Annotated in this window: 63 protein-coding genes and 2 pseudogenes (2 of these 65 running past the window's edge); 43 read left to right on the top strand and 22 right to left on the bottom strand. The window is 62.1% G+C overall.

Annotation, left to right across the window (positions count from 1 at the left end; all coding sequences use genetic code 11):
* The 10 genes from QZ853_RS15735 to QZ853_RS15690 form a co-directional block, all read left to right on the top strand.
* Positions 1-3,042, top strand: the 3' portion of a protein-coding gene (locus tag QZ853_RS15735; protein WP_295575131.1) for a DUF6531 domain-containing protein. Its footprint begins 99 nt before the window's first position; 3,042 of the gene's 3,141 nt are visible here — the last part of the coding sequence; the start codon falls outside the window, past its left edge; the stop codon is at positions 3,040-3,042.
* Entirely contained in the window at positions 3,042-5,240 is a 2,199-nt protein-coding gene (locus tag QZ853_RS15730) for an RHS repeat-associated core domain-containing protein (protein WP_295575128.1), read from the top strand. The genes QZ853_RS15735 and QZ853_RS15730 overlap by 1 nt, the downstream gene beginning before the upstream one ends.
* Before the next feature lie 10 nt (positions 5,241-5,250).
* A complete protein-coding gene (locus QZ853_RS15725) occupies positions 5,251-5,619 on the top strand; it encodes a hypothetical protein (RefSeq protein WP_295575125.1) in 369 nt (122 codons plus the stop codon).
* Positions 5,620-5,638: 19 nt separating this feature from the next.
* A complete protein-coding gene (locus QZ853_RS15720) occupies positions 5,639-6,526 on the top strand; it encodes an RHS repeat-associated core domain-containing protein (protein WP_295575122.1) in 888 nt (295 codons plus the stop codon).
* Between the two features lie 20 nt (positions 6,527-6,546).
* A complete protein-coding gene (locus QZ853_RS15715) occupies positions 6,547-6,996 on the top strand; it encodes a hypothetical protein (protein WP_295575119.1) in 450 nt (149 codons plus the stop codon).
* Between the two features lie 124 nt (positions 6,997-7,120).
* Entirely contained in the window at positions 7,121-7,588 is a 468-nt protein-coding gene (locus QZ853_RS15710) for a hypothetical protein (RefSeq protein WP_295575116.1), read from the top strand.
* 812 nt (positions 7,589-8,400) lie between these two features.
* Positions 8,401-8,775 (top strand): hypothetical protein, encoded by a 375-nt coding sequence (locus QZ853_RS15705; protein WP_295575112.1) that lies wholly within the window; start codon positions 8,401-8,403, stop codon positions 8,773-8,775.
* Between the two features lie 578 nt (positions 8,776-9,353).
* Positions 9,354-9,782 carry a hypothetical protein gene (locus QZ853_RS15700; protein ID WP_295575110.1) on the top strand — a complete coding sequence of 143 codons (429 nt, stop codon included), beginning with the start codon at positions 9,354-9,356 and terminating at the stop codon, positions 9,780-9,782.
* A gap of 399 nt (positions 9,783-10,181) precedes the next feature.
* Positions 10,182-10,658, top strand: a complete 477-nt coding sequence (locus QZ853_RS15695; protein WP_295575108.1) for a hypothetical protein — start codon at positions 10,182-10,184, stop codon at positions 10,656-10,658.
* Positions 10,659-11,032: 374 nt separating this feature from the next.
* Positions 11,033-11,482 (top strand): hypothetical protein, encoded by a 450-nt coding sequence (locus QZ853_RS15690; protein ID WP_295575106.1) that lies wholly within the window; start codon positions 11,033-11,035, stop codon positions 11,480-11,482.
* 241 nt (positions 11,483-11,723) lie between these two features.
* On the opposite strand, the gene QZ853_RS15685 is transcribed toward QZ853_RS15690, so the two are convergent.
* Positions 11,724-12,431 carry a LysR substrate-binding domain-containing protein gene (locus QZ853_RS15685; RefSeq protein ID WP_295576273.1) on the bottom strand — a complete coding sequence of 236 codons (708 nt, stop codon included), beginning with the start codon at positions 12,429-12,431 and terminating at the stop codon, positions 11,724-11,726.
* 5 nt (positions 12,432-12,436) lie between these two features.
* Positions 12,437-12,718 (bottom strand): LysR family transcriptional regulator, encoded by a 282-nt coding sequence (locus tag QZ853_RS15680; RefSeq protein WP_295575104.1) that lies wholly within the window; start codon positions 12,716-12,718, stop codon positions 12,437-12,439.
* A 55-nt stretch (positions 12,719-12,773) separates the two neighbouring features.
* Between QZ853_RS15680 and QZ853_RS15675 the strand changes: the two genes are divergently transcribed.
* Positions 12,774-13,505, top strand: coding sequence for a hypothetical protein (locus QZ853_RS15675; RefSeq protein ID WP_295575101.1), 732 nt, complete (start codon positions 12,774-12,776; stop codon positions 13,503-13,505).
* 581 nt (positions 13,506-14,086) lie between these two features.
* Here QZ853_RS15675 and QZ853_RS15670 read toward each other — a convergent pair.
* Positions 14,087-14,479, bottom strand: a complete 393-nt coding sequence (locus tag QZ853_RS15670) for a hypothetical protein (RefSeq protein WP_295575099.1) — start codon at positions 14,477-14,479, stop codon at positions 14,087-14,089.
* An 81-nt stretch (positions 14,480-14,560) separates the two neighbouring features.
* Positions 14,561-14,917, bottom strand: coding sequence for a hypothetical protein (locus QZ853_RS15665; protein ID WP_295575096.1), 357 nt, complete (start codon positions 14,915-14,917; stop codon positions 14,561-14,563).
* Positions 14,918-15,669: 752 nt separating this feature from the next.
* Between QZ853_RS15665 and QZ853_RS15660 the strand changes: the two genes are divergently transcribed.
* Positions 15,670-17,385, top strand: a complete 1,716-nt coding sequence (locus QZ853_RS15660; RefSeq protein ID WP_295575094.1) for a hypothetical protein — start codon at positions 15,670-15,672, stop codon at positions 17,383-17,385.
* A 22-nt stretch (positions 17,386-17,407) separates the two neighbouring features.
* Here QZ853_RS15660 and QZ853_RS15655 read toward each other — a convergent pair whose 3' ends face one another.
* The 4 genes from QZ853_RS15655 to QZ853_RS15640 form a co-directional block, all read right to left on the bottom strand.
* On the bottom strand, positions 17,408-18,475 hold the full coding sequence (locus QZ853_RS15655) for a hypothetical protein (protein ID WP_295575092.1): 1,068 nt from the start codon (positions 18,473-18,475) through the stop codon (positions 17,408-17,410).
* Between the two features lie 713 nt (positions 18,476-19,188).
* Positions 19,189-19,359, bottom strand: coding sequence for a hypothetical protein (locus tag QZ853_RS15650; protein WP_295575090.1), 171 nt, complete (start codon positions 19,357-19,359; stop codon positions 19,189-19,191).
* Between the two features lie 337 nt (positions 19,360-19,696).
* Positions 19,697-20,080, bottom strand: a complete 384-nt coding sequence (locus QZ853_RS15645; protein WP_295575086.1) for a DUF3693 domain-containing protein — start codon at positions 20,078-20,080, stop codon at positions 19,697-19,699.
* A 142-nt stretch (positions 20,081-20,222) separates the two neighbouring features.
* Positions 20,223-20,897, bottom strand: a complete 675-nt coding sequence (locus tag QZ853_RS15640; protein ID WP_295575084.1) for a hypothetical protein — start codon at positions 20,895-20,897, stop codon at positions 20,223-20,225.
* 41 nt (positions 20,898-20,938) lie between these two features.
* Between QZ853_RS15640 and QZ853_RS15635 the strand changes: the two genes are divergently transcribed.
* The 11 genes from QZ853_RS15635 to QZ853_RS15585 all read left to right on the top strand — a co-directional run bounded on the left by QZ853_RS15635 (position 20,939) and on the right by QZ853_RS15585 (position 26,280).
* Positions 20,939-21,223: a hypothetical protein gene (locus QZ853_RS15635; protein ID WP_295575082.1), complete on the top strand. Its 285-nt coding sequence runs from the start codon at positions 20,939-20,941 to the stop codon at positions 21,221-21,223.
* Positions 21,216-21,410: a hypothetical protein gene (locus tag QZ853_RS15630; RefSeq protein ID WP_295575079.1), complete on the top strand. Its 195-nt coding sequence runs from the start codon at positions 21,216-21,218 to the stop codon at positions 21,408-21,410. Before QZ853_RS15635 ends, QZ853_RS15630 begins: the two co-directional genes overlap by 8 nt.
* Positions 21,400-21,534: a hypothetical protein gene (locus QZ853_RS15625; RefSeq protein WP_295575076.1), complete on the top strand. Its 135-nt coding sequence runs from the start codon at positions 21,400-21,402 to the stop codon at positions 21,532-21,534. The genes QZ853_RS15630 and QZ853_RS15625 overlap by 11 nt, the downstream gene beginning before the upstream one ends.
* On the top strand, positions 21,524-22,579 hold the full coding sequence (locus tag QZ853_RS15620) for a replication initiation factor domain-containing protein (RefSeq protein ID WP_295575073.1): 1,056 nt from the start codon (positions 21,524-21,526) through the stop codon (positions 22,577-22,579). The genes QZ853_RS15625 and QZ853_RS15620 overlap by 11 nt, the downstream gene beginning before the upstream one ends.
* A complete protein-coding gene (locus tag QZ853_RS15615; RefSeq protein WP_295575071.1) occupies positions 22,576-22,839 on the top strand; it encodes a single-stranded DNA-binding protein in 264 nt (87 codons plus the stop codon). Before QZ853_RS15620 ends, QZ853_RS15615 begins: the two co-directional genes overlap by 4 nt.
* Positions 22,840-22,842: 3 nt before the next feature.
* Positions 22,843-23,097: a hypothetical protein gene (locus QZ853_RS15610; protein WP_053494291.1), complete on the top strand. Its 255-nt coding sequence runs from the start codon at positions 22,843-22,845 to the stop codon at positions 23,095-23,097.
* Between the two features lie 28 nt (positions 23,098-23,125).
* Entirely contained in the window at positions 23,126-23,263 is a 138-nt protein-coding gene (locus QZ853_RS15605; protein ID WP_032958702.1) for a hypothetical protein, read from the top strand.
* Between the two features lie 52 nt (positions 23,264-23,315).
* Positions 23,316-23,465, top strand: a complete 150-nt coding sequence (locus tag QZ853_RS15600) for a capsid protein (protein ID WP_295575063.1) — start codon at positions 23,316-23,318, stop codon at positions 23,463-23,465.
* 67 nt (positions 23,466-23,532) lie between these two features.
* A complete protein-coding gene (locus tag QZ853_RS15595) occupies positions 23,533-24,606 on the top strand; it encodes a hypothetical protein (RefSeq protein WP_295575060.1) in 1,074 nt (357 codons plus the stop codon).
* Positions 24,603-24,950 carry a hypothetical protein gene (locus tag QZ853_RS15590; RefSeq protein WP_015978460.1) on the top strand — a complete coding sequence of 116 codons (348 nt, stop codon included), beginning with the start codon at positions 24,603-24,605 and terminating at the stop codon, positions 24,948-24,950. Before QZ853_RS15595 ends, QZ853_RS15590 begins: the two co-directional genes overlap by 4 nt.
* Position 24,951: 1 nt before the next feature.
* Positions 24,952-26,280 carry a zonular occludens toxin domain-containing protein gene (locus tag QZ853_RS15585; RefSeq protein WP_295575055.1) on the top strand — a complete coding sequence of 443 codons (1,329 nt, stop codon included), beginning with the start codon at positions 24,952-24,954 and terminating at the stop codon, positions 26,278-26,280.
* A gap of 916 nt (positions 26,281-27,196) precedes the next feature.
* On the opposite strand, the gene QZ853_RS15580 is transcribed toward QZ853_RS15585, so the two are convergent.
* Complete coding sequence (locus tag QZ853_RS15580; RefSeq protein ID WP_345777918.1) at positions 27,197-27,481, bottom strand: hypothetical protein; 285 nt, start codon at positions 27,479-27,481, stop codon at positions 27,197-27,199.
* A gap of 293 nt (positions 27,482-27,774) precedes the next feature.
* Here QZ853_RS15580 and QZ853_RS15575 point away from each other — a divergent pair, with 293 nt between their 5' ends.
* Positions 27,775-28,098, top strand: coding sequence for a DUF3653 domain-containing protein (locus QZ853_RS15575; RefSeq protein ID WP_295575054.1), 324 nt, complete (start codon positions 27,775-27,777; stop codon positions 28,096-28,098).
* 395 nt (positions 28,099-28,493) lie between these two features.
* Here the strand turns inward: QZ853_RS15575 and QZ853_RS15570 are convergent, their stop codons facing one another.
* The 6 genes from QZ853_RS15570 to QZ853_RS15545 form a co-directional block, all read right to left on the bottom strand.
* Positions 28,494-29,708: a zonular occludens toxin domain-containing protein gene (locus tag QZ853_RS15570; protein WP_295575052.1), complete on the bottom strand. Its 1,215-nt coding sequence runs from the start codon at positions 29,706-29,708 to the stop codon at positions 28,494-28,496.
* On the bottom strand, positions 29,705-29,989 hold the full coding sequence (locus QZ853_RS15565; protein ID WP_125429208.1) for a DUF2523 domain-containing protein: 285 nt from the start codon (positions 29,987-29,989) through the stop codon (positions 29,705-29,707). Before QZ853_RS15565 ends, QZ853_RS15570 begins: the two co-directional genes overlap by 4 nt.
* Positions 29,989-30,573: a virulence factor TspB C-terminal domain-related protein gene (locus QZ853_RS15560; protein WP_295575049.1), complete on the bottom strand. Its 585-nt coding sequence runs from the start codon at positions 30,571-30,573 to the stop codon at positions 29,989-29,991. Before QZ853_RS15560 ends, QZ853_RS15565 begins: the two co-directional genes overlap by 1 nt.
* 522 nt (positions 30,574-31,095) lie before the next feature.
* On the bottom strand, positions 31,096-31,233 hold the full coding sequence (locus tag QZ853_RS15555; RefSeq protein WP_295575047.1) for a major capsid protein: 138 nt from the start codon (positions 31,231-31,233) through the stop codon (positions 31,096-31,098).
* A gap of 210 nt (positions 31,234-31,443) precedes the next feature.
* Complete coding sequence (locus QZ853_RS15550; protein ID WP_295575045.1) at positions 31,444-31,746, bottom strand: single-stranded DNA-binding protein; 303 nt, start codon at positions 31,744-31,746, stop codon at positions 31,444-31,446.
* On the bottom strand, positions 31,743-32,720 hold the full coding sequence (locus QZ853_RS15545) for a replication initiation protein (RefSeq protein ID WP_295575043.1): 978 nt from the start codon (positions 32,718-32,720) through the stop codon (positions 31,743-31,745). The genes QZ853_RS15550 and QZ853_RS15545 overlap by 4 nt, the downstream gene beginning before the upstream one ends.
* A gap of 492 nt (positions 32,721-33,212) precedes the next feature.
* Between QZ853_RS15545 and QZ853_RS15540 the strand changes: the two genes are divergently transcribed.
* Both QZ853_RS15540 and QZ853_RS15535 read left to right on the top strand, forming a co-directional pair.
* Entirely contained in the window at positions 33,213-33,665 is a 453-nt protein-coding gene (locus QZ853_RS15540) for a DUF3693 domain-containing protein (protein ID WP_295575041.1), read from the top strand.
* Between the two features lie 2 nt (positions 33,666-33,667).
* Complete coding sequence (locus QZ853_RS15535) at positions 33,668-34,006, top strand: DUF3653 domain-containing protein (RefSeq protein WP_295575039.1); 339 nt, start codon at positions 33,668-33,670, stop codon at positions 34,004-34,006.
* A 176-nt stretch (positions 34,007-34,182) separates the two neighbouring features.
* Here QZ853_RS15535 and QZ853_RS15530 read toward each other — a convergent pair whose 3' ends face one another.
* The 3 genes and pseudogenes from QZ853_RS15530 to QZ853_RS20585 form a co-directional block, all read right to left on the bottom strand.
* Positions 34,183-34,329, bottom strand: a complete 147-nt coding sequence (locus tag QZ853_RS15530; protein ID WP_295575037.1) for a hypothetical protein — start codon at positions 34,327-34,329, stop codon at positions 34,183-34,185.
* Between the two features lie 30 nt (positions 34,330-34,359).
* Entirely contained in the window at positions 34,360-34,650 is a 291-nt protein-coding gene (locus tag QZ853_RS15525; RefSeq protein WP_295575034.1) for a hypothetical protein, read from the bottom strand.
* Positions 34,651-34,687: 37 nt separating this feature from the next.
* Positions 34,688-34,875, bottom strand: a pseudogene (locus QZ853_RS20585) (GNAT family N-acetyltransferase); the annotation flags it as partial.
* Positions 34,876-34,988: 113 nt separating this feature from the next.
* Here QZ853_RS20585 and QZ853_RS15520 point away from each other — a divergent pair.
* Positions 34,989-37,184: a hypothetical protein gene (locus QZ853_RS15520; RefSeq protein ID WP_295575032.1), complete on the top strand. Its 2,196-nt coding sequence runs from the start codon at positions 34,989-34,991 to the stop codon at positions 37,182-37,184.
* Positions 37,185-37,256: 72 nt separating this feature from the next.
* Positions 37,257-37,742: a TspO/MBR family protein gene (locus QZ853_RS15515; protein ID WP_295575029.1), complete on the top strand. Its 486-nt coding sequence runs from the start codon at positions 37,257-37,259 to the stop codon at positions 37,740-37,742.
* Positions 37,743-37,752: 10 nt separating this feature from the next.
* Here QZ853_RS15515 and QZ853_RS15510 read toward each other — a convergent pair whose 3' ends face one another.
* Complete coding sequence (locus tag QZ853_RS15510) at positions 37,753-38,046, bottom strand: hypothetical protein (protein WP_295575027.1); 294 nt, start codon at positions 38,044-38,046, stop codon at positions 37,753-37,755.
* A gap of 187 nt (positions 38,047-38,233) precedes the next feature.
* Between QZ853_RS15510 and QZ853_RS15505 the strand changes: the two genes are divergently transcribed.
* The 4 genes from QZ853_RS15505 to QZ853_RS15490 all read left to right on the top strand — a co-directional run bounded on the left by QZ853_RS15505 (position 38,234) and on the right by QZ853_RS15490 (position 43,979).
* Entirely contained in the window at positions 38,234-38,764 is a 531-nt protein-coding gene (locus tag QZ853_RS15505) for a biliverdin-producing heme oxygenase (protein WP_295575024.1), read from the top strand.
* 118 nt (positions 38,765-38,882) lie between these two features.
* Positions 38,883-41,120, top strand: a complete 2,238-nt coding sequence (locus tag QZ853_RS15500; protein ID WP_295575021.1) for an ATP-binding protein — start codon at positions 38,883-38,885, stop codon at positions 41,118-41,120.
* The gene (locus tag QZ853_RS15495; RefSeq protein WP_295575019.1) at positions 41,117-41,587 is read left to right on the top strand and encodes a response regulator; all 471 of its coding nucleotides are present in this window, start codon (positions 41,117-41,119) and stop codon (positions 41,585-41,587) included. The genes QZ853_RS15500 and QZ853_RS15495 overlap by 4 nt, the downstream gene beginning before the upstream one ends.
* Positions 41,580-43,979, top strand: coding sequence for a hybrid sensor histidine kinase/response regulator (locus QZ853_RS15490; protein WP_295575016.1), 2,400 nt, complete (start codon positions 41,580-41,582; stop codon positions 43,977-43,979). Before QZ853_RS15495 ends, QZ853_RS15490 begins: the two co-directional genes overlap by 8 nt.
* 2 nt (positions 43,980-43,981) lie before the next feature.
* Here QZ853_RS15490 and QZ853_RS15485 read toward each other — a convergent pair whose 3' ends face one another.
* From QZ853_RS15485 to QZ853_RS15475, 3 genes are read right to left on the bottom strand one after another with little or no spacing between them, the layout of a single operon-like run.
* Complete coding sequence (locus tag QZ853_RS15485) at positions 43,982-44,674, bottom strand: oxidoreductase (protein ID WP_295575013.1); 693 nt, start codon at positions 44,672-44,674, stop codon at positions 43,982-43,984.
* A gap of 11 nt (positions 44,675-44,685) precedes the next feature.
* Positions 44,686-45,360 (bottom strand): ChrR family anti-sigma-E factor, encoded by a 675-nt coding sequence (locus QZ853_RS15480; RefSeq protein WP_295575010.1) that lies wholly within the window; start codon positions 45,358-45,360, stop codon positions 44,686-44,688.
* On the bottom strand, positions 45,357-45,980 hold the full coding sequence (locus tag QZ853_RS15475) for a sigma-70 family RNA polymerase sigma factor (protein ID WP_295575008.1): 624 nt from the start codon (positions 45,978-45,980) through the stop codon (positions 45,357-45,359). Before QZ853_RS15475 ends, QZ853_RS15480 begins: the two co-directional genes overlap by 4 nt.
* A gap of 137 nt (positions 45,981-46,117) precedes the next feature.
* On the opposite strand from QZ853_RS15475, the gene QZ853_RS15470 reads away from it, so the two are divergent.
* The 11 genes and pseudogenes from QZ853_RS15470 to QZ853_RS15420 form a co-directional block, all read left to right on the top strand.
* Entirely contained in the window at positions 46,118-46,888 is a 771-nt protein-coding gene (locus QZ853_RS15470) for a hypothetical protein (protein ID WP_295575006.1), read from the top strand.
* A gap of 80 nt (positions 46,889-46,968) precedes the next feature.
* The gene (locus QZ853_RS15465; RefSeq protein WP_295575003.1) at positions 46,969-47,919 is read left to right on the top strand and encodes a fatty acid desaturase; all 951 of its coding nucleotides are present in this window, start codon (positions 46,969-46,971) and stop codon (positions 47,917-47,919) included.
* A gap of 1 nt (position 47,920) precedes the next feature.
* A complete protein-coding gene (locus tag QZ853_RS15460; protein WP_295575000.1) occupies positions 47,921-49,198 on the top strand; it encodes an FAD-dependent oxidoreductase in 1,278 nt (425 codons plus the stop codon).
* Positions 49,195-49,962, top strand: a complete 768-nt coding sequence (locus QZ853_RS15455; RefSeq protein ID WP_295574997.1) for a DUF1365 domain-containing protein — start codon at positions 49,195-49,197, stop codon at positions 49,960-49,962. The genes QZ853_RS15460 and QZ853_RS15455 overlap by 4 nt, the downstream gene beginning before the upstream one ends.
* Entirely contained in the window at positions 49,959-51,218 is a 1,260-nt protein-coding gene (locus tag QZ853_RS15450) for a cyclopropane-fatty-acyl-phospholipid synthase family protein (protein ID WP_295574994.1), read from the top strand. Before QZ853_RS15455 ends, QZ853_RS15450 begins: the two co-directional genes overlap by 4 nt.
* Position 51,219: 1 nt before the next feature.
* Complete coding sequence (locus tag QZ853_RS15445; RefSeq protein ID WP_295574991.1) at positions 51,220-51,768, top strand: DUF2878 domain-containing protein; 549 nt, start codon at positions 51,220-51,222, stop codon at positions 51,766-51,768.
* Complete coding sequence (locus QZ853_RS15440) at positions 51,765-52,550, top strand: DUF1295 domain-containing protein (protein ID WP_295574988.1); 786 nt, start codon at positions 51,765-51,767, stop codon at positions 52,548-52,550. The genes QZ853_RS15445 and QZ853_RS15440 overlap by 4 nt, the downstream gene beginning before the upstream one ends.
* Positions 52,547-53,620, top strand: a complete 1,074-nt coding sequence (locus tag QZ853_RS15435) for a cyclopropane-fatty-acyl-phospholipid synthase family protein (RefSeq protein ID WP_295574986.1) — start codon at positions 52,547-52,549, stop codon at positions 53,618-53,620. The genes QZ853_RS15440 and QZ853_RS15435 overlap by 4 nt, the downstream gene beginning before the upstream one ends.
* Before the next feature lie 8 nt (positions 53,621-53,628).
* A complete protein-coding gene (locus QZ853_RS15430; protein ID WP_295574983.1) occupies positions 53,629-54,171 on the top strand; it encodes a lipocalin family protein in 543 nt (180 codons plus the stop codon).
* A 99-nt stretch (positions 54,172-54,270) separates the two neighbouring features.
* Positions 54,271-54,718 (top strand): annotated as a pseudogene (locus tag QZ853_RS15425) (fasciclin domain-containing protein).
* Between the two features lie 404 nt (positions 54,719-55,122).
* Positions 55,123-55,527: the 5' portion of a response regulator transcription factor gene (locus tag QZ853_RS15420; RefSeq protein ID WP_295576261.1), read on the top strand. 222 nt of this gene lie beyond the right edge of the window; only the first 405 of its 627 coding nucleotides appear in the window; it begins with the start codon at positions 55,123-55,125; its stop codon lies beyond the right edge, outside the window.

The following is a 55,527-nucleotide window of genomic DNA, read 5'->3' as shown; positions in this document are numbered from 1 at the left end:
CTAGGCGACTTTGGCGGCGGTGGCGGCGGCTCAGAGCCCACACAAACCGCCAAGGAGCAGGAGACCGACGACCGTAGCGGAGACTGCGGAGAAGCGAAGGGCAATCCGGTCATTCTTTACACCGGCAACAAGGTGGAGCATGAGCTCGATTTCGCCAGTGGCGGCGAAATGGGCCTGTATCTGCAGCGCAGCTACAACCATCACTGGAGCGCCACCGGGCTGTTCGGCAATCACTGGCTGAGCAGTTTCGACTACTCGATCGTGCTCTCTGCCGACCAGTTCACCGCCTGGAATCAACGACCGGATGGTCGCCGCATCAAGTTCCTGCTGGACCCAGCCACCGGGCGATGGAACGAAGACAAGGCACAGCCGATTGCCTACATCATCAAGAACACGGACGGCAGCTACTCGCTGCACAACGATGAGAACGGTACCGAACGTTACAACGCAGATGGCTACATCATCCAGCTGCGCAACGAGCAGGGTGTCGCCTGGGATTTTGCATACAACAGCAAGTACCTGCAGACGGTCACTCATGCGTCCGGTCGCCAGGTGAAGTTCACCTGGACGGGCGGGCAGGTAACGCAAGTGACCGACCCGGCGGGCAACGTCTATCAGTACAGCTATTCGCCGAATGTCTTCGGCACAGGGCGGGGGCGGCTGGCATCAACCACGTTGCCAGGCGCGCCAACGACCACCATCACCTATCACTACGAAGACAATCGTTATCCGGGCGGCCTCACCGGCAAATCGTTCAACGGTGTGCGCTACTCCACCTTTGCCTACGACGCAGAAAGGCGCGCGATCCTTTCCGAGCATGCCGGCGGTGCTGAACGCCACCTCTTCAGCTACGTTGTCGAAAGCACGGAGCCCGTTCTGCCTCCGCCGTCGCCCACCCGGCCGGGCGGTCCGTACTCGGAAGAAGAGCGGGGCTGGTGCGAAGGCGGCGTGTGCTACCAGCCACGATCACTGCCAGGCGGCAGCGTTCCGCTGGCGATGTCCGCCGGTCTCTCCGGGGCGGGCAATGTCGCACTCTCTGCAACGCTCTACAGCAAGCAGCGCCCAGTCAAGATCAAGACCATCGAGACCAATCCCCTGGGGCGCACAACCACCTATGCCTATGAGGATGGGCGGCAGACGTCGGTGACCGGGGCCGCATCCCCGCGTTGCGCCGCCAGCTACAAGGAGCGCAGCTACGACGCGAACGGATACCCCGATCTGGTGCATGACTTCGCCGACAACCTCACCGACTTCGACTACAGCCCGCAGGGCTATCTGCTGAAGCAGACCGAGGCAACGGGCACTCCCGCCCAGCGCACCACGACGTTCGAATGGGACACCACGCGTAATCGTCGAACCAAAGTGACAGTGGCAGGCGATCGGGAAACGTCGTACACCTATGATCCGCGCGGCAATGTCGCATCGATAACCGTACGCAACCTCAGCTCGAAGGGCGTTGCCAATCAAAGCAGAACCACAAACTACAGTTACACCTACCACGCCAATGGCCTGAAAGCATCGATGAAGGTCGATGGCCCCTTGGCCCAGGACGATGTCACCTCCACCTTCAGCGCCCAGGGCGACCTGCTCAGCATCACCAATGCACTGGGGCATAGCACCGGATTCAGCGGCTACAACGGCCTGGGCAGGCCGACGCGGGTGACACAGGCCAATGGCGAGGCCAGGGAGTACAGCTACGATGCGCGCGGCCGGGTGACGAGCCAACGCGACAGCGTCGGCAGCGGCTGGGCAACCACCACATACGGATTCGACGGCGCAGGCAACGTTGCCAGCCTGACCCGGCCGGACGGGGTCATCGAGCGCTATCAGTACGACGCTGCGCGCCGCTTGCAGTCTGAAGTAAAGCCACTTGGTGATGGCACCTACGCCTGGACCCGCTACAGCTACGATGCCGCCTCGAACGTCACCCACAAGGAAATCGCCCATACCGACTATCCGCTGGGAAGCACCATCACGGGCGCGATCGATGAGCTGACCCACGACGGAAGCTGGAACTGGTTCCTGCGGGGCTGGGCATGCAGCACCGGCTCAAATAGCTCCATCGACGTGCATGGCTATGCCGATGGCGGCACATTCCTGGGGGGAGCCCAGGCAGGCCTCGCCAGTGAGGCCGGTGTCGCCGCAGCCTGCCAAGCCAACGGAAGCGCCTATCGATTCCAGTTGCCGATTTCGCTGGCCCAGCGCCAGCAGCTCGGCGGAAAGACCGTCACCGTCTACGGGCTTTCACCGCAGGGTGCCGCGTTCAACAAGCCACTCGGCAACTCGGGCGCCTTCGCCATTCCCACCGCAACGGTCATCGGCGATGTCGGCGGCGTCAGCAATGATGCCGGCTGGAACTACCATGTCGAGGGCTGGGCCTGCTCGGTGGGGGTGAACAGCTCCATCGATGTACATGCCTATGTTGGAGGCCCTGCGGGGGCAGGCACCTTCGTGGTCTCCGGCAGGGCAGATCTGGCCAGTGACGCCAGCATTGCCAACGCCTGCCAGGCCCAGGGATCGGCGTATCGATTCCGGTTGCCTTTGAGTACGGCAGTGCGCGAGGCCCACGCCGGGAAGCCAATTTTCATCCACGCAATTTCTCCCGCAGGCCAACAGCATCTGCTGATCAATCGATCGGGCAGCTTCGCGGTTCCGGCGATCGTTCGCAGTGCCAAGTTCATCACCTTCAATGCCAATCCGGAGTTCATCCAGGGCGGTGGTGGCAGCACGCTGACGGCACAGGTGCGCAATACCGGCAATGTCATCTGGGACGGCAACACCTACCTGGCCTGGGGCCTGGAACGGCTGGACCAGAGGCGCGGACTGCCCGGCAATATTCCGCCCGGAGGCGTGGCAACGTTCACCATTGAAGTAGAGCCACCGAACCCCGGGGGTACCGGCAGCTGGGTGTACACCTATGTGGCACAGATGGCGACGGGCGGGACAGGGTGGGGGCCGCGGCCGACAGTCAGTATCGGCGTCGAGAACGTCATGGGTGGGTGTTCCGGCCCGTCTGGCCTTGACTGCGAGGTGCCGCGCTGATGTCACTGATCACATTGACTCTCATGGCGATGAATACCGTCATGGTTGCGACCAATTACGAGTATGACGAGCTCGGCAGGGTGATTGCCGAGACCTCCGCCAGCGGCTTGAACGTGCGTTACAGCTACGACGCGGAAGGGCGCGTCACGCAGATCACCGATTCGCAGAACCGGGTGACGAAGATGAGCTATGACCCGCTGGGGCGCATGGTTCAGTCCATCGATGCTGCGAATGGGGCCACCCATTTCTCCTACGATCTCGGCGATCGACTGACGCGGGTCAGTGACCCGCGAGGCTTGACCACTACCTACGAGTACGACGGGTTTGGCCAACTGTGGAAGCAGAACAGCCCAGATACGGGTGTCACTGATCATCAGTACGATGCGAGTGGCTTGCGTATCGCCACCGTCCGGAATGATGGAAGCGTAGTTGGCTACGGATACGATGGCCTGGGCCGCGCGACGAGCGTTACTGCAGAAGGGCAGCAGCAGACATTCAGCTACGACAGCTGCATTGGTGGGAAGGGAAGACTGTGCGCCTCCAGTGCACCAGGGGCGAGCAACAGCTTCGCGTACAACGCCGAAGGGCAAATGACCAGCCGCAAGGATCGCAACACGCTGGGCGGCGCCACGACGGAACAGACCACGTCGTACGCGTTCGATGCCTTGGGGCGGCTTTCGACTCTGACCTATCCCGATGGTGCGGTCGCCCGCTATTCCTATACTTCACTGGGGCAGGCAAAGTCGCTCCAGCTCACCATTGGGGCGACAGCCCACACCGTCATCGCTGATACCACCTACACGGCAATTGGTACCCGAAAGAGCCTTGCACATGGCAATGGGCTTACCCGAACCTACGCACTGGATTCCAGCGGGCGCCTGGAGGCTATGGCAGTAAGGCGACCGGACACCAGCCCGGTGAGTCGCACCAACTACAGCTACAACGCGGACAACGAGATCACCCGCATCGGTGACGATGTCGATGCCAATCGCACCCAGATATTCGGCTACGACGCGCTTAGCCGGCTAACCCAGCTTCAGCGCGCTGGCGCAAGCCACACGCTGGGTTACGATGCGGGCGGAAACTACAATAGCTACCAGACGGGCAATCAGCTCACCACCTACAACATCGATCCGCAGAGCAATCGAATTCAGGGGTACACCGCCCCGGGCGTAAGCCGCAGCTACCAGTTCGATGGCCTCGGAAACCGCATCAGCGAGACTGACGGCGCCAGCACGTCGACATGGACCTATGGGCCATTCAATCGCATGGAGCAGAGCAACATTGGAGGGCTGTCGACCCAGTACCTGCTCAATGCATTTGGACAGCGGGTAGGCAAGCGCAACAGCCAGAGTGCCAGCCTGTATTTCTACCAGGGGCAGAACCAGCTGCTCGCCGAGCAGACCCAGGCTGCGTGGACGAACTACCTGTGGTTTGACGGGGAGCTGGTGGGCATTGCGCGCAGCGGGCAGATAAGCCATGTGCATACCGACCATCTGGGGCGACCAGAGCACGCGACCAACAACAGCCAGCAGATGGTATGGAAGGCGTACAACTACGCGTACGGCAGAAGCGTACTGCAGGACAATATCGGAGGGTTGAACATCGGCTTCCCGGGGCAGTACTACGATGCCGAGAGTGGGCTGTGGTACAACGGATTCCGGGACTACGACGCGACCATTGGGCGCTATGTGCAGAGTGATCCGATTGGGCTCCAAGGGGGAGTCGGCACCTACTCGTATGCGGAAGGAAATCCCATAACCCTCAGGGACGAACTTGGACTTCAGGCCTACTCGCCCGGGATGACCCCCCCCTCTAACGTACCAGGAGGCCCCTGGACATCCGCCCCAGGCCAGCCGCCGGGCTCGTTCTACGGCGCAGGGAAGGGGTCTGAAAAGACATTCTGTAGATACGTCCCTGACGGCAAGAACGGCGGCCCACCTTCTGCTCCGAGAGGCTACTGGAAGACAAAGACCCCCGCTGGCACTTGGAGTCGATTTGACCTGAAGGGAGCTCCGATATCTGCTGCGCAGGCGCATCCCCCTACGCCCGCGATCTCATCATTGCCAGCCATAGCAAGCGGAACACGTCTACTGTCATTAATATTCTTGATGACCTATTCGCCCTCGCTTAATGAATCGGAGAGTAGAACATTACAAATTAGAATGGACGAGGAAGAGGAAGTCCCGAAATATTAAGGTGATGAGCATGAATGAAACCATCTCCAAAGATGAATCAATGAGACTCTGTCTGCGCTTCTTTGAGGATGCGCTGCGTACCGTCGCGAAGCAAGCTGACAGCATTCGTGATGAGTATGAAAATTTTCCTGGCATGGCCTGGGAACTCCGGCAGGAGATTCTTTCAGGTCGCCCACTTATCGATTGGCCTGGGATTTCTGATCATCAACGACGCTTGATAGGCAATGTAGTTGACGCCGCAGATGCTCTCGGAGACAAGGGTGCTCGCGGCGAGACATGGACGGAACTTCTTCATCCATCATGGGATGCGGTACGCGGTGCGTCACTTCTCTATCTATCCAGCATTGACAGGCTCCCGCAGGAGCTATCGGACGACTGACCGCTCGAGATACGCCGACATGCGCCGGCGCACAGCACTACAGCCCGAAAGCGCCGCAACTCTGGTGACCTTAACTCATTGCGTCCCGAGTCGGCAGATCCTCACCCAGGCTCGCCATGAGCATGTGTATACCGATCATCTGGGGTGGCCAGAGCACGCGACCAACAACAGCCAGCAGATGGTATGGAAGGCATACAGCTACGCGTGCGGTAGAAGCGTACTGCAGGACAACATCGGAGGGTTGAACATCGGCTTCCCGGGGCAGTACTACGATGCCGAGAGTGGGCTGTGGTACAACGGATTCCGGGACTACGACGCGACCATTGGGCGCTATGTGCAGAGTGATCCGATTGGGCTGGCGGGCGGAGCTAATGGCTATGCCTACGTCGGAGGCAACCCAATTAGTTTCACGGACAGCAGCGGATTGGCGCGTGACCAGCGCGGCTGCTGGGTAACCCCAACAGAACAGATTTACGTTGACGCCGGAAACTATGGGGTCTACTTCCAGACTGCTTGCGCAGGAGGTGACTCATACGCTTGCCGGGCGAGAGAAGTGGCCTTGAACCAAGGCTTCTTGTCTGGAGTGACCAATACCCGCTTGGCGAGTTCGATCATGGGAATGACGAAGCAGAAGTCATGCCCTGATGCTGAAGCTGATATGCAGAAGAAGATGGAGGCAATTCGTGTGGGACTGGCCAAGGCGCATGCGAGCACCCTGAACAGCGCAGGCGCCAGCTCCAACGCCCCGGTAATGCTCAGCCGTCAGGCGATTGCAAATTTCCATTACTCAGTCTTTGCAGAGAATGGCGCTGGGAAGGTTTTTGGTGGGTCCACATGGGACAAGTACATGGGGTGGTCTGGCGGCATCTTCTATGACTGGTGCCCGTCTCCCAGCTGCCATCCATAACGCGCGATGACGATAAAGACATGAAACAATTACAGCATTCTCGCCCTATGATTCTGGGCGTATTGGCAGGCGCATTGGCCCCTGCCATTATGGCGGCCATTATTCTCTCACTATCATCCGAGCAGGGCTCCATTCCCATATTTCCAGCTGCGCTAATTGCGTTTCTCATTTCAATTACTGCATCGACTTTTATCGGCCTACCGCTTGCTCTTTGGTTGCAATCACAGGGGCGACTAACTCCCTTCCTGCTTTGCATCATTGGGGTGGCAATTGGGGCCATCACGATGGCTGCTTTCAACTTCCATGCGAACTACTGGCCACAGATGCACGACCAATCATTGGCCAGGTGGATCGCATGGAACTCAGCCATGAAGGGCGCGCTATGGGGGGCGATTTTTGGCGCGATCTCATCTTTGGCGTTCTGTTTTGGTGCCGGCGTGAAGCCTAAGGTTCGCCAAGCCTCGCCCTGAACGAAGCACTAGCACAAAAGAAGGTCCGCAGCTGAATGCGACTCACCCCAGCCTACAAAACCTGGCTAATGGTCATTTGTGCCCAGCCGACTGCTCCAGGGCGCCCCAGAGGATTCGGCCGCCCATGACCACCCGCAAATTCGCAAATTTGTTGATCGCATCGGCGCCGCTTCTTTGCGCAGGCTGCGTGGCGCCGAATGAAATTATCACGTCGCACTACGCAACCCGTTCTAACGCGGAGGAAGATGGCGCGTTTGCCAGGGGATGGCTACCTGAGGAGATGCCAGCTTCTGCCGCCAATATCATTGAAGTCCACAGTATAGATTCAAACGAAATGTGGATCAGGTTCTCGTACGCTGGCGAAGACTCAAAATTTTTTGTCAGAAGTTGCGTTCGATCAAGAAGTATGAGTTTCCCAGACTCCAGGCGAACGAAACAAAGTGCGCCATGGTGGCCGCAAGATCTATCAGGCGATGCGCCGCACGAGTTCTACGCATGCAACGCCATGCGACACGCAGGAAATGAAATTTCTGCAGGCGTTGTTGTATTGCCCATACAACGAGAGATCTACTACTGGGTTCGTAACAGATGACCCTCACTCCCTAGTACTACCCACCCTTGCCCTGCCGCTGATCAACGAGCCGGAAGACCCGCCGCGGCTGGATTTCAACAAAATGCATCGCCCGGCGAGGCGGCGGCACCGAGCTAATCACCCCTCCGCACGCCTCCGCAGGCCGACGTATCTGCTACGAAAGCGCCGCCCGCGCATGTAATCGCCACCTCCAAGGACGGCGTGATGGGAACCGCTAACATGCGCTCATCGAGGCTCTGGCTGCGATTGTTAGAGAGGAAATATGCAACCAAGATCGGCTTTCACGTTTTCTTGTCCGAGCTGTGGAGCGCGAGGGCAGAGCTTCCGGGCATTTAGCTCGCTTGAACGGGTTACAAGCACGAAGTGCTCAAGCTGCGGAACCGAACTTGTATCGAAATTTGGAGAGGTAAAGTATGGGCTGTTCTTCCTGTACACGCAGATTGCCGCGGCACCTATTGGAATTTTCCTACTCGCAGGGCTGTTGACTGCGCGCTGGTTTTGGGCGGCTGGAGCCTTGGCTGCAGGAATCTTGTTCGTCTGGCTTCCAGCCATGGCGCTTCATTCAAAAAATGTAACAGTGAAGGTCATTGAAACCAGGCCCAGAAGATATGGGCGCAAGCACCAAAACGACTGACTGGACATCAACTTGGGGAAGTAGCAGGCAACACGGCGGCGATGAGGTCGATCGGCACCTAATGAGGTTTAGCATATCTGGAGCTCGAGGCTGTCGCGGAACAGGAGGGGGCGTTTGTCACCCCCGGATCCGGGCTTTCAAAAGCACCCAACGACTGCCTGTAGCAAACGAAGGGGGAGTGCAGCAAATGAAGATGGGAGTGCCAATTCTCATGGGCGCATTGATGGTCACGGGCTGCACGGCCTTCGGCGGCGATATGATCATTCGGGTGTCTGGATCAGTGCCGCGATCGGGGCTGGAAGATAAGCCGGGGGAGCCGTGCCAACTTGGCATGGTTTCCGCCGAGACCGGTGAGCAGTCGCCAACACGGGACATCCCTGCTAACTTCTCCACAACAATGATGGTTGTTGCCGGGCAGAAGCCGAAATCCTACTACTTTGTGGCCGAATGTGACGATGGCCGCAAGTTTCGCTCGGATGAAGTCTCCATCAGCAGCCGTAGCTCGTACAGCAGGAAATTTGATTTGGGAGCGCTTGTCGAGAGTGATCCTTAGTCCAACGATGATACAGGAGCTACAGGGAATACATTTGGACTGCGAGCCAGCAAGCGCAGCGACCATTGAACGCTACGTGGAGAGTGATTCGGCTAATGAGTGCAACCATCGCGATCATTGCACTGGCAGCAGCCTCTACTGCCATAGGAATGTTTGTACCTCGCCCGTGGGTGCGGCAGATTGCAGTTGCTGTCTTGGCAGCAGTGGCAATCTTTACAGTAGTGTTCTTGATGAATGACATACGAGCACACGGTTCTGAAGCCAAGAGGCTGGGTCGTTCAGCGGAGTACATCGCCGGGATGGTTGAGCGCGATCAGAGAACGATACCGAGGCGAGCTATCATCTTCTTCAGCGTAGCTGGGCTGGCATTGGTTGCGTTGGTCAGTGCGCGAAGAAAGCCGTAATCAACGATAATTAGAAGCGAATAACGCGAGGATCGTTCTGCCAATGCTTGGAAGAGGATTCGGTAAACAAGGGCGTGCAACGCCACTGGTATTGAAGGGGTGATTTTCCGCACTTGCTCGAACGACGCGTACAATAGAGCTAAGGAAGTGCTGCGACCAGGAGGGGGCGGGAAAATGAAAGCCATCGTTTACATGTTGATGGCAGTCGGCGCGATTGCGATCGCATCAGGATGCACATCTTCTACGGAGAGCAATGAGAAATTTCCGGAATTTCCAGTGGCAGAGTCCATCAAGGTATACAGGCTTGACTCAATGCCAGCGAAGTGTATTTGCGCGACTGCCGATTCGGGAAAATCGAGAGAATTGATCTCAATGCTCTCACGGCAATATCCCGCGGGCTGGAGAAGTGCCAAGAAGGTCAGTCTCGCTCCTTTATATCGCATTGTGGCAGGAGATACGGAAATTTTGGTTCTGCGACATGGGCTTGCGATCTCGATGGCGGGCACGAGCTACCGTAAACCGAGCGTGGTCGTTCGTGAACTCAAAACGGGCGAAGCGGACAGTATTCCTAGAATTGCCTGTAGCCAGCTGATCCCTGATTAGCACAGAGTAAGGGATGAGAAGCGGGGCATCCAAGATCCCGCAGCGAGTCTGACAGAGCCTGTTAATGGCGGTCGTCCTTATAGCCAATCTGTGACTCGGACGACTGCTTCTGATCGAGCCCTCCAGCGCACAGGCCGCGAAGAAGGAAGAGCAGGGTGGGGGTGGTGCTTTGCAGGCTGCAGGCTTCCTGGCCCTCTTGAGCGTGGGTGCTGCGGCGGCTCGGCCCCACAACCGCGAGGAGTACGTGCGCAGCCTGAGCTTTGCTGCATGGTCTTGGGCACCTCTGAGCGGTGCACCTGGGCGCGGCATTCACTACTCAGTCGCCAGGAGAGGAATTTGGAAGACGCTTGGGCCGCCTGGGGCCGCAATTAACTACAGAGCGAACTTTAATAAATGCCAATGCCAGAGCAACTGACCCCAGCCAATGTGCTCAGAGTCGTCATGGCTCTGGCTTGTGGAGCCATCCTTGTCTGTCTCGTGCGCGCCATTGCTGAGATGGAATGCCCCGTTCTACGGTTTTCACCAACAGTTCCAGGCTCGCTTTTCCTGTCGCTGGCAATGCTACTCATATACGTGAAATTCAAGATCCTCACTCGAGGAGTGCTGCAGACCTCTCTCCGGCTGGTGAGGATTTCATTTCTATCGGTGGCGGCTATTGAACTCATGGCGATTGGCATAGTGGTCGGCTTTCATGGGGAATGTGAAAGCGTGATTCGGACAATTCCAATCCCGGCGGCACTCATGATCTTCTACACCGGCTCGATCTTTGCGCTTGTCTTCGGGGATGGCTATCTGGGCGTTCTGAGACGAGTCATTCGGCTTGGAGCCAAGCCTGTTGATTTCATGAACGACAGGGCTCTTGGTCATAAGCGGTAGGTCGCCGATAAGCCGTGCTTTGGCTTGCCGGGCTAGGGAGGCTGATGTGCCGACCTGGGATCGAATGCGAGCTGCGGCCGTCAGTCCTGGCCATGGGGCACTCTGGATCTGGAGAATTGACCCGCCCCCGAAAGACCTGGCCAGCGTAAAGTAGAGGCATTGCGCCATTACCCATTCTTGGCTTGACCGTTCTCATTTTTCTCCTGGGACCTTTCATTCCCAGGGGTGAGCGCGGCGGAATGAACGGCAAAGGCGAGTCAGCGACAACGCGCAGCGAGACAGCAGACGAGTCTTCATGGAAGAACGCCCACTCCACCGCCCCGCCAGAACATTCACAAGCAACACGCAAGACAACGCAAGATGGAGATAAAGCCATGAAACAGATACAACATTCGCGGCCGCTGCTTTGGGGCGTCTTGGCAAGCGCATTGGCGCCAATCACTCTGGGCGCCTCAATTCTCTGGGCCTCGCCCGAGCGTCTTCTGATTCCGATATTTCCCGCTACAGTAGCTGTATTTCTTTTCTCCATTGCTGCATCGACTCTCATCGGCCTGCCGATTGCTCTTTGGCTGCGGTCAAAGGGGCGACTAGCGCCGATCCCGCTTTGTATCATCGGGCTGACAATTGGGGCGATCACGATGGCCGCCTTCAACTTCCATGCCAACTACTGGCCACAGATGCACGACCAATCATTGGCCAGGTGGATCGCATGGAACTCAGCCATGAAGGGCGCGCTGTCGGGGGCAATTTTTGGCGCGATCTCGTCGTTGGCGTTCTGTCTTGGTGCTGCCGTGAGGCCCAAGGTTCGTCAGGCCTCGCTCTGAACGAAGCACCCGGACACAACAGGGCCCGGAGCCAAATTCAATTCACCCCTATCTACAACGCCGGGCGAACACGTCTTTGCACTGAATCCGGTTCGACGAAATGCTTCGCCGGCTGGCGCAGCGAACCGAGAAACTCAACCCTCCCGACGCACCCACGGACCGACGTATCGCTCCAACTCGCCATTCCCGACAACACGCTGTAGGGAATGGCAGAGGCGGCAGACCTGCCGCCGCACATTCCTCAATCGCCCTGAACCGATCCGCGACGGCTTCCATGCCTCTTCCTCACGCGACGATCCTCGATGGCAACACGCTGCTGCCGGGGAGCGGCCAGCAGCTCGCGGCGCTCAACCAGGATGTCCATCAACGCACGGATATTCGCCGGCATCTGCGCACGTGACGGCACGTACAGGAAGAAACCCGGGAAAGGCCGGCACCACGGCGCCAGGACACGCACAAGCGCGCCGCTGTCGAGGTGCTCGCGAACACACAGATCAATGTGGCGAACCAGACCCACGCCCTGAAGTGCCGCCCGCAGCATGCTGTCGTCGTCGTTGAACACGGCATTGCCCTGGGGTTCGAACACCAGCTTTCGTCCCTCACCGTCGGGCGGCGCGAAGGTCCAGTGGTCGATGGTGCCGCTGGACGTGAACCGATAGGCCAGGCAGTTGTGCCGGATCAGGTCGGCAGGGCTCTGCGGCACGCCGTGCCGCTCGAAGTAGGCGGGCGAGCCGACAATCGCCATCTCCAGGGGCGGGGTGATGGGGACGGCCACCATGTGCTCATCCAGGCTCTCGCCGAGCCGGATACCGGCTTCCAGCCCATTGGCCACCAGATTGGAAAACCCGTCATCCATGATCAGCTCGAGCCGCAGCTTGGGGTAGCGCGCCAGGAACTCGCCCATATGCGGCTCCAGCAGCAGGCGTGAAGCAATCCGCGAAGAGTTCATCCGGATCACGCCGGAAGGTTCCGCACTTCGCCCAGCCCTTCCACCGCCCGTTCGATGGCGGTCAATGCCGGCTGCAGCACGTCCAGCAGTTGTTGGCCCACCTCGGTGAGCGACATGTTCCGCGTTGTTCGGTGCAGCAGCCTGACATCCAGCTGCTCTTCGAGGGCTTTCAGGTGCTGGGAAAGGGCGGCCCGAGTGATCTCCATCTCCGCGGCCGCCTTGGTGAAGCTGCGGTGCCGGGTGTGATCCCCAGACAGGCAGCTGGCCCTGCATGGAGCAACTTTCATGGCAGTCGGCTAGGATGATGTCGCCGGCATCTGCGCCGGTGGGGCAGGGGGCGCAATGGACATGCAGACAAGGGGCGGAGTCGATTCGCCGGACCAGGCGAAGCAGCAGGAACTGACCTTCCACTGGCTTTACCAGCGGGTGCAGGGGCTGGCTGAGTACAGCATCTTTCCCAAGGCCGGCCGGCTGGAGAGATGGTCGTTCCGCGTGGGCGTACTGGCGGCCGCCATCGGCATTCTCGGCAGCCAGCTGCCTGATCGATGGCTTCCGCTTGCGGCCGCGCTGCTTATGGTCAGGGTATGCCTGGCGCTTGAGATCGGAGGCTTTGTCATCGGCGGATTTCTCGCGGCCCGCCGCGGAATCCGCCAGTTCGTGCAGCCACGCCTGTCGCATGCGCAGGAAATGGATGGCGAATTTGCCCAGTGGCAAGCGGTGATCGCCGAGCTTCGAGGGTTTCCCAGGGTCGAGCGTGAGCGTCGCCTCAAGTACGTCAGCCACCTGCGCACAAGCATGATCGAGCGCATGGGGCTGATCTACGGTGGCCTGCAACGCCTCGGACCATTTCCGCTGCTGATCGCCCTCTACCTGCAGTTCCGGGAGTGGAAATGGGGCGACTGGAGCAGCGCCTTTGATGTTGGCCAACTGGGCGCATTCCTCATCTACGCACTCGTACTGCTCTACCTCACAGGATGGATACTGACCGGGCTGCGCACGCGCCTGGACACTTACGTGGCCCTGCTTGAGGGCTCCACCCACGAACCCGAACCCGCGCAGCCCACCGCCCTGTAGAGCCGGGCCATGCTCGGCTATCCCCCCCGATACGACGACCTCGCAGGTGCATGCGTAGTTGGGTGGGCAGGGCGCCTTACCTTTGCCTGACGTATCAGGTGAATCGTCATGATTGGGCCCGTACAGCTCGCCGGGATGGCCGCGGCAAGGCTCGAACGAAGCAGGTCGCCTCCATGGCCTCCTTCGAATGACGCGGCAATCCCGAACTCCACCACTTCCCCCGATCGTACGTCCTGCACGCCTATGGGAACGTCGCCCTTCATGGCCAGCGAGTAGCCTTGGGGCCAGGCGGCAAGATATTGCGTGCCGCCTGGATCCACGAAGTAGACACAGCCATTGATCGGCCTCAGCTCCCCCCTGAGCAGCCCAGTTGCAAGGACCGCGCTCTGCGCAGGCGAGAGCCTCACAAGTACCAGTGACCGGGCCTCCTTGGCATTTGCCGACAAAGTGGCGGAGGCGCAGGAGGCAATGATCAAGAAAAGGGGAATCGCGAACTTCGCTGAGGACCTGCCAGGCATCATGGACATCTCCCGCCTCCACGCCACAGATGATTACCGATTGTAGAGCCGAGCCATGCTCGGCTATCGCTCTACACCACATCGCGTATCTTCAGGAACGCCGCCCACCAGCCACTGCTGCACCCGATCCATCAGAACAGGCTCCGGAACGCCAGCAGACACCTGCTCCAGGTAGTCCAACGGCTGCAGCTGCCATTGCAGCAGCAGCCGCAACTGCAGAACCTCGGGCGCTCGCTGTTTCGCATCCAGTGACGTCCGCAACAGCGTATGCCGCGAGCGCCTTTCCAGCCACAACAAAGAAACGCCTCTGCAGCGAATCTGGAAAGCGCCGTCTTCGTGCCGTTCGACGAACTGGAACCCCAGCGTTGGCCGCGCTTCCACGAACTGGACCGCTTGGCGACGCAGCTGTGAATAGCGATGGCCGGAGACACTCTCGAACGCGAGAGGAGAGGGCACAGGCGGACTCGGTCACAAAACCTGCGCGACCACCACCGTCGCCAAACACAGCGCCAGGGCGGCCCAGCGGTGCCGCGCCATTCAACCCTCCGGACGCACCCGCGTGCTGGCGTGCGCGACAAGGCCCAGGCCGGCCATGATCAGACCCTCCATTACGCGCGGGCCGACGTATTGCTCCAACTCGCCGTTTTCGCGGGCGCGCTGCGCGGCCAACAGGATCTCCATCACCACGCGCAGGCCCGCCAGCGAGCAGTCGGTGTCCGCCAGCGCGATGCGTCGGCCCGGCATCTGATGGCGTTCTGGCCAGGGCTGGCCATCGGAGGCAGCGCCTGCGCCGATGCTGTGCAGCAGGGCGATGAGGGTGTTGGGGTCCAGAGCGGGGCTCTTCGCCTCAGCGTCGTGGATGGGGTGCGGGGCAGGGGAGTGATGCTGGGTCATGGCAGGGCTCCTTGCGTGCAGGCAGAAGCCGCCACCGATAAAGGTGGCGGACGGTGCATGGTTCGAAACCCCGTGTGTGGATGACCGGGCAGGCTCAAGGCCTCCACGCACCGCCCGCCATAGTCGGCCGACGATTGCCAGCCGGCATCACCCAGAGAGTGATGCCGACTGACAAGCGCTTTTTACGATTGCAAAACCGGGATTTCGACGTCCCGACCACCCGTTTTCGGTGGCGCGGAAAGGAACACGCCCGGTTGTGCGCGATGCCAAGGCATTAGGGCTGATGCCGTCATCACATTCAACGTTTTCAGAATCGTTGTATATGGCGCCATCTGGCTGGAGCCTTGAGGCGCAAGGCTATCGGCAATGTTCGTTGTCGACGCCTGCGGGCTATCGCCATCCGACCGAAGGGATCCCAAACGAGGTGAATGCGACAGGGCGGGCAGGAGGCTGTCAGGCCTCAGTGGCTCTTCAACGCTGCATTGGTCGGCGCCAGCCTGCGGCTTTGTGGCTGCTGCGACGTCTCCGCAAGGAAATGTGCGCCGCCTCGCCCATCAGAGGCGGGCAGTCAGTTCAGGGTGTCCCAGCAGGATCGAGTTGCCACGGTTGGTGGAAGATAAAAGGTAGTGAAGTGCTGAGGTCCACTCCCCGCTCTGACGCCTTTCACGGGCCCGGGTTAACCACTGATGGACTAGGATCTGATCTCTCCCCATCTATCGCTCTGGACGTTTATGGAACCAGTTAGAAGGTACTTGCAGACCCCACCATCGGGCCATGCCATCTTGGTGAGTGGGCCATGGGGCAGTGGCAAATCCTATCAGTGGGACCGGCTCGCGCGTACCCTCGATGCTACCGAGCTGCAGCCAATAACGCTGTCAGTTGCCGGGCTCACCACACAGGAGCAGCTCGAAGGAGCGCTGCTCCAAGCCTCCGTATCTGGACTGGGAAGCGAGGTGATGCGGGAAGTGGCCACCATAGTAGGCCGGGCCCTCTTGAGAACCATAAAGATCGATCCGGCAGACATAAAACTAAAAACTGAGTTTTTATCAGGAAAGACAGTGGTCTGCCTGGACGATGTCGAGAGGTTTGGGGGAGACTTCTCCGTGCTCTTCGGCTTCATCGTCTACTTGCTAGATCGAGGGAAGATCCACTGCGTGCTCCTCGCGGACGAGGACAGGGCTAAAGAAAAGTTCACGCCAGATTTCGGAAAGTACAAGGAGCGCATTGTTGGTCGCACCGTGACGATCACACCCGATGTCGCCGCATTCTGCACTCAGACCATCAATGGCCTGGGCGATCCTATTGCCCGCGAATGGCTATCGCGTCATCGACAGTACATCGAAGAACTGATGGCCCAGTGCGGCGTCTCAAACCTCAGAACTGTCCGCTACTTCATCACTGAAGCCGCCTCGCTGATCAGCGATATGCGACCGATTGAACAAAGTGACATAAGGCCTCTGCTGAGCGCCGCATGTTTCTGGATAGTCTCCACAAGCCGCGATGCTTCCCAGCGCGAAACCGCTGCCACCGCATTTCGAATTGGCGGGATGTCATTAGCTATCCAGATGCACCTCAATCGAAGCGGTGGATCGTCAGGAGGCGATGACGTTGTCAATCGAGCGTCAAAATTGGTTCAGGAATACGGGTTGGAAGCGCAGGCGGCCACTTGGCCACAATCAGCTGCATTTGCGGCGATGGTCAAGGGGCGCGAAGTGGACATGGCGCTGATCGCGGAGGACTTCTCGTTGCATGCCTATGAATCCGGCTCAAAGGCACGCGAAGTCCAGCTGCAGTTGAGCGGATATCGCCAGATGACAGACCCGGAGCTCCAATCGGCCATTTACGAGGCAATCACCGTCCTCGAGATTGGTGTAGAGGGTGATCTCGTTGAGCTGCTCGAGCTCTATCGTACGTTGCGACATTTCCGGCAGCTGGGATTCATCGCGCAATCGGAGGAAAACTACGAGCACATGATGCGCACTGCTTTCTCGAGCTACGATCCGACGCGCCTAACATGTGACAAAGCAACCCTGGAGTTCATGCTGGAGCATCAAGATGCGACCAGTCTTCCGATCTGGAGCATCGTCGACACCCTCTCAAAGGCTATCGAAGCTCGGGAGGATTCAGCTCGAAAGGAAGAATTCCTGGCTCAGCTGGTCGATCCGACAGTCCCGGTCCCTGGTCTTATCGAGTCCCGAGGGTTATTTGATGGCCTCGACCCCCAAACGTACGCCACCGAACTGATCGCCCGCGCGCCAATAAGCACTGAACGGCTCTCAAAGGCGATCCAAAAGTCGTACCAGGTTTCCAACGTTAAGTCATTCCTTGAGAAGGATGCGAACTTCTACGACTCGGTGGCGAGAATTCTGAGGAAGGATCTAAAGCTGGACGTGCCGCGTACCATCGCTCAAGTATCAGTGCTTTCCGTCGCAGATCAGCTGTCTTCCCTGGCTGACAAGGTGAGGTGAGATGACGCCGTCATATTTCTAGCTAATCGAGCGACCTATCACGCGGCAAGTCGAAGGTCTCGCTATGGGCAATGGTCAGAGTGAGGATTGGGAACGCATTTCTACGTCTACGTCGCAGCCAATAGCGGGGTGGAGCCATGAGCGCAGAGCCCTGTAGCGCCAAGACGCCAATCAAAAGGATAGTGGTAAAGCACCCCAAACCAAAATTGAGAAGGTTGCTGTTCCAGAACCCTGAGGCGAATCCGACCGGTGCCAGAGCAGGTAGCGAAGACCAGGTGCTTCTGCGGCGGGATCCTGCGCCCTGCCCAAAGTACGCAGGTGGCAGATCGTAACTGCCCGCTACATCTAAGATGGTGTTTACCAAAGCATTCCAGTCCGCTGGCGAGTTCAATGTGGAGTTGGGGGTGAACTCGCGACCCACGCCGACAGGTCCGACGTCGGGCAAGTGCAGCGATTCCGACCGGCAGCATGCCGTAAACAGCGCCCCCAATGTCTGGCTGAATTCGGCATCTTTGATTGCGGGCGCGACCATCCAAGGTTGCTTCTGGGATCCCTTAGGACAAACGGCGGTGTACCATGCCTGCGCAAGAACGTCTCGAGTAGGAGAATCGCGGGTCACCACGTTACGCAGCAGAGGGTGAAAGTTCTTACCTGTCGCCTTGAGCTCAACGATTCTCGGCCACTGCGACAGGATTGCGAATTGGTTGATTGTGCTTTTCCCCGAAGTCACCGGAACAGGTGGGATCACCATCGAAGGCGACTGCTTCACCTCCAAAATGCAAGCGCGAGAGGATACATGGCCTGCCGGATCAAAGTGATTGACTACAAGCATCATGTCACCAAGTTCGGCACCGGGACTATCCGCCTTCAGCTTAGCGATCGGCCGCTTATCAATCCACGCAATGTCCGCGCTCGCACGACTCGCTGGATCAATGCCCCTAAGAAGCGCTTCTCGATAGCTCTTCAAGGCCGCATCCGTGAACAGCTCGGCCAAGTTGGCAAGCTCTCCGGACCCCTTCGTTCTATCGTAAGCTCGTTGAAAGATCAGATCAAAATCAGCCTTCATCGCCGCGGCGTCGGTCGACCACATGCTTCGCTCCTTGAAGTGACACCAGGACTAGACGCGGGCAGTCTGCATCCGCCCGCAGAAAGTATCACGTTGCACGACAATGTTGGAGGGCCGAGCCAAGCTCAATGCGCAGCAATGGGCCCGAACGAGCGGGGCAGAATTAGCGAGCGGGTGGAGCCAAGGAAGGCAGCAATAGTCCAATACAACATTTCACACAATGCATATCGCAATGAGCGCTCTCAAATCCTAAGACGGCCGCCTGCACCTAGTGAGGCGGGGCGAAACCTACATACAGACACACTGCTATCGGGGTTACTGCGAGCTTTCACCATATAACCTTCTCTTCCCGGCTAATGGCTCAAGCTTCGCCAAATACACCTAGCGCGCGAGCAAGCGCCCCCCGTAAGACCGGCCAGAGTTGCGAAAATCACAGCATCAGGGTGTGAAACGCCCTTCCTATAACTGCTGATCGCAGGCGAGCAAGCCGAGTCGCGGGGTTAAGTCCTTGTCATAGCTAACGCCACAGACTTCTTTTGCTTGGTGCAGCAGGGAATTGACGTCCATCAGATTCAAGACCCTTTATTTTTGAATTCAAGGGCATTGAATCACACTTGAAATGTAAGAGCCTTGAACCTCAACTCATCAAGAGCATTTGAAGCGCGCCCAGATGCGGGAGATGGGCGGGCAAATGGGAACGCTTCAGCAGGCAGAGGGCTCACGTGACGATCTTCAACCTAGTCGCCGGTGAGCTCTCGATCTTCTTTGGCCAGGCGAGTTCCACGCGATGCAATGAGGGTATCCAAAGGATGCCTTTCCAGCACAAGCAAAGCTTCCATGCGCTCAACAGCGGATATGGCAATCGAAGCCACGTCGCGAATCTCCATAGCAATGAGTTCGTCATTCAAAGCATCCATAGAAGTGACTGGTCGGCAATGATGATCCTCGTACCGAGCAACTAATGAGTACCGCATGGAGAGTTCCCGGAGGCATCGCCTTATCCAGCAAGTCCTGGCGTGATGCATCACGAAAATTGCAGCCCATTGGAGTAGAGCTAGGCTTGCGGACGCGCATGCGAGCCAAGGGTAGGTGATTGGGTTCGGCTCAGCTTGCGCGCAGATGCAAAGCTGCCGACGCGAGGAAGCAGCGGCCAGACATGTGGAGATGAACTTCTATGAAAAGTTGCCGGCCTGGCGATACCGGTCAAGAGCCGGAGCCACTGCTAAGCGGAGCCCACGAACCGGATTAGGCAATGTACAGAATTTCGCATAATGTATAGACGGTGGACTTATCAAAGCCCGTGATGGCGGCCTGAGCCTTGTGGGGCAGGGCGAATCCAACAGCCAGGCACAGTGCCATTGCGGTGGCAGCGAGCTTGCGCCATACGGCCTTCTCTTCCCGGCTTATGGCACGCGCCTCACCGACAACTCCCAACACACGGGCCAACGGAATTCCGCTCAATCCGGCGATGGTTGCACAGACGACAGGATCCGGTAGCGCCCTTGCGTGCCTGTAGTTGCTGATTGCTGAGCGGCCTACGCCAAGGGCTGCCGCCAGCTGATTATCGCTGCTTACCCCGGCTGCGACCTTACACGCGTCCAGCAGCGAATTGATGTCTTGCATGTTCATGCCCCTTGACAGGCTGTGTTCAAGGGGAATATACAGGCACCCGATGTTCATTGACCTTGAACATCCCCGCCACCGGCACCCCAAGGCCGCTGGCGGTTTCTTCTGGTTGGCAGGGGAGGGCGCAGTGAACGGAAAGATTGCCTTAGACGGGTGGAATTCGGCCCGCAGCCTCATCGAGGGCAATTCCAAGCGAGTCAAGGTCCTTGATCGTTCGACGAACGGAAGGCCAATTGGAGTCTTTCATCGTGGCGATTTTAGCGTTGCCCTTCGATGCCTTGACACGATCAAGAAAGCTGCGACCTTCCTGCTCCAGGAGCACCGTAAGAGTGGACAGCCTGATCTTCAACTCAACGTCGCCCTCGCTCAGGTAGCGCCAAGCCTCGTCATCAAGCGGGATCAGCTTGAGAAGCAACAGAGCCCCCTCTGCCACCCCCTCGGCGGCGCCTGTGGTCAGTCCGCCCTCTATATCTTTCTCAGCCATCTCCGCAACCTTGAATGGTCGACGAACAATCTTCGCCCACTCGCGAATGGCTTGGACTCGACCGGCGTGCATATACAGGTCTCTTCGCTCCCCCTGCTGCAGTTCACTCGCTCTAAGCAAATGGGCTTCACGCGCGTACTTCCATGCACCGTAGCCGATAACCCATGTACCTGCTGCGGCAGCCCAATCTGCGGCATTGCCCGCCTCGAAGCACTTCAGGGGGATCTCGCTCCCGAGCAGTGCAACGCCGGCGATCACCACGCCAAGCAAGAAGCCGGAGAAGAAAAGGAAGGTTATCGAGGACTGGTTCAGCCCAAGCTTGATCTCGATCTTCATGCCACCCCCTGTGGCACATATGTAGTGAGAGGGATTTTGCCATGACGGAGCCCGCACTGGCCTTCGTGCTGCTGGCGGCCATCGTGGCCGTTTCGATTGGCAGCGCCAAACTCGTTTCGTGGTGCCTCGACCGGCGTGGGGAGTCCGCCCGTCACAGTGCACGCGAAGCGGATTTCATCGCCCAGGCACGCGCCGAACTGGCCGTCACAGACTGGACCGCTGAGGAAGAAGCCGCGTTCCAAGCAGTGCGATCGCAGCAAGGCAAGCATTTGCGCGCACTTCGCCCGGAATTCCGGCAACTGTTTGAGGAGACTCACCGTGCGTAAGTCCGATTGGTGGGTTCTTCCGTTCGTCCTCTTCATGGTCTGCGGGGCAGCGCTTGGCTTCTGGATTGGCACCGCGTTCGCTGCTGACTGGAACGCGGTCGCTGCCGAGCGCGGCGAAATTCGCAATGCCTGCATCGCCGGTAACGACCGCGCCTGCCGCATGTACGAGGTCGAATATGGCCGTTGATCAGGCCTGCGAGTTCCTCCGCGATCCCTTTGTTGTCGCCCTCATCGGCGGCGTGCTGCTTACCGGCCTGTATTGGTCGCTGGTGTTCGTGCTGCGTGGAAAGGGGGCAGGCAATGGCCGTTGATCGCGCTCGTTTCAGGATGGCTGTGGAGGGTGGGGCAGGGGGCTTTTCCCCGCTTTCGCCCGGTGAAAAGGGGCAGCGGGCGGCGGCGGAGATTGGCCCGGGGAGTAACACGGGCCAAAAGGGTCAGCAGGACGCAATCATTGACTACCTGACCATTGTGGTCCCGCTCTCCGCCCTTGAAGAAGTGAACTGCAAGAAGCTGGACCTCTTGCTGTTCCGCATCTTCGGCTTCCGTGGCGAAGTGGTTGCCGGTGCGATTCGTGAGAAGAACTGGAACTTCTACGAGCAGTCGGCGGTGCTGATTGACCGGGAAAATGAGGTGGTCGGCCGTGTCGGCATCGGCGGCAAGAAAAGCACCGTCTGCCTGAGCCTGACCGGCATGGGTTGCAAGTGGGTCCGCAACTGGGCTCAGGTCTACAAGCAGTGCTCCATGCTCGACGCCAAGATTACCCGCGTTGACTGCGCGCACGACGACTACGAAGGCGAACGCCTGGACGTGCATGCGCTCCGCGAGGTTGCCGCACGGGGCGGCTTTACCGAAGGCGGTTGCCCTCCGCGTCACCGCTTCATTTCCGATGAGGGCCATAACACCGGCTGCACGCTGTACGTCGGCGGCAAAGGCCACAAGGAACTGTGCGTGTACGAGAAGGGCAAGGCCGAGGGCCTGCCGTCCTCGCGCTGGGTGCGCGCGGAAGTGCGCCTGTATGGCAAGCACATGGAAATCCCGCTGGATGTGCTGTTGAACCCCGGTGCGTACCTGCGCGGTTCCTACAGCGCGCTGCAGGATCTCATCAAGGGTGTGTGCACACGGCTGCGCACGATCCGCAAGCACGTCGAAGTTTCTGCCGAGGCAATGGTGCTCTGGATGGAGCGTCAGGTAGGCCCGGCTCTCAGTGTTCTGCATGGAGCGTTCGGTGATTCGTTCACCGAATTCCTGCTGGCTCGCGTCGTCCGTGACGGTCACCCCGGACGTTTTCGCGGCATTTCCAAGGGTGAACCACTCCATCGCTATGTGAGAGAAGAACTATGCCTATCTGCCGCGTGAAGTCTGCCGCCGTCGAAGAACGGCACAACAGCAAGACCAACACCATCAACCGCTCGCAGACGGTTGGTCTGGACCTGGGCAACGGCTTCGAACTGCCATTCCGTGTTGGCCTCGGCTCGCGCCCGCCGTACACCCCGGGTGAGTACGACATTGACCCGCAGTCCTTCGCACTGAGCCAGTACGGAGATCTGGTGTTGAAGCGCTACGTGGACCTCGTTCCGCTTTCGGCCAAGCCGTTGCCAGTGGCGCCGAAGGCCTAAACCATGGGCCTCTGCGTTGTCTTCGGGGAAGACGGAAAGCTGATCCCAACCGGTCAGCCCGTTGATCAGTGTGCGGGGTATGTGCTGATGAGCAGCGCAGAGGCATCCATGGTGACCGTCATCGCGGACGCCTTCCAGCCACCAAGCAAAGAGCAGCTGGCGGTATGGGCAGGCGGTCCGTTCGGCCTCCTTCTTTTCCTCTTCGTCGCCGGTCGGATTGCCGGTTCCGTGGCGACGTTCTTCGACAAAAACCGGTAACCCAACCACTCATGAAAGGAGTTTCACCATGGATTACGAAAGCATCCTCAGCGGCCTGTCGGTGGCCGGTGCACTGACCGCCTTCGCAGGTGCCGCCGCGCTGATCGCGCTGGTCGGCTTCGGCAAGTGGGCAGCCAAGAAGGTGGCCGGATTCTTCGGCGGCTGATCGCAAGGGCAGGGTGGGGCAGGGTTACCTGCCCCTTTTTATTGGAGGCGTTATGGCCTTTGACAGCATCCTTGCAAACATCCGCCCACAGCTGGTGGTCATGGCGATCTGTGGAGCAGCCGCAATCGCGGCGCAGATCGAATTCGCACTGTGGGCCGCGCCGAAGGTGGCGCGATTCTTCATCGCGAGGGGAATGCGATGATTTGGTGCCTATTCGCGGGGCTGTTGAGCGCGCTGTCTGGGGTCGTGGCGTGTATGGGGCTGGACGCATGATTCGCGCCCTGGCGCTCTCACTTTTTGTGCCTTTCGCCCTGATGGCATCGGAGGCCGCATTCGCTCAGGCTGCGGTCAATTGCAGCCCAAACTATCCTCCCGACGCAGACAACTGCGCCGACGAGGGTAGCGCGTTTGCCGCAGCCTCTTCCTCTGCCGCCATGGCTAAGTCAAAAGCTGATAGGCCAACGCAGACGTATCAGTATTGCTACGTCGCCACTGAGACTGTCTCGGGCAGCACTATGCGCGTTCGATTTCGGATGGCCGTCAATAGCTGCACTTCGGGAACAAACGTAACGACGATTACGCGCATCTTCCCTGTAAGTGCACGGTGCACTTCACGTGCGGAAGAGTTCGGCTGGCAAGGCGGCGAGACGGCAGCTAGCGTAAATGTCTGCCACAACGGGTGCATGTACACCAGCTCGCTCGATCCCAAGGGCACCGCAGGTGTGTCCTTCACGTCCACGGGTGGGACTTGCACCGAAGCGGATGCCCCTGCGCCGACGCCTGCGGGTGACGATGGCGATCCGGGGGAAGGGGGTGGCGGTGACGGCGGCGGTAGTGATCCGGGCGGCGGCGATGGTGGTGGCGACAACGGCGGCGGTGATGGTGATGGCGGTGGAAACAACCCCGGCGGAGGTGATGGCGGGAGCGGCGGGGGAGATGGCGATGGCGATGGCGACGGAGACGGAGATGGGGACGGTGATGGTGATGGCGGCGGTCCCGGCCCGGGGCCAGGTCCCGGTGAAGGCGACGGAGATGGTCCCGGCGAGGTCGGTAGCGACGGCGGCCCCCTGTACGAGCGGGACAAGAACCTGACACTGGACAAGGTGTTCAACGACTTCAAGCAGCAGGCCGAGAAGCTGCCGATCATCCAAGCGACGAAGTCGTTCTTCACCGTCAGTGTTGGCGGCAGCTGCCCCGTTTTCACGCTACCGGCGTCGCAGTACTGGGACACGATGACCTTCGATCTTCACTGCTACGGCGTCATCTATCAGTCATTCCTGCTGATGGGCTGGGTACTGCTCGCTATCGCGGCATTTATGGCCGCAAAGATCGCGCTGACATGATGAATTTTCTCGCCTTCCTGATGCCGCACGCCGGGTGGCTGACGGACCTCACGCAATGGCTGCTGCGGCAGATACAACGCTTCTGGGACGCGCTTGTCGCGTTCTTCAATGACCTGCTCATCCTCGCCATTCAGACGATGCTGGCGTTGATGATCAAGATGATTGGCGCTCTGCCGGTCCCGGATGTTTTGAAGAACTACAGCATCGGCACGCTGCTTGGAAATGCGGGCAGCACCGTGGGGTGGTTCGTGCAGACATTCAAGCTTGGCGAGTGCTTGGCGCTCATCGGTTCTGCCGTCGCGTTCCGGATTCTGCGCAAGGTCATGACTATGGGGAAATGGTGACATGCTGGTTTTCAATGAAGGCGTTCCGCGTGCTGGGAAGAGCTATGACGCGGTCAAGAATCACATCCTGCCGACGATCAAGAAGGGGCGACGGGTGTTCGCGCGTCTCAATGGCCTCAACCATGAGCGAATCGCTGAATACCTGGGCATGCCCGTCGATGAGGTCTACCAGCTGCTCACGCTGGTAGACACGAAGGACGTGGCTGCGACGTTCGCTTGCTACAAGGATGATGTGACCGGCCAGTGGTGCATTCCGGATCAGTTCAAAGACTCGCTATGCGTCATTGACGAAGTGCATGAGTTCTACGTTGCACAGCGGCAGCCATTGCCCGATGCGGTGGAGAATTTCTGGGCGCTGCTTGGTCAGAACGGCGGCGATGCTGTCATCATGACCCAGTGGATCAACCGCGTTCATCAGGCCGTGCGTGCGCGCATCGAGCGCAAGAACGTTTTCCAGAAGCTCACCGCTGTAGGCATGAAGAACCGCTACCGCGTGACCTTCTTCCACACCACCTCGCCGGGCAAGTATGAGCGGGTAGGGGGCAAGACCGAGAAGTACGATCACGCGATCTATCCGCTCTATCACGGGTACGCCGTGGGTGCTGAGAATACCGAGGTCTATGAAGAAGGCGGCACCAACGTTTGGAAGGCGCTTGCGCTCAAGGGCGGCGTCATGGGTGTGGTCGGCATCGTCGGCGCCGTGGCCTTCATCGGCTTCTTCCTGAGCGGCGGCGGACTGGTGCCGGAGGAAGAAAAGGCGAAGGAAAAGCAGCTGCACGGCGTCACCGCCGCGGCACCGGCAGATCAAAGCACGATTCCGAATCTGCCGGGTGTACCCAATCCCAAGGCCGCGCCCGATCCTATCGACGCGTTGACGCCGGAACAGCGGTATGTGGCGCAGCTGTCGAAAGCGAACCGTATTCGGCTGGCGCTCACGGCTGTCTTTGGCGATCGTCAGGTCGGCATGATCGAGTGGGTGGACAGCAGTAACAACACGGTCGATCAGCTCACGTTTGACGCATTGGTCGCGCTGGGGTTCCGGGTGCGGGTGTTCGCCTATGGCGCCAACATCAGTGCCGACAACTACAAGTTGGTCGCTACACCTTGGCCGCGCCAAGCGCCGCGACGGGAGGAAGATCCGACGCTCTACCGCCTGGACAAGCCGGACGCTGGCACCGGCATTGCGACCGCAGGGAGTGAGGCCGGTGCTGGCGTCCGGGTCGTCAGCACACAAGGGGCGGTTTCCACTGCCGGAGGCACGCTGATTCGGGTGGGTGAGCGCCCTATGGGGACGTTCCCGGAATCGAAGCCATACCCACCCAGCTTCTGAGACGTGATGCGTCACGCAAATTGACGGTATGGAGTACCATCCCTCCAATCTGGAGGGGAATATGGACATTCGACTTGGGGCGATGTGTGCATTGCTGGTCATGACCAGCGCAGCGTCAGCACAGCAGATTCACTCAGCGAGGGGGCCAGCGCCAAAGCCAATTCCGGCAGCGCCCAAGGCCGCGCATAACTCGATGGCGAAGACGACAACGCCATTCAACTGTGAACAGTACCGCTGGCCGAACCATCCTCACCCGGGCATGAAGCCGCTCTGTGATGGGCTTGAGGCCAATGCACTACAGCGGGAGTCCAGCCAGGCGGGACGTCCTAAGCCATCGACCGAGGTCGTTGCACTACCTGCAATGGGCACTGATGCAGCCGAACGCTCAAATATGGCCTGCATAGGTGGTCAGGCGATGAGAAAGCTACCGAACGGATGGGAGCAACTACGAAATGCCAAAGGCGATTGGCTACGTTGTCGAGAGGGGTAGATCGTGGCACTCGGAAGACCGTCTTTGTGTAGAGGTTCCTCCCGTATCGTTCTGCTCATAGGGCGATACGCCGTCAAGTTCCCTCGCGTCTCCGGCCTGCGTCGGGTTACACAAGGATTGCGTTGCAATCAAGCCGAGGTCGATGCTTGGAAGGAACAGCGCTACCCGAACCTTTGCCCCATACTGTGGTCGTCACCTGGGCCATTACTGGTTGTAATGCCTCGCGCACGCAGCATGTCGGACAGTGAATTCGACGCATGGTTCGAATCAGACGATTGGCCGCACTTTGTTGGAGACGCCACGCCCTACGAGTTGAAGAGTGCTGATGCAGGCGTTCTTCCGGATGGACGGCGCGTAATGGTCGACTATGGCCTAGCTGGTTACCGATGAATCGGGGTGTAGGGGCAGCGCCCCTACGGTGGCGCCTCACACGCGCTGGCGGGGCCTCGGCCCACGACTCATGTAGACAACATTGGACGCCCCGGCGTCGGAACCGGGATCGCCCACGCTGAACCGCCGTTCTCGGCGAACTCTGAGGGCTTCGGCTAGGTAGATAACACTAGATTTCGCCGTAGTTGACGCCCTCGGGGCAGCTGCAGCCCGGGGAGCTGCCTCAGCCATCATCAGGCGCCATTCGCGCGCAATGTTGCAGGTCAGGGACCACCAGGCCATGTCGCATGGCTCCAGCTGATGACCTTCGGGCGTGAACATGTGTCCACCTTGGAATCCGAAGCCGGCCCAAGGGCCGGTTAGATCTATGCGGTCGTGGGGATCCATCTTGATCATGCTGCGAGCTCGTCCTTGTCGGGGGAACGGACAGGCAGGCAAGAGCCGAGCCAGAGCCGCAGCCATTGCCAAGCAGAACCGACGAAAGCGGCCCAGCGACCTAGCCAGCGCCGGCTACGCTGTATTTCGCATAATGTATATTATGTTCGGAGCATCTGGGCCAGACTGGCACGGAGCTTGCCTCGGCCTTTGGCCCTGCTGTGGCATGGAGCCTAATTGTGCGTGATCGCAACCTAACCGGCCCTTGGGCCGGTTTTTCGTTTAAGGGTGGCCGACTGGTCACCCCAGAGGGCCGCGAGCTGGAACCGCAGGATCTTGCGTGGCTGTCCCTGCTGGCCGCACAGGCACAGGAATGGCGCCGGATGATGGAGATTGCGCGAGGCGGCCAGAAGCGGCCATTCGGGCGTGCGGGCATCGTTGACCTGGCCGAGGTTGCACATCGGCGGGCAAAGCGGTCTTCCAAGGTGATGGCCGGTCCTGACGCCGATCCAGTTGCGGGTGTCCTGCCGGTGCCGGGGCCGAGACGTCGCCAGCGCGTGTGAAGCGCCTCCGTAGGGGCGCCGCCCCTACACCCCGTAGAATGGCCGCCGAATCACCTGGGGGTGCCATAGATGGCGAATTCGACGGGCTTGGTGTGGAAGGTGGCGTTAGGGGTCTTCGTGGGCGGCAGCGCTCTACTGCTTGCCACATGCGGTGTCCTGGGGATTGCAGGACACGCAGCGATGAAAGAACAAGAGCGTGCTGGCGAGGCCCTAGCCCGCCAGATGTATCCGGAAGTCCCAATGGCCGAGGTGCGAAACAGGCGCGAGGCAGCAGAACGAGCAGCAAGGCCCAAGGAGCTTGCACCGGGTCACCGCTGCATCAACGGGCAGACCTTCCGTAGAGTTGAGAATGGCTGGGCGCAGGTGTCTTCGACCTGCACCCGTGATGCGTCACGTTAGAAGCTTGCCGGGTATGGTGGCGATTCCGGGAACGTGCCCATAGGTCGCTTACCAACCTCAACGAGCGCGTGCGGCGACGGCTCAGGCGAACCCGAGGGCTCGGACCGAGCAGCGCTCCGAGCCGAATCATCCCGGTGCGACTCGGCCTCTTGACGAGGTGCGCGATACGGGTTGTAGGCCGGGCCATCGCGTGCGATCGCAATGCATACCGGGATAGAAATCTTGGCCTTCGTGCCCTGCTCCGTTACGCACGTGCACGTTGTGTCCTGCTCGGTGGTACCAGATGCCATGCAATACAACTCGGGCTGCGATTGAACACTGCGATCATCGAAGGCGGGTGCCGACCACGGCTGATACTCAATCCGCGGCTTGTGACGTTCGATGTACTCCTCACGGGTGAGGGGCCGTGCCGCCGGCACGCCCGCGCCCAGGGGCGCCAGGGCTCCAGCCGCCGGCAAAGCACCGGCCCCCTGATCCACCTTCTTTGGTACCGGTGGCGGTTTGATGATAAACGCATAGATCATCCAGACGCCAAGGACTAGCGCAATGGTGACGGAAAGCGCCTGCCACACCTTCTTAGGCACCTTGAATTTGTGGCTGGCCGTGTGCAGCGTCGCACTGCGATAGCGGCTGTACAGTGTCTTGGGGTAAGCCCAGATTTCCTCTTCGGCCTTGTCGCGCACCTTCTCATCGTACGGGTCACTTTGAACACGCGACCACGTAAGGACGCCTGCCCGCTGCATGCCGAACGAACGATTCATGTGCGTGTGCGAACCGATGAGAGTGCGCACCTGATGGTGAATCTTGTTCGGCCATTGCGTGACGAACACAAGATCGAAGCCCCGATGACGATGCGTGGACATAGCACGGATGCGAGGATCATCGGATTCCCCTGGCTTGCCGGTAGACGGAAACAGCTTCCCGTAACGCTCAAGCCCCTGCGTGTTGCCATCAGAATGGGCTTCGTCGTAGATCACGAAAGAGCCGTCAGGCAACTGCGTCCAGTCATTGTGATCGGGCAGCCTCTCCATCCACGGGAAGGCGTCTGCGCCCTCCTCTACTGTGGCGCCCGCGATATTGGTGAAGAATCGGCGCGGCTGCGCCTTGCCATCCTTCACCTGCTGCTGATTCTGCTCGTAGAACTCCAGCGCCATCGACATGGCACGTAGGGTCTTGCCATTACCGGGTTGCCCCGAGATTAGATACATCATTTGGAAGCTGCCTTCTGCACGGCCACTTTGCCTGCGTCAATGACCACCTTGGTCACGATTGCAGAACCGATCATGGTGATGGCCTCCCCTGCCCCAGCCATAAGCATCACATTGGCAAGATCAGCAGCGATGCCCGACCACTTTTGAGTGATGAGGTTCAGCGCGCCCTTCACAAGCGGCAATAGCGCTGCGCCTGTTGCCAAGCCAAGACCCGCGCCGGTCAGGACGCGAGCAAGAGAGTTGCCCAGGAGTTGAGTAAGAAATGCGGCGAGCCACGGCATTATTTGCGTACTCCCGAGACGATGTAAGCAGCCGCAAGCGCGGCACAGGCGATGACCAAGCCCCTGATCATCTGCGCGAAATCACAGAGGGGCTTGAACTCGAAGCTGACAGATGTGGAAACAGACCCGACACCGACAGTAATGGTCTTCGCAGCGGGACAAGAACCACCGCCGAGACCGCTTGACCACTGCCCGAGATAGCTGCTCGGGATGGGCGGATCTGCATAGGGCATCGGGATGTCGCCAGGATACGTTGGGTTCTCCGGAAGGCTGGGGTTCTCGCCATCACCATCGCCGTCACCGTCGCCATCCCCTCCGCCGTCGCTATCGCCGTCGCCATCGCCGTCACCATCGCCGCCACCCTCTCCGTTGCCCCCGCCGTCACCACCACCATCGCCGTCACCCCCTCCGCCATCACCGCCTCCGTCGCCGCCTCCGGTTTCGCTGCCACCACCTCCCCCATCGTCGCCACCGCCGTCGCCAGCAGGCGTTGGCGCTGGCGCGTCGGATTCCGTGCAAGTGCTACCGGTAGGGAAGTAGCCAAAGCCTGCGGCCCCCTCAGGGTCAAGTGAGCTGGTATACATGCAGCCCTTGTGACAGACATTCACACTGGCCGCTGTCTGTCCACCCTGCCAACCGAGTTCATAAGGGCGTGAGCTGCACCGTGCGCTTGCAGGGAAGATGCGCGTAATCGTGGTTACGTTGGTTCCCGAAGTGCAGCTATTGACGGCCATCCGAAATCGAACGCGCATAGTGCTGCCCGATACAGTCTCAGTGGCAACGTAGCAGTACTGATAGGTCTGCGTTGGCCTATCAGCTTTTGACTTAGCCATCGCGGCAGAGGAAGAAGCTGCTGCATACGCGCTGCCTTCGTCAGCGCAATTGTCTGCATCCGGGGGGTAGTTCGGACTGCACGCCGGGGCGGATTGCGCTATCGCACTCCCAGCCATAAGCCATGAGGCAGCGAGTAGTAGCTGCACGATGATCCGCATATTAATCCCCGAACGCGATGTACAAAGCTGCACTACCAACGCACAGAACGAATAGACCGAGCATCACATTCCCCATAGAAAGGGGCCGGATTGCCCGGCCCCGTGTTACCGCGATCAACCGAAGATCGCGCCCTTGATCCACTTGAAGCCGACCGAGATTGCAGCCGGCGCCAGCTTGGCGGCGCCGATCGTGCCCAGGACAGCGGCCAGACCGGCCAGAACGGTGAGAGCGGCAGATGCGTCGAGATCCATAGTGTTCCCCTTGCGTTAGTTTCGGATGGTTCTGCCTATTTGCTTGTATGCCCATGCCACGGCGAAACACACCGCAACCATGGACAAGATTCCCGACACCTCGGCAGTGGTAAGTGCGGGAATATCGGTGCGCGGCACGAATCCAGCCTGCTCACAGGTGCCGGTCTGCTCGTTGAATTGCAGGCATTCGTAGACGTACCGCGCCATGACTTAGCCCTTGGCTGAGACGGTCGCGGTTGCGGTCGCAGCGGGTGCGACAGGAACCAGCACAAGGCGACGACCGACGATCAGATCACCGTACTGGCCCACGTTGAAGCTCGATGCGTCCACTTGATACTCGCCAGCCGGATACGGGGCCTGTGCATCATCCAGACCGAGACGGAACGGGTGCGGGAAATCCTCACCGTCCTTCATGATCGCGGCGGACTGCTCGCGGAAAACCATAGTGCTGCCATCCTTGCGCTTGATCTGGCGCGGGGTGACGGTGGCGGTGCGGATGATGATCTTGCTCATGCGGGTATCTCCAATTTCCATACGATGATCCGGCCCCGGTCGGTGATCACTTTCCACGGCGAGGGCCAGAAGTCGCCGGTGAGTTTGTCCACATAGCCGCCCAGGGCTTTGCGGATATCGGCCAGTACGCCGAGTGCGTCACGCGCTGCTTTTGGTGCTTTCCACCACCGCAGTTCACGCTTGGATTCTGTGTTCAGCCCACCGATCGCATGCGTACGAAAGCCCTTGGGGAACGACGCAAGCATGTCGGGGGAAAATTTGCTGGCGTACTTCGCCAGATAGCCCACCGCGTTGCGGGCCTTTTCAATCTTGGTATGGCCGTGGGGCCACCACCCTGCCCTGTCGGCCTTCGGCAGAAAAATCCCGCGCGGGATGTAAATCAAGACGTGGTAGTGGGGAACCCCGGCCTTAGTGAGTTCACCGCACCAGAGGTAACGGAAACGCGGACGGTATCCCCGGTAGCGCAATCGGACAGCTCGATTGAAGAAGCCCCGGATGCGCTTAAGTGTCTCGCTAATGTCACGAGGGCCAGCGTCACTTCCGTTTCGGTAAGTCGTGGTGAGCATGTACCACGCGCCACGGAACGAGCCTTGTTTCGCCTCTTGGTCATGAAGCCTTGCTCCGGTAATCAGCGACTTCTTCAGTCGCAGACCGCGAATGTGATTCGGGTCGAGAGTGAGCGACACGCGGCGCGTGTCACTTGTTGAAGAATGGACAAGCCCAAGGCGTCGGCCTCCGGCCGCCGCCGAGAATCCGTGCGCGGCATTCTTCTCGTTGAACAGTTCGGCACGACGCTGGGCGCCGTAGGCGCGTGCGTTTGCCACGTCGAATGCAGCTAGCTCGGGTGAGCGGCGATCAACCGGCGTCGCCGATACAGGCACGCGCACGTCGCTTTCGTTGCACTCGTAGCAGAGGCCGCCCTTGAACAGGTAGACGCTGATATTCCCGCAAAATTTGCAGGTTCCACCGCTCATTCGGTTGGCTCCTGAATGATGCAGATGCACGTGCGGCGGCAATAGCAGTGGCCCGGAGTGCACGCGGGCAGACGGAAGAACCACCGATACAGGTGATCAAGCAGGTTGCTCATTCGAATGGGCCCCGGCCAGAGCGAACGTGCTTGAACCACCAGAAGATGGCGGCAATCGCGATGGGAATCAGGAAGATCATCGGCGCACCTCGCCGCGTGCCTGGGCAATGACGATCGCTTGGCGTACCCCCTGACCAGCGGCGTGCTCACGCCGGTCCAGCCACCAAGCCGTGATCCGGGCCAAGCCCACGATCACCGCGATCAAGCACATCCCCACGATGCCTAGAACGGTCGCATCCATTCCCCTGCCCTCTCCCCAAGCCCCTACCCCAAGAGGACCCGCCAACGGCCTTGGGGTGCCGGTGGCGGGTGTGGTCCATTTGGACCACGCAGAGCATGTAATCTAAAAGGACCACACGTTGTCAACCAAGAGGACACCATGACCGCCGTAGGTGAACTGCTCGATGCCGCCCGCGAACGCACGGGAATCCCGTCAGACAACGCTTTGGCTGCCCGGCTGGGAATTCAGAGGCAGCTGCTATCGAAGGCTCGCGCAGGCGAGAAGCCGCTCTCAGATGAACGAATTGCGCAGATTTGCGCGCTGGCAAAGCTCGATGGCCCGACGTGGATCGCCATGATTCACGCGGAGCGGGCGACTACCGCGACGGAGCGCGCCCTTTGGCGTCTGATGCTGGACCGAATGGGCGCGGCGGCTGCGGTCGTCGCGCTGGTAGCGCTGTCGTTGCCGAGCGTCGGAAACGCAAAAACCGCCCAGATTCAGGCGGTTAGCGAGGGTCTACTGACCCACTCTGTATATTATGTTCAAGCTCCTGAGGGGGGGCTGGCACGGCTCTTGCCTCGGCCCCTGCCCCTGTTGCGGCATGGAGCCTGATTGTGCGTGATCGGAACCTAACCGGCCCTTGGGCCGGTTTTTCGTTTAAGGCCGGCCGACTGGTCACCCCCGAGGGCCGCGAACTCGAACCGCAGGATCTAGCCTGGCTGTCGCTCACTGCTGCGCAGGCACAGGAATGGCGTCGGATGATGGAGAGCGGCCGCGCGATCGGCAAGCCCCGGAAACCCTTGTCCTTCAACGCCGCCAGCGTGGTGAAGCTCTCTGATGCCTTGGCGCAGCGCCGGGAAACGAGGTCATCAGTGGTGATGGCTGGCCCCGACGCCGAGCCTCCCGCAGCAGTCCTGCCGGTGCCGGGGCCGAAACGCCGCCAGCGCGTGTGAGGCGCTTCCGTAGGGGCGTTGCCCCTACACCCCGGCTAGAATGCGCCCAAGACGCACACAGGGGGCCACGATGGCGGCGAGCAACGGATTGGTATGGAAGATTGCACTAGGCATGTTCCTGGGCCCAGGCCGCGGCCGAGTTCATTAAATCGGCGAACGATCCTGATCCATTCGGCCTAGCGGCAAAGGTTGAGCAGCAGCGCCGGATAGACGCTGAGCGCCAGCGACGGTACGAAATCGCGGACCGGCCAGCGCCACTCAAGCCTGATGAGCGCTGTGTCGGCAAAACCCGCCTGCAGCGCATCGACAACGGCTGGGTGCAATCCGGGTCGTGCCCGTAACGCATCACGGAATCACAGCCTCGTAGGGATCGCTGGTGTGCTCATGTAGCTGCTGGTTTCAAACGCGGGCGACTCCGGGAAACTGCCCATCGCCCTATTTCCGCGTGCGATGACGTTGCCGTTGATGGCCGCCCCGCTCTGCTCGATTCGCTCCGGCAGTGCCATTGGTTGCTGCTGATCACCAGCGACCAAGCCGCGATCATCACGTGCCTGGACTGCGCCGGGCGCCTTGAACGGATTGTGCAGCTGGCGTGATGCTGGCGTCAGCGGGAGCCTTGAATTCCAGCGCGCCACGTTGGCCACGCCAACCGCACTCTTTAGTGACGCCGCCCTGTTCCCGCTACAGGAAGCGGTGCATCACAAACACGTCCACCACACCCAGTTCCCGGTGCCGGAACGCCTTCGGTAACGTCCCGAGCACATCGAACCCCAACTTCCGCTACAGCGCCACGGCCGGGCCATTGGTACTGACCACGTATGCGCCCCCAGATCAGGGAAGTTCGGGCCCATCTTGTACATGCCCACCACGGGGTGACCAGGCCGGACACTACCAGAATCGAGCTCCGGCCCAGTCGCGGCTTCACGCGCCACCGCCACGCACTCCGCAATAGTTGGGGAAATTCCAGCCTTTAGAGCAGTAGATGCCCCCTGTTTCCGCGCACATCCCGCACCGGCTTCAACGTTGGCGCGTTCCTGCCTGTGTGCTGCTGGGCATCTACCTGCTGTATTTGCTGGCCGGCAACATCTTCCTCAATACGCCCCTGTTCGACCAGGTCACCAACCGCAAGCCGCACAAGTTCGTAATGACCACTGGGCCGGCCATTACGCTGTTGCCCGGCCACGTGATCGCCTGGAACGTGCACATGCGCGGCCACGTGAACCACACCGTCTACGTGTTGCATGCAGACCGCGCCAGCGCCCGATTGGCGGTGCTGCCCCTGTTCCGGCGCGAGGTGCGGGTGCCAAGGCTGCAGGCCACCGGAGTTTCTGCCGAGATCAGCCGCGTCGAAGACGCCATACCTCCGCCTCCCCGCAGCGACCAGGGCTGGACCCTGCGCTTCGATGCAATCCACAGCGACAGCATTCGCAGTGCACGCTTCGGCAAGCTCCTGATCATCGGCAAGGGCGAAGGCACCGTGGGGTTCCTGAAGCAGCTGCGCGGCGGACCGTCGGAGCTCTTCGAATCCGAGGTCATGTTCAGCGATGCCGACACCAGTTTTGACGGCGTGCAGCTGTTGGGCGACATGAATCTCACCGCGCGCTTCAGCTATCCGCGCCATTATCGGGACCAGGCGCCCGGCCTGGCTAAGTTGAAGCTGCTGCATGCCCAGCTCGAGGTCGATGCCCGCAGCCAGGGCCTGCGCATGGACACGGACGCCGCGACGCCGAAGATCTCCAGCGCACCAGTACCCGGACGGCTGCAGGTCGCACTCCACCTGATTGATGGCCAGCTGCAGCCCGGCGACCACGCGCTGTGGCAGGTGCCGCTCCATCTGGGAGATGGGGCCCCCGATCGCGGCATGCTGGCACTGCAGCTCAATGTGGCCAAGGACCTGCGGCTGCAGGCCCGCCTGCCGCCAAAGCCCGGTTCAGGTAGTGAGGTGGATGCCGATCTGCATATCAGTGGCCGCGACATTCCGTTCCGGCAGCCTTCCCAGCTGCTGGAGCGCAGCTCGGGCACGGTGCGCGGCGAATGGGCCTTCACTTCACTCAACTGGATCCCTGCCCTGTTCGTCCGCAAGCCTTGGCTGCAACTTGACGGCGGCGGCACGCTGAAAGCCGATCTGCGCCTGCGCAATGGCGAGCTGATCGAAGGCAGCACCGTGGACATCCCGGCTGCCGACGCCGTGGCCGAAGTCGCCGGCGTACGCCTGGCGGGCACGGCCAGCGCCCATGGCGAGTTGAAGGCCGGCAGCCCCAGCCAGGCCCAGCTGGCCGTCCGGCTGCCGCGATTCACTGCACGGCCAGCCGATGCCAGGGACGTGCGCCTGTTCGACGGCCGGGATCTGGCCTTGGACCTGACCGGCGACGGCCGCCTGCAGGAACTGCGCAAAGGCGTCCGCGCGCAGCTGCGCTTCAGTGAAGCCACCATCCCTGATCTGACCGCCTACAACCGCTACCTCGGCTCACCGCAGATGCGGCTGCTTCGTGGCACGGGCACCGTGAGCGGTGATGCGACCCTCGATACCGACGGGCGCGTCGGCCATGGCACGGCCCGGCTGTTGGGGCGCAACGCCAGTGCGAAGGTTGCAGGGCTGGACATGGGCGGCGATATCGACGTGAACGCAAGGCTGCGCCGCGGTGACTTCAGCCAGCGTCATTTCGATCTGTCCGGCACCACGGTCGAGCTGCGCAACGTGCAGGTGGCGGACACCCAGGGCTCGACGGCATGGAAAGGCCGCGTGGCCTTCAAACGGGGCCGTATCGATGCGCAATCGCCGTTCCAGGTGGATGCCACCACCGACCTGGCTCTGAGTGATGCGCGGCCTCTGCTGGCATTGTTTGCGCAGCGCACCGACTATCCGCGCTGGACCTTGTCCCTCCTGGATTCCGGACAGGTACAGGCACAGGCGAGGCTGCGCTGGCGCCCTGGCCATCTGGTCATTGATGGCCTGCAGGCGGAGAACGATCGGCTGTCGGTACGCGCGCGGCTGGATCTGCTGGAGCAGCGCAAGCGCGGTGATCTCTATCTCCGATGGGGACTGCTCGGTGCGGGCATCGAGCTGGACGGCGATCAGCGCCAATGGCATCTGGCCAAGGCACGCGAATGGTTTGATCAACGGCCTTCGCTGCTACCAGCGGGCGACGGAACGGGGGCCGCCGGTTCTTCGGACTGAAAGTCAGCAGCCTGCATCCATTCGCGGGCGCTGTGCGTATATGGGACCAGGTAGATCAGGGAACTGGACGGTATGACGCGGAGTTCGCAGGTTGTCGGACTGCTGGGATGGGTGGCGATCACCTTCGTCGCGGCCGCTCTGGGGGCGTGGGCGTCCACATCCGCGGCCAGCTTCTACGCCACCCTCGTTCTACCCCCCTGGGCACCACCGGCCAGTGTCTTTGGTCCGGTGTGGACGCTGCTCTACGGCATGATGGCAGTGGCCGCGTGGCTGGTCTGGCGCGAACGCGGCTGGCGCGGAGCACGACCCGCACTGATGCTCTATCTGGTGCAGCTTGCCGTCAATGCACTGTGGAGCTGGCTGTTCTTCGGCTGGAAGCTGGGCGCCCTGGCCTTCGTCGACATTCTTGGATTGATTGCGCTGGTATGCGCAGCGATCGTCGCGTTTGCGCGCATCCGTCCGATTGCCGCGGCGCTGCTGCTTCCCTATCTGGCTTGGATCTCGTTCGCCGCGGCGCTCAACTTCGCGGTGTGGCGGGCCAATCCCGGGCTGTTGTAATGAGCGCCGCTCACGCCTGGGCAACGGCCTGCGGGCGCCAGGACCGCAGCAGGGCCGGCTTGAACGCCTGCTGGCCGCATCCGGTAGGGCATCGCACCACCCGCGCGGCAGTATGGCTGACCAGGCCTTGCCCTTCTTCGGCCTTGAAGATCGTCTCGCAGGACAGGCAGCGGGCGACCAGCGAATACAGGTGCAGCAGCCGGCCACTGGCCGGGTCCTGCAGTGCATCGACATCCAGCAGTTCAAACTGGCAGCTGTCAGCCAGCATGCGGTACGGGGACGGGGACGCGGGCTGCAGGTTCACGGGCGTGGCATCGGTTGGAAGTGCGGTTACCGTAGGGCAATCGTTGTCGAGCCTGCGTGCACTTCAGATGTGCCGTCTGCGAAAGGCATGCCAGCCTGCGCACCCAAGTCTGCTAGGCTGCGCTCCGATGCTTACTCCTGCTCCGCCAGCACCACCTCCGTATGGATCCGTCGCCCTCAGCGCTGCCTTGAAGGAGCACACGCGAGCGGTCCACGATGGCCTCGACCAACATCTGTTGCAGCAGCGCATTTTCGCGTCGCGCCAGCGCTATCTCGGCTTCCTGCGCGTGCAGTGGCACTTCCACGGCACCATTGCCCCGCTGTACCGGATGAGCGATCCAGGTTCGACCCGCTTGCCCCTGATCGAAGAGGATCTTCGTGACCTCGGCGCGATCATGCCGGTACCCCACACGTGGCGACCGCAGCCGCATGCATTCTCGAAAGCGACCGCATTGGGCTGGCGGTATGTGGCGGAAGGCTCAACGCTCGGTGCGGCCGTGCTGTTGAAGATGGCCGCGGCGTTGCAGCTTCATGCCGGCTACGGCGCGCGGCATCTGCAGCCGTCCAGCCTGGGCGTCGCTGAGTACTGGAGACGCGAGCGCAACGCACTGGATGGTGTCGTCCTGACTGCCGAAGAGCGCGCACAGGCATGCGTGGCCGCAAGCGACGCCTTCCAGTTCATTCGCCGCTGCGTGGATGAAGAATTCACGTTTGAATGAAGGGATCTTCACGCACACGGGGTGGTATGCGGATGCACGATTTTGCTTCACCATTCACGGGTACCGGATGTACCACTGGGCCGTTCCAGCCATCCACGAATCATGAGTCCCGCCCTTGATGCCTTCTACTGAGTCCGCGCACGACACTGTCCTGTCTGGTTGCGCGCGCGAACCGATCCACACCCCCGGAGCGATCCAGCCCTACGGCGTGCTTCTGGTCGTTGAGCCGCAGTCCCTGCAGGTGCGCGAGCGCGCCATCAGCCAGCCCGGGCTGCTGCAGCAGTTCGGCGAACCGTTGACGCAGCATGTCAGCGAGGTGCTTGGCGGCGTTCTGGCGCCGTTCCAGGGCCTGTTCCAGCACGCCGTGGTCGGCAGCAGCGTCCATGTTGGTGCGGTGCATCTGGACGGCCACGGCCGGCATCAGTTGCTGGTGCACCGTTCCGCCACCGATCTGCTGGTCGAGCTGGAAGCACCGGTGCCGGGCCAGCCCGGCTCGCTGGAAGAGCTGTATCCGGCCATCCGCGAGCTGATGGCCGGCATTGAGTCGGCGGCGACGGTGGAAGACCTGTGCCGCCTTGCGGCCGCGCACATGCGGCGGCTCACCGGATTTGACCGCACCTTGGTCTACCGGTTCGATGCTGGCTGGAACGGTATCGTGGTCGCCGAGGATGGCAATGGCCTGTTGCCGTCCTACCTGGACCTGCGCTTCCCCGAATCGGATATTCCTGCACAGGCCCGCGAACTCTACCGCCGCAACCGGGTGCGCCTGATTGCGGACAACAGTTACATCCCAGCCCCGCTGATGCGGGCCGAGGATCAGCGCGACGCGCCGCCCACCGATCTGAGCATGGCGGTGCTGCGCAGCGTCTCGCCGGTCCACCTGCAGTACATGCGCAACATGGGTACCGGCGCTTCGATGTCGGTATCGCTGGTGCATGAAGGCCGCTTATGGGGCCTGGTGTCCTGCCACACAGTGCACCCACGCCGCCTGCCCTACCACGTGCGCACTGCCTGCGAGCTCATGGGCCAGATCCTGTCGCTGCAGATCGCATTGAAGGAGCGTGCGCGTGCGATCGAAGAACGCGTTGCCCGACGCTCGATACTGGTCAAGCTACTGGGCCGCATGGCCGGAGACGAAGACTTCATGGCGGCCCTGCGCCAGGACGAGGCCAGCCTGCTGTCGCTGACCGGCGCGGCCGGCGCGGCGATCGTGCACAAAGGCGATTGCCTGCGTGTTGGCCAGTGCCCTCCCGCCACCGACGTGCTGGCCCTGGCAAATTGGCTTGCCACGCAGCAGGCCGGCCAGGAAACCTATTGCACCGATCACCTTGCAGCCGACTGGCCGGCTGCCGCGCAACTGACCGACGTAGCCAGCGGCCTGCTGGCGGTGTCCATTTCGCAGCTGCATGACAGTTACCTGATGTGGTTCCGCCCGGAAGTGGTGCGCACCGTGCGCTGGGGTGGCGATCCCCGCAAGGAAGCAGCACCGGGCGTGGCGCTGTCTCCGCGCAACTCGTTCGAGGCCTGGAAGGAGACCGTGCAGCAGCGCAGCCTGCCGTGGACCGACGCTGACTGCGACGCGGCACACGAGATGCGCACGGCCATCGTCGATATCGTGTTGCGCAAGGCCGAGGAAATGGCTGAACTGAACGAGCAGCTGCTCCGCAGCAACAAGGAACTGGAAGCCTTTTCCTATTCGGTCAGCCACGACCTGCGAGCTCCGTTCCGCCACATTGTCGGCTATTCCGAGCTGCTGGGCAGCTCGGCGGGCGAACGCCTGAACGATACCGAGCGCCGCTTCCTCGATACGATTGTGGAATCGGCCAAGTCCGCCGGAACACTGGTGGATGACCTGCTCAGCTTCTCGCAGATGGGGCGCTCCACGCTGGGGCGCGTACGACTGGACATGACCGCGCTGGCCGAGGATGTGCGCCAGAGCCTGGCCCTGGACTACACCGGCCGCGACGTGCAGTGGACGTTCGCACCACTGCCGGAGGTCGAAGCCGATCCGACGATGCTGCGCCTGGTCTGGCAGAACCTGCTGGCCAACGCGATCAAGTTCACCCGCGAGCGCGAACACGCGGTGATCGAGATTGGTCACGAGCGAAACGACGACGAAGACCACTTCTTCGTGCGCGACAACGGCTGCGGCTTCGACATGCGCTACGTGGACAAGCTGTTCGGCGTCTTCCAGCGCCTGCACCACGTCGAAGAGTTCGAAGGCACCGGCATCGGCCTGGCCAATGTCCGCCGCATCATCGGCCGCCATGGCGGCCGTACGTGGGCCGAGGGCGAGCCCGGCAAGGGCGCCACGATCCATTTCACCCTTCCCCGCTTCACAGGAGAACACCCATGAGGGACCTGCGGCCGATCCTCCTGGTAGAGGACAGCCCCAAGGATGCAGAGCTGACGATGGCCGCGCTTGCGCGCTGCCAGCTGTTGAACGACATCATCCATGTACGCGACGGCGCCGAAGCGCTGGATTACCTGCGCTGCGAAGGCAAGTTCGCCGGCGCGATGCATGGCGGCCCGGTGGTGGTGCTGCTGGACCTGAAGCTGCCCAAGGTCAACGGGCTGGAGGTGCTGGAGCAGGTGCGGGGCGACCCGCAGCTGAGCAGCACGCCGGTGGTGATGTTGACCTCCTCACGCGAAGAACAGGACCTGGTGCGCAGCTACGAGCTGGGCGTGAACGCTTTCGTGGTCAAGCCGGTCGACTTCAAGGAATTCTTCGACGCCATCCAGGGGCTGGGCATGTTCTGGGGCATCACCAACCAGCCACCACCGCATCGGCCCAATGGCTCCGGGCAGCGCAACAATGCGTGATGGATTGCGCCGCAGCGAGCGCCTGCGCATCCTCATGCTCGAGGACAGTGCGCTTGATGCAGAGCTGATCACCGCACAGCTGCAGCGTGCCGGACTCGATTTCGAGGCCGAGCGCCTGTGGACCCGCAAGGCGTTCATCGAGGCCATCGAGAGCCGCGCGTTCGACGTGATCCTCGCCGACCATGTTCTGCCCGGATTCGATGGCGATGCGGCGCTGGCACTGGCACGCGAGCGGATTCCGCAGACCCCGTTCATCTTCGTCTCCGGCACGCTGACCGAAGAGCTGGCGGTGCAGGCGCTGACCCGTGGCGCGCGCGATTATGTGGTCAAGCAGCGCCTGCAGCGCCTGCCGGATGCTATCCGTCGCGCCCGCCAGGAAGCCGATGAGCGCAACCAGCTGCTTCATGCGCAGGCTGCGCTGAATGATAGCCAGGCGCAGCTGCAGCAGGTGACAGATGCCGTGCCCGCGCTGATCGCCCAGCTCGACAACGCGCACCGCTATCGGTTCGCCAACAAGGCCTTCCTCGACTGGCATGGATTCAGCCTGGCCGAGCTGCTGGGCCGGACAGCGCGTGATGTCAGCGGCATTTCCGCCTTCGAACATGCCCTGCCGAGCCTGGAACGGGTGCTGCAGGGCGAACGCACCAGCTTCCAGGTTGAACTGGTGCACCGCAGCGGCCAGTCACGATTCGTGCAGATGGACTGCGTACCCGAGCATGCGGCCGATGGCAGCGTGGCCGGCTACATCTGCCTGGGTAGCGATGTCTCTCAGCTGAAGCAGGCCGAGCTGGCCCTGCGCGAGGACAACCAGCTGCTCGAGCAGCAGGTGCAGGCGCGCACGGCCGAGTTGCGCGCCAGCAAGCGGCGCCTGCAGGCGATCTTCGAATCCAGCTTCCAGCATCAGATGCTGCTGGATCTGTCCGGGCGCGTGGTTGATGCCAATGACGCGTCACTGGCCGCAGTGCTTGCGGACAAGAAGGACGTCGTTGGCCAACGCTTCGGTGAATCGCTTTGGTTCGCTACAACCGATGGCATCGGCGCGCTGATCGATCAGGCCGTCGCTGCAGCCGTGCAGGGCCGGAGTTCGCTGCATTCACTGGAGCTGGAACTGCCGACCGGGCCGCGCAGCTTCGATTTTTCGTTCCGCCCGCTGCTGGATGCCGAGGGCGTGGTCACCGCCGTGGTCTCCGAGGCCGTGGAAACCACTGCACGCCTCCAGGCCGAACACGCGCTGCGCCAATCACAGAAGATCGAGGCGGTGGGGCAGCTCACCGGTGGCATCGCGCATGATTTCAACAACATCCTGACGGTCATCTCCGGCAACGTCGAGCACGCCATGCTGCTGAGCGAGCGCGCGGGCGAAGCCGGAGCGATGGTCAGCCGGGCCCTGGACAACGCGCTGAAGGGGGTCGGGCGTGCCGCCAGCCTGACCCAGCGCCTGCTGGCGTTTGCCCGACGCCAGCCGCTGCACAGCCAGGCCGCCAACCTTCACGAGCGCCTGCTGGACATGCACGACATGCTGCAGCGTGCACTGGGTGAGCTGGTGCAACTGGAGATCCGCAGCGCCGAGGACATCTGGTGCGTGGAGATCGACATCAGCCAGCTGGAGGCCTCCGTACTGAACCTGGCGGTGAATGCCCGCGATGCGATGCCGCACGGCGGCCGACTGGTGATCGAGGTCGACAACAGCCACCTCGACCACGACTACGCCGCCCTGTTCCCGGATGCAACACCAGGCGAGTACGTGATGCTGCGGGTGCGAGACAATGGCCATGGCATGGACGCGGCAACCCTGGCCCGCGTGTTCGAACCGTTCTTCACCACCAAGCAGGTCGGCCGCGGCACCGGGCTGGGACTGTCGATGGTGCATGGGTTCGTCAAGCAGTCCGGCGGCCACGTTCTCATCGACTCGGTTGAAGGCGGCGGCACCAGCATCACCATGATGTTTCCGCGCTCGGCGCTGGCGCTTCCCAGTGAACCGGCGCCGGCCATGCCCGGGCTGGCCGGCTACGAACCACGCCAGGAAACGATCCTGGTGGCCGAGGACAACGATGATGTCCGCGCGCACACCGTGGATGCGCTGCGGCTGCTGGGCTACCGCGTGCTGGAGGCACATGACGGACCATCTGCGCTGCGGCTGCTGGAACGGCCTGAAACGCGGGTGGACCTGCTGATCTCGGACGTGGTCATGCCCGGCATGTCGGGCTGGGAGCTGGTGCGCGAAGTGCGCGAGCGTTGGCCGGAAGTGGCCGTCCTGTTCACCTCGGGCTACCCGCGTGACCACGATGCGGTCGGCAGCCAGGGGCGCATCGCCGCACTGCTGCCCAAACCGTTCACCCGCAGCGACCTGGCGCAGGCCGTCAGGGGTGCGCTGGGTGGCGCGGCGCATTGAGTTCAGCCGGCCGGATCGCCCCTTCGCGCGGCGATCCGGTTGATCTCATCGCATTCCACCGTCTGCGGTGGGCGCTGCATGCCGGCCAGGACGATCATCGCGTGCCCCACTGCCAGGTTGCTGGTGACCAGCGATGGCGAGACCGCCTCGACCAGTTTCATCAATGGTGCACCGCCCCAGTACAGGGGCTTCAGCAGTCCATGGCGGGTGCCGGTCCCTGGAACGGGCCGTACGCCTGCGGGTCGCAGCATGACCGTGCGCACTGGCAGTGCGTGTAGCGCCTCCTCGGTCTGGCCCTTGACCCGCAACGGCATCAAACGGCTTCGCGGATCGGAACCGGCACCGGACACGTACAGGAAAATACCTTCGGGATTGGCATCGGCCCACGCGCGGCCGACGGCAACGGTGGTGGCCAAGGTCACTTTCCGATACTCGTCTTCGGCAGTCCCGATCGGGGCGGCGCCCGCGCAATAGAAGCAGGCATCGAACCCCGCCAGATCGTCGGCCAGCGCGTCGATGCGCAGGAAATCCGGTACGACCCGTTGGCTCCCAGCACCCTTGAGACCGCCTGGCCGCCTGACCAGGGCCGTCAACGCAGCGACGTGGGCGGAGCGTTGGCACGCAAGCGCCACGCCCTGCCCGACCAGACCAGTGGCGCCAACCAGCAGAACCCGTAACTGCCCCGCACCGCCCATCGCCCACCTGCCTAGAGCTTCACAAAGCGCTGGATTTTCCGCGCCAGCCAACCACTGAACACCAGCGGCGCATCGAGTGCCGACACGCAGATGCACGGCACGCCCGGTGCCGTCACCGGCTGATGCTCCACATCTTCATCCAGATCCGCCACGTCGCCCGGTGCGAACAGCCCCAGCGCATCGTTGTAGGAACCGCGCAGGATCTGGGTCAGTTCGCTGCGGCCATGGCTGTGCATGGGCAGGCATTTGCCCGGGGCGATCTTCAGCATGATCAGCGAAGGCATCTGCTCGGCGCGGATGCAGTGCACGCCCGGCGCCATCCAGCGCCAGCGCAGGTCGCTGAGCGAGGCGCCGAAATACGGATGCAGCGATGCAGGCAGATGGTCCGGATTGGCTTCAGGCCGCTCCATCGGCACGGGGCGTGCGACCCCAGCCATGGCCATCGGCGCTTCCGTGGCCAGCTGCATCAGCATCGCCTCGCGCAGCTGTTCGCATCGCGCCTCCGCTGCGGGCGGCTGCGTCTGTTCCAGCAGCACCGAGCCGATTGCTTCGGCATCGCGCAGGCGCTCACGACAACGCGGGCACTGCTCCAGATGGGCACCGGCGACGATGCTCAACGGCGCAGGCAGCGCGCCGGCGGCGTAGCTCATCAGGGTGGATTCGTGCAGATGGTGGTGCGGATTCACAGCCCACCTCCCACTTTGGCCTGTAGCTGAAGGAACGCGCGGCGCAGGTGAGACTTGACAGTGCCCAGCGGCATGCCCAGCGCCTCGGCGATCTCACTATGGCTCTTGGCTTCGAAGTAGGACATCCGCACCAACCGGGCCTGCACCGCGGGCAGCTCATTGATGCGCTGCCGCAGACGCGCCTGGTCGGCGAACTGCTCGGCACTGCTGCGCTCGACCACATCGAAGCTGGCGGCGTCCTCCACCGCCCCCTGCACCTGCATCCAGCTACGTTCACGCCGCACGCGATCAATATGCAGATTGCGGGCGATCCGGTAGAGCCAGGTGCTCAGTGCGCCCTGGGCGGGATCGAAATCCTGCGCCCGCAGCCACAGGCGTAGAAGGCACTCCTGCGCCAGTTCTTCGGCCACGGCATCGGGAGCGCCCAAGCCACGCATGTAGACGCACAACCGTGGCATGAAGTGGTCGTAGATGCGCATGAAGCAATCGCGGTCGCGCAGGCGCGCGACCCCCTCCATGTCACCGGCCCAGTTCTTCGGCTCACTGCTGGGCTGCTGGGGACTGGACACGATGCGTGCGCTGTTCAAGCGGAAGGGAGTGCTGGCGGCGTAAGGATACATCTGCGTTCGCGGCGGGCAGGTGAAGGTCTGTCCTCTGTACGGGCGGCGGCGGCAATTGGATGCAGCCTGCCCCTGGCTGCATCCAGGCGGCCGCCTGCGGCGTATGTGCTCTGCCCCCTTCCTTACGGATGAATGCCATGCGTACCGTCTGGCTGCTGCTCTGCCTGCCCCATGCCGCGCTGGCGGCCCCCTGGCTGCGTACCGAGGGTATCGCCAGTTCCGCCCAGGGGCAGACGCTCTATCGCGAAGTGCACTGGCAGCGCGATGCGTCGGAAGGTGCCGAGCGCTGGGTGCTGTACCAGTGCCCGGACGGACGCCCCTTTGCCCGCAAGCACCTGCCGGCCAGCACCGCCCGCCCACAGGCGCGCGGCTATTCTCTGGAAGACCGGCGCAGCGGCCAGCACGCTCAGGTCGAGCTGGCCGGGGACAAGGTACTGATCGACTGGAAGGAAGCGGCCGCCACCTCAGCACTGAAGCGCAGCCTCGATCTGCCACTGGAGGCGGTAATCGACACCGGATTCGACACCGCGGTACGCCTGCACTGGCCCGCGCTGATGCGCGGCGAGCGCATCGCGCTGCCGTTCCTGGTCCCGGGCCGCCAGCGCTTCTACCCGGTGGAGGTCAGCCGCACCGGTCCGCTGCGCTGGCAAGGTATCGATGCCCAGTCGATCGAGGTCAGCCTCGACACCTGGTACGGTGGACTGGCACCACGACTGCGGTTGGTCTACGCCTCGGCCGACCGGCGCCTGCTGGAATTCGCCGGCACCAGCAATCTGCGCGATGCGCGCGGCGCCTACCCACAGGTAACGGTGCGCTTCAGCTCGCCACCGGCGCAGCGGCCGGCCAGCGAAGGGCAACAGGCACAGGTACAACCGCTGGTCGATCGCTGCGCCGTGACGCCAGGGTGAAGAAGAAATTCCCTGCACTGCATGCATCCATTGCACGCCCTGTTGCGTAAAGAGAGATACCAAACCCGCCGAGATCCGCCATGGCCTCTGTCGCGCCCCTCCCCCGCCGCCGCTGGCGCCTGCTGCGCACGCTGCAACGCTGGGTCGATACCGGCGGCGCGTCCGATACGACCGGTGCAGCGCACGGCCGCATCGATTGGCTGCGGGCCGTGCCGTTCGCGCTGATGCATGTGGCCTGCGTCGCTGTGATCTGGGTCGGGATCTCGTGGACGGCAGTGCTTGTGGCGGCCGCGCTCTACGCCGTGCGCATGTTCGCGATCACTGCGTTCTATCACCGCTATTTCTCGCACCGCACCTTCCAGGCCTCGCGGCCAGTGCAGTTCGTGTTCGCCGTCATCGGCGCCGCCAGCGTGCAGCGCGGACCGCTGTGGTGGGCCGCGCATCACCGCCATCATCACCGTCATGCCGATCAGCCGCTGGACCCGCACTCGCCGCGTGAGGGTGGCTTCTGGCGCAGCCACATGGGCTGGTTCCTCACGCGCGAGGCCTTTGCTACCGATCTGTCGCGGGTACCGGACCTTGCCCGCTTCCCGGAACTGCGCTGGCTGGATCGCTTCGATACCGCTGTGCCCGTGCTGCTGGCCGCATCGTTGTATGCGCTTGGCGCAGCGCTGGGGCGCTGGGCGCCGGGCCTGCAGACCACCGGCCCGCAGCTGCTGGTCTGGGGCTTCTTCGTGTCCACCGTGGTCCTGTTCCATGCCACGGTGACCATCAACTCGCTGGCCCACCGCTTCGGCCGCCGCCGTTTTGATACCCGTGACGACAGCCGCAACAATGTCTGGCTGGCGCTACTGACTTTCGGCGAAGGCTGGCACAACAACCATCATTTCTTCCCCGGCACGGTACGCCAGGGTTTCCGCTGGTGGGAGGTCGACCTGACCTGGTACGTGCTGCGGATGATGGCCGCGCTCGGGCTGGTCAAGGCACTCAAGCCCATCCCCGAGTGGGTGATGGCCAAGGCGAAGTACTGACATGCGCATCGCGATCATCGGTTCGGGTATTGCAGGACTGGCCAGCGCTTGGTGGCTGGATGGCCAGAATGAGGTCACCCTGTTCGAGGCCAACGATTATCTCGGCGGTCACACCCATACCCACGAGGTGCAGGTGGACGGTGTCCGCATGGCGGTGGATACCGGCTTCATCGTCTTCAATGACCTGCACTACCCGCTTCTGTCGGCACTGTTCGACGAGCTGGGCGTAGCTTCGCAGCCGACTACGATGAGTTTCTCGATGCATAGCGAACGCAGCGGCGTGGAGTACAACGCCACTTCGCTGGACGGTCTGTTCTGCCAACGACGCAACCTGCTGTCGCCGCGCTTCTGGGGCATGCTGGCCGACCTGCGCCGGTTCTATCGGGATGCGCCGCTGCTGCTGGCCGAAGAGGAAGGCCCGACCTTGGGCCAGTACCTACGCAGCCAACGCTATGGCGAGGCGTTCATCGAGGAGCATCTGCTGCCGATGGCCTCGGCACTGTGGTCCTCGCCCACGGCCACCGTCCAGGCATTTCCTGCGCGCTACCTGGCCCAGTTCATGGCCAACCATCAGATGCTGCAGATGACCGGCCGCGCTCCTTGGCGCGTGGTCAGTGGCGGCTCGGCCCGCTACGTCGATGCACTGCGGCGTCGCTGGCGCGTGCAGGAGCGCCTGCAATGCCCGGCCAGGTCGGTTGAGCGCCTACCCCAAGGCGCGCGCGTGCACAGTGCGGCTGGAGCGGAAGATTTCGACGAGGTCATCCTGGCCTGCCACAGCAACCAGGCGCTGTCTCTACTGGCCGATGCGACGGCGGTCGAACGTGAGGTGCTGGGTGCCATCCGCTACCAGCCCAACGAAGTGGTGCTGCATACCGACGCATCGCTACTGCCGCGCAACCGCAAGGCATGGGCCGCCTGGAACGCGCACGTTCCGCGCGACCCTGCTGCGCCGTGCACGGTCAGCTACTGCATGAACCTGCTGCAGGGCCTTCCCGGCGACACCCCGCTGGTCGTCACGCTCAACCGCAGTGCCGCCATCGACCCCCGCAAGGTATTGCGTACGCTGCACTACGCCCACCCGATACACGACCACGCTGCAGTACGCGCGCAGCAACGCTGGGCCGAGCTGCAGGGGCAGCGCCACACCTGGTTCGCAGGCGCGTACTGGGGCTGGGGTTTCCACGAGGATGGCATCCGCAGTGCCCGCCGCGTGGTCGATGCACTGCAGCTCAGCACTGACAACCGACCGACTCAGCCCTGGCGCGAGGTGGCCGCATGAGCGCCAGTGCTCTCTATTTTGGCCAAGTGATTCATCGTCGCCACCATCCGCATCCGCATGCCTTCCATTATCCCGTCGCGCAGCTGTTACTGGATCTGGACGAACTGGACAGCGTCTTCGAGGGCCGCTGGCTGTGGTCGGTCAACCGTCGCAACCTAGCCGAGTTCCGTCGCAGCGACTACCTGGGCGACCCCGCGCAGCCGCTCGTCGAGGCGGTGCGTGATCATGCCGCCGGCACGCTGGGTTACCGGCCGGCCGGACCGGTGCGCCTGCTGACCCATCTGCGTTATGCCGGACATGTGTTCAATCCGGTCAGTTTCTACTATTGCTACCAGGCCGACGGCAGCACCCTGGACTGCATCGTGGCTGACATCACCAATACGCCCTGGAAAGAGCGCCACGCCTATGTGCTGCCGGCCGCCACCGCTACGCGCGAAGGCGACGCACTGCGCTGGCAGTTCGACAAGTGTTTCCACGTCTCACCTTTCATGGCGATGGACTGCCGCTACGACTGGCGGTTCAACAGCCCCGATCAGGACCTGCGCGTGCACATGCAGGTCTGGCGCGAGGGCCGGCGCCAGTTTGATGCCACCCAGACGATGCAACGACGCCCGTTGGGCGCCCGCGGGCTGGCCCGCGTGCTGGCCTGTTATCCACTGATGACGACCCAGGTCGTGGCCGCCATTCACTGGCATGCGCTGCGGCTGTGGCTGAAGCGCAACCCTGTGCATGACCACCCTTCCCTTGCCGAGAAGCCGCGATGAACCAGATGACCCCCTCGGTGGCCCTGCCCCACCCCGGCACGTTGGACGCCTTCCTGCGCCGCCGCCTGTTGGCCCAGTTGGCCCCGCTGCGCGAAGGCCGGCTCTGCGTGCGCGATGCGCTCGGTGAAGTCTGGCTGGGCCAGGGCAACGGCGCGCTGCAGGTCACGGTCACCATCGATGACCCGGCGTTCTATCGCAAGGTCGCCGCACAAGGCAGTGTCGGCGCCGGCGAGAGCTACATCCACGGCGACTGGCAGTGCGACGACCTGGTGGCGCTGGTGCGGCTGCTGGTACGCAACCGCGATCTGCTGGATGGCATGGAAACCGGTCCGGCACGGGTCGGCGGCTGGCTGCTGCGCGGCTGGAACCGGCTGCGCCGCAACAGCCGCGAAGGGAGCCGGCGCAACATCGCCGCGCACTACGACCTGGGCAACGACTTCTTCGCGCTGTTTCTCTCGGAAGACCTGATGTACTCGTCGGCACTGTTCGCCGACGAAGCGGAGCCACTGGAGTCCGCATCCCGGCGCAAGCTCGACCGCATCTGCCAGCAGCTGCAGCTGAAGCCGGGTGACCGGGTGGTGGAAATCGGTACCGGCTGGGGCGGCTTTGCCGTGCATGCAGCGCGCCACTACGGCTGCCATGTCACCACCACCACCATCTCGGCCGAACAGCATGCCCTGGCCGCCAAGCGCGTGAATGCGGCCGGACTGCAGGACCACATTACCCTGCTGATGCAGGACTACCGCGATCTGCAGGGCCAGTTCGACAAGCTTGTGTCGATCGAGATGATCGAGGCGATCGGCGCCGAATACCTGGACACCTACATGGCCACGCTGCAGCGCCTGTTGAAACCGGACGGCGTGGCCCTGCTGCAGGCGATCACCATCGAGGACCATCGCTACGAGCAGGCCAGGCGCAGCGTCGACTACATTAAGCGCTACGTATTCCCGGGCAGCTTCATTCCCTCGATCAACGCGATCATGGCGGCCAAGACCCGCGCGAGTGACCTGCAGCTGATTGCCCAGCACGACTTCGGCCACTCTTACGCCCTGACCCTGCGCGCATGGCGCCAGCGCTTCATGGCGAAGCTGCCCGAAGTGCGGGCGCAGGGCTTCGACGCGCGCTTCTGCCGGTTGTGGGAGTTCTACCTGGCCTACTGCGAAGGCGGCTTCCTGGAACGCTCGATCGGCGTGTCCCATCTGTTGCTGGCACGCCCCGGTCATCGACCCGCCACCAGCGCCGGGAATGGGCGCTGACATGCCCCGGTTCTGGACCAACCTGCTCGGCAACCAGCTGGTCTGGCTGTGCGCCGTGGCCGGTGCCAGCCGTGGCTGGCAATGGCCCGCGCTGCTGGCGGCGCTGCTGTACATCAGCAGCCAGCTGCTGACCTCGATCCATCCCCGGCTCGACCTTAGGCTGTTGATGCTGGCACTGGCCTGCGCCTGGCTGGTCGATGCGAGTGCCGCCGCCAGTGGCACCGTCCGCTACGCCGCAGCACCACTCGGATGGGCGCCACCGCCGTGGATCATGGCGCTATGGGCGGCGTTCGCGATGACCCTGACCACCTCGATGCGCTTCCTGCAACGCCACCCCGCCTTGCCCTTTTTGTTCGGCCTGCTGCTGGCGCCGCTGGCCTATCTCTCCGCAGCGCGCGGCTTTGCCGCCGTGCAGTTCGCCGCACCGATGTGGCGGGGCCTGCTCGTGCTTGGCGTCGGCTGGAGCGTTGCACTGTCGCTGCTGTGCTGGGCCACACGGCGAGGTGTCCGCGACACCGCCGCGCCGCCCCTCGCCGGAGCATCGCCATGACCAACCTGCTGTGGATCCTGCTGTACGCCGTACTGGTGATGAGCTGGGGATGGGCCTGGCAGCGCCGCCACCGCAACATCGGCGTGGTGGATGTGCTTTGGGCCAAGGGAGTCGGCGCCTCTGCGCTGCTGCTGGCACTGCTGGGCGATGGCGCGGTGATGCCGCGCATTGCGCTGGGTGTGCTCGGCGGCCTGTGGGGCAGTCGGCTGGCATTGCATCTATGGCATCGCGTCCGCCATGAGGAAGAGGACGGGCGCTACCGCTACCTGCGCGACCACTGGCAGGGGCACCAGGGCAAGATCTTCGGCTTCTTCATGGCACAGGCGCTGCTGGTGGTGCTGTTCGCCCTGCCCTTCGTCGCTGTCGCCGCCAACCCGCGCTCCGATGCGGCGATCTGGATCGCTGCTGCTACTGCCGTGTGGCTTCTCAGCGTGGGTGGCGAGGCAGTGGCCGACCGCCAGCTGGCCCGCTTCCGCGCCAACCCGGCCAACAAGGGCCGGACCTGCCGCGACGGGCTCTGGCGCTACTCGCGGCACCCCAACTATTTCTTCGAATGGCTGCACTGGTTCACCTATGTGCTGCTGGCGGTCGGCTCGCCACTGTGGTGGCTGGCCTGGGCTGGGCCGCTGCTGATGTATGTATTCCTGCGCTACCTCAGCGGCATCCCGTTCACCGAAAAGCAGGCCGTGCGCAGTCGCGGTGACGATTACCGCGACTATCAGCGCACCACGCCGATGTTCTTCCCCTGGTTCCCCCGCCCTTCCAAGGAGCATTCCGCATGAACGCGATCCCGTCACAGACCCCCGTGGAAGCGGGCGAAAGCGGGCTGATCGCCTGGGCCGAGCGCGGCTGGATTCCGGATGCAGCGTTGCGCGCCGGCATCCGGCGACTCTGTGCGCAGCGCCTTCACGAGGAAGCCGAAGGCGGCATCGAGGGCCAGTCGGCCCGCTTCAGCCGCCGTATCGCCGAACTGACCCACAGCCCGTTGGCGCTGCACACCGATGCCGCCAACCGCCAGCACTACGAAGTGCCCGCCGCGTTCTTCCAGGCCTGCCTGGGCAAGCAGCTGAAATACAGCAGCTGCTATTACCCGACCGGCAACGAGACGCTGGATCAGGCCGAAGACGCGATGCTGGCCCTATACGGCGAACGTGCCGGGCTGGCCGATGGCCAGCACATCCTGGAACTGGGCTGTGGCTGGGGCTCGCTGACACTGTGGATGGCCGAACGTTACCCGCGCGCGCGGATCACCGCCGTGTCCAACTCGAACAGCCAGCGCCAGCACATCATGGCCCAGTGTGCGGCGCGCGGGCTGCACAACGTCGAGGTACTCACCCGCGATGTCAACCAGCTGGAGTTGCCGCACGCGCAGTTCGACCGCTGCGTTTCAGTGGAAATGTTCGAGCACGTGCGCAACTACCAACGCCTGCTCGGACGCATCGCGCAGTGGTTGAAGCCAGACGGCGCGTTGTTCGTGCATATCTTCGCGCACCGCACGCTCATGTATCCCTTCGAGACCGACGGCGGCGACAACTGGATGGGCCGCCACTTCTTCACCGGCGGCCTGATGCCCGCCGCCGATACCCTGCTGCACTTCCAGCACGACCTGCAGCTGGAGCAGCGGTGGCTGATCGATGGGACTCATTACCAGCGCACCGCCGATCACTGGCTGGCCAACCAGGATGCGGCCCGCGATCGCGTGATGCCGGTGCTGGTTGCCACCTACGGGGCGGCGGCGGCCCGGATCTGGTGGCAGCGCTGGCGGATGTTCTGGATGGCCTGCGCCGAATTGTTCGGTTACGACAACGGCCAACAGTGGCTGGTCGCCCATTACCTGTTCCGCCCTCGCTGAGGTGTGACATGCGCATGTTCTCGCTGCTTCCCCTGCTCGTGGTTGGCCTGTTCGGCGCCGGCTGCAGCGCCAACGACACCCGGCCCCTTCCGCGCCCGCCGTCAGTGGACGTGCCGCGCTTCATGGGCGACTGGTATGTCATCGCCCATATTCCATCCTGGCCGGAACGCGAGGCGTTCGACGCAGTGGAAAGCTATGCACCGAGACCGGACGGGCGCATCCAGACCACCTTCACCTATCGCAAGGGCAGCTTCGATGCCCCGGTGAAGTCCATGCACCCCATCGGCCGCGTCGAGAAGGAAGGCAACGGCGCAGTGTGGGGCATGCAGTTCATCTGGCCGATCCAGGCCGAGTACATCATCGCGTGGCTGGATGATGGCTACACGCAGACCATCGTGGCGCGCAGCAAGCGCGACTATGTCTGGTACATGGCCCGCACGCCACAGGTCTCCGAAGCCGACTATCAGCGGGCCGAGCAGCGCATTGCGGCGATGGGGTACGACGTGAGCAAGTTGCGACGCGTGCCGCAGTCCGTACGCGGTGCGCGCTGACGGGGCCTGGCTGCCTCCAGCCGTGTCCTCGCGGTGTACAGGAAAGTGCCCGCACTGTGCGGGCCTACCGTCGAGGCAAGTTCCGCAGCCACTCCGGTGATGGTCGGCGGTGCAGAGAGGTACCCCGCCAAGACCATCGTTGAGAACGCGATCAACTCGAAGAATCACACCACACTGATCGCCGCCGTCAAGGCGGCAGGCCGGGTGGACGCGCTCAACGGCGCGGACCCGTTCACCGTGTTTGCGCCAACCAAGGCGGCGTTCAACACGCTGCCAGCCGGCGCCGTCGAGACCCTGGTCAAGCCCGAGAACAAGGCGCAGCCGACCAAGATCCTCAGCTACCGCGTGGCGCCCGGCAATTACAGTTCTGCCTGGCTGATGTCCGATGCCAAGAAGCAGGGCGGCACGGCCACGCTCAAGACCGCACCGGGCGAGCCGCCTGTGGGTCGTTGATGCCGAGGGCGGCAAGGCCTCCATCAGCATTGCCAATGTCGGCCAGTCCAACGGCGTGATCCATGTCATCGATACCGTTCTGATGCCGAAGTAACCATTCAACGCCGGACGGGCATTTGATGCCGCGGCCCAGACTCGTGCCCAGCGGCCGTGATGCGTCACGCCAATCAACCTCCGCGGGACCATGCGCGCACCACGATCCCGTCTTACCGCCGGTTCTCAATCCAGCGTGAGCCTTGGAACCCTGCCTTCTTCCTCGGGCCGGATCATGTACGGCATACACGCCACCGTGCTGATGGCACCGCCCCGCACAAGCCGCAGCGAGAATCGAGCAGACCGGCTCATTCATTGCCTACATCAATGCCCATCGTTGTATTCAATATTCAGTGGCGATGGAAACATAAGAATAATCGCAAAAATCGAAGGATTTCGATGCTTGTCGCGACAGCGGCGCCAGAATGGGCACCACGCCTGCGGGCGCCCATTGCCTCCCCGCGCATGAACGGACTCCCTGCACCGCGCCCGCTGCGTCTGGCGCTCCTGGACGACCACGAGATCGCCCGCCGCGGCACCGCACTGCACTTGTCGCGCGACGCACGCTTCAGCATCGTCGCAAGTCACGCGCACAGCGACGACCTCATCAACGACTTGGGGCGGATCGACGTGGATGTCGCCATCATCGACCTGACCTTGGCCTGTGGCGACCGCAGCAGCACGGAGCTGATTCCGTTGCTGCGCGGCAACTTCCCGCATCTCGCGCTGCTTGCCTTCGCCACACTATCGCCCAACACAAACATTCCTCACCTGCTTGCAGCGGGAATCCGCGGCCTGGTCAGCAAGGCCGAGCCGCTGCCAATGCTGTCCGAGGCGATCGTACAGGCCTCGCGTGGCCAGACCCGGCTG

The organism is uncultured Stenotrophomonas sp., from assembly GCF_913778665.1.
GTDB lineage: Bacteria > Pseudomonadota > Gammaproteobacteria > Xanthomonadales > Xanthomonadaceae > Stenotrophomonas.
Note: the sequence above shows the minus strand (reverse complement) of the source record. Positions and strands in the feature narration are given on the sequence as shown.

Bases quoted from the DNA above. Each gene is read 5' to 3' on its own strand.
- QZ853_RS15730 (WP_295575128.1), top strand. From the start codon at position 3,042: ATGTCACTGATCACATTGACTCTCATGGCGATGAATACCGTCATGGTT.
- QZ853_RS15725 (WP_295575125.1), top strand. From the start codon at position 5,251: ATGAATGAAACCATCTCCAAAGATGAATCAATGAGACTCTGTCTGCGC.
- QZ853_RS15720 (WP_295575122.1), top strand. From the start codon at position 5,639: ATGCGCCGGCGCACAGCACTACAGCCCGAAAGCGCCGCAACTCTGGTG.
- QZ853_RS15715 (WP_295575119.1), top strand. From the start codon at position 6,547: ATGAAACAATTACAGCATTCTCGCCCTATGATTCTGGGCGTATTGGCA.
- QZ853_RS15710 (WP_295575116.1), top strand. From the start codon at position 7,121: ATGACCACCCGCAAATTCGCAAATTTGTTGATCGCATCGGCGCCGCTT.
- QZ853_RS15700 (WP_295575110.1), top strand. From the start codon at position 9,354: ATGAAAGCCATCGTTTACATGTTGATGGCAGTCGGCGCGATTGCGATC.
- QZ853_RS15695 (WP_295575108.1), top strand. From the start codon at position 10,182: ATGCCAGAGCAACTGACCCCAGCCAATGTGCTCAGAGTCGTCATGGCT.
- QZ853_RS15690 (WP_295575106.1), top strand. From the start codon at position 11,033: ATGAAACAGATACAACATTCGCGGCCGCTGCTTTGGGGCGTCTTGGCA.
- QZ853_RS15685 (WP_295576273.1), bottom strand. From the start codon at position 12,431: ATGAACTCTTCGCGGATTGCTTCACGCCTGCTGCTGGAGCCGCATATG.
- QZ853_RS15680 (WP_295575104.1), bottom strand. From the start codon at position 12,718: ATGAAAGTTGCTCCATGCAGGGCCAGCTGCCTGTCTGGGGATCACACC.
- QZ853_RS15675 (WP_295575101.1), top strand. From the start codon at position 12,774: ATGGACATGCAGACAAGGGGCGGAGTCGATTCGCCGGACCAGGCGAAG.
- QZ853_RS15665 (WP_295575096.1), bottom strand. From the start codon at position 14,917: ATGACCCAGCATCACTCCCCTGCCCCGCACCCCATCCACGACGCTGAG.
- QZ853_RS15655 (WP_295575092.1), bottom strand. From the start codon at position 18,475: ATGTGGTCGACCGACGCCGCGGCGATGAAGGCTGATTTTGATCTGATC.
- QZ853_RS15645 (WP_295575086.1), bottom strand. From the start codon at position 20,080: ATGAACATGCAAGACATCAATTCGCTGCTGGACGCGTGTAAGGTCGCA.
- QZ853_RS15640 (WP_295575084.1), bottom strand. From the start codon at position 20,897: ATGAAGATCGAGATCAAGCTTGGGCTGAACCAGTCCTCGATAACCTTC.
- QZ853_RS15635 (WP_295575082.1), top strand. From the start codon at position 20,939: ATGACGGAGCCCGCACTGGCCTTCGTGCTGCTGGCGGCCATCGTGGCC.
- QZ853_RS15625 (WP_295575076.1), top strand. From the start codon at position 21,400: ATGGCCGTTGATCAGGCCTGCGAGTTCCTCCGCGATCCCTTTGTTGTC.
- QZ853_RS15620 (WP_295575073.1), top strand. From the start codon at position 21,524: ATGGCCGTTGATCGCGCTCGTTTCAGGATGGCTGTGGAGGGTGGGGCA.
- QZ853_RS15610 (WP_053494291.1), top strand. From the start codon at position 22,843: ATGGGCCTCTGCGTTGTCTTCGGGGAAGACGGAAAGCTGATCCCAACC.
- QZ853_RS15605 (WP_032958702.1), top strand. From the start codon at position 23,126: ATGGATTACGAAAGCATCCTCAGCGGCCTGTCGGTGGCCGGTGCACTG.
- QZ853_RS15600 (WP_295575063.1), top strand. From the start codon at position 23,316: ATGGCCTTTGACAGCATCCTTGCAAACATCCGCCCACAGCTGGTGGTC.
- QZ853_RS15595 (WP_295575060.1), top strand. From the start codon at position 23,533: ATGATTCGCGCCCTGGCGCTCTCACTTTTTGTGCCTTTCGCCCTGATG.
- QZ853_RS15590 (WP_015978460.1), top strand. From the start codon at position 24,603: ATGATGAATTTTCTCGCCTTCCTGATGCCGCACGCCGGGTGGCTGACG.
- QZ853_RS15585 (WP_295575055.1), top strand. From the start codon at position 24,952: ATGCTGGTTTTCAATGAAGGCGTTCCGCGTGCTGGGAAGAGCTATGAC.
- QZ853_RS15580 (WP_345777918.1), bottom strand. From the start codon at position 27,481: ATGTTCACGCCCGAAGGTCATCAGCTGGAGCCATGCGACATGGCCTGG.
- QZ853_RS15570 (WP_295575052.1), bottom strand. From the start codon at position 29,708: ATGATGTATCTAATCTCGGGGCAACCCGGTAATGGCAAGACCCTACGT.
- QZ853_RS15565 (WP_125429208.1), bottom strand. From the start codon at position 29,989: ATGCCGTGGCTCGCCGCATTTCTTACTCAACTCCTGGGCAACTCTCTT.
- QZ853_RS15560 (WP_295575049.1), bottom strand. From the start codon at position 30,573: ATGTATACCAGCTCACTTGACCCTGAGGGGGCCGCAGGCTTTGGCTAC.
- QZ853_RS15555 (WP_295575047.1), bottom strand. From the start codon at position 31,233: ATGGATCTCGACGCATCTGCCGCTCTCACCGTTCTGGCCGGTCTGGCC.
- QZ853_RS15550 (WP_295575045.1), bottom strand. From the start codon at position 31,746: ATGAGCAAGATCATCATCCGCACCGCCACCGTCACCCCGCGCCAGATC.
- QZ853_RS15545 (WP_295575043.1), bottom strand. From the start codon at position 32,720: ATGAGCGGTGGAACCTGCAAATTTTGCGGGAATATCAGCGTCTACCTG.
- QZ853_RS15540 (WP_295575041.1), top strand. From the start codon at position 33,213: ATGACCGCCGTAGGTGAACTGCTCGATGCCGCCCGCGAACGCACGGGA.
- QZ853_RS15520 (WP_295575032.1), top strand. From the start codon at position 34,989: ATGCCCCCTGTTTCCGCGCACATCCCGCACCGGCTTCAACGTTGGCGC.
- QZ853_RS15515 (WP_295575029.1), top strand. From the start codon at position 37,257: ATGACGCGGAGTTCGCAGGTTGTCGGACTGCTGGGATGGGTGGCGATC.
- QZ853_RS15500 (WP_295575021.1), top strand. From the start codon at position 38,883: ATGCCTTCTACTGAGTCCGCGCACGACACTGTCCTGTCTGGTTGCGCG.
- QZ853_RS15495 (WP_295575019.1), top strand. From the start codon at position 41,117: ATGAGGGACCTGCGGCCGATCCTCCTGGTAGAGGACAGCCCCAAGGAT.
- QZ853_RS15490 (WP_295575016.1), top strand. From the start codon at position 41,580: ATGCGTGATGGATTGCGCCGCAGCGAGCGCCTGCGCATCCTCATGCTC.
- QZ853_RS15485 (WP_295575013.1), bottom strand. From the start codon at position 44,674: ATGGGCGGTGCGGGGCAGTTACGGGTTCTGCTGGTTGGCGCCACTGGT.
- QZ853_RS15475 (WP_295575008.1), bottom strand. From the start codon at position 45,980: ATGTATCCTTACGCCGCCAGCACTCCCTTCCGCTTGAACAGCGCACGC.
- QZ853_RS15470 (WP_295575006.1), top strand. From the start codon at position 46,118: ATGCGTACCGTCTGGCTGCTGCTCTGCCTGCCCCATGCCGCGCTGGCG.
- QZ853_RS15465 (WP_295575003.1), top strand. From the start codon at position 46,969: ATGGCCTCTGTCGCGCCCCTCCCCCGCCGCCGCTGGCGCCTGCTGCGC.
- QZ853_RS15460 (WP_295575000.1), top strand. From the start codon at position 47,921: ATGCGCATCGCGATCATCGGTTCGGGTATTGCAGGACTGGCCAGCGCT.
- QZ853_RS15455 (WP_295574997.1), top strand. From the start codon at position 49,195: ATGAGCGCCAGTGCTCTCTATTTTGGCCAAGTGATTCATCGTCGCCAC.
- QZ853_RS15450 (WP_295574994.1), top strand. From the start codon at position 49,959: ATGAACCAGATGACCCCCTCGGTGGCCCTGCCCCACCCCGGCACGTTG.
- QZ853_RS15445 (WP_295574991.1), top strand. From the start codon at position 51,220: ATGCCCCGGTTCTGGACCAACCTGCTCGGCAACCAGCTGGTCTGGCTG.
- QZ853_RS15440 (WP_295574988.1), top strand. From the start codon at position 51,765: ATGACCAACCTGCTGTGGATCCTGCTGTACGCCGTACTGGTGATGAGC.
- QZ853_RS15435 (WP_295574986.1), top strand. From the start codon at position 52,547: ATGAACGCGATCCCGTCACAGACCCCCGTGGAAGCGGGCGAAAGCGGG.
- QZ853_RS15430 (WP_295574983.1), top strand. From the start codon at position 53,629: ATGCGCATGTTCTCGCTGCTTCCCCTGCTCGTGGTTGGCCTGTTCGGC.